Origin of the sequence: Vulgatibacter sp. (genome assembly GCF_041687135.1) — a bacterium.
In the GTDB taxonomy this organism is placed as follows: domain Bacteria; phylum Myxococcota; class Myxococcia; order Myxococcales; family Vulgatibacteraceae; genus JAWLCN01.
In genome coordinates, this window is sequence record NZ_JAWLCN010000001.1 from 675,479 (window position 1) to 732,661 (window position 57,183).

Annotated in this window: 52 protein-coding genes (1 of these 52 running past the window's edge); 37 read left to right on the top strand and 15 right to left on the bottom strand. The window is 70.1% G+C overall.

Going from position 1 to position 57,183, the window contains the following annotated elements:
- A protein-coding gene (locus ACESMR_RS03095) for a type IV pilin protein (RefSeq protein ID WP_373044954.1) crosses the window boundary here: on the bottom strand, positions 1–309 show its 5' portion. Its footprint begins 261 nt before the window's first position; the window shows 309 of its 570 coding nt (coding positions 1–309); the start codon lies at positions 307–309; its stop codon lies off the left edge, out of view.
- Positions 310–609: 300 nt separating this feature from the next.
- Between ACESMR_RS03095 and ACESMR_RS03100 the strand changes: the two genes are divergently transcribed.
- The 18 genes from ACESMR_RS03100 to ACESMR_RS03185 all read left to right on the top strand — a co-directional run bounded on the left by ACESMR_RS03100 (position 610) and on the right by ACESMR_RS03185 (position 25,716).
- Positions 610–1,578 (top strand): ABC transporter ATP-binding protein, encoded by a 969-nt coding sequence (locus tag ACESMR_RS03100; RefSeq protein WP_373044955.1) that lies wholly within the window; start codon positions 610–612, stop codon positions 1,576–1,578.
- A 3-nt stretch (positions 1,579–1,581) separates the two neighbouring features.
- Positions 1,582–2,439: a prepilin peptidase gene (locus tag ACESMR_RS03105; protein WP_373044957.1), complete on the top strand. Its 858-nt coding sequence runs from the start codon at positions 1,582–1,584 to the stop codon at positions 2,437–2,439.
- 4 nt (positions 2,440–2,443) lie between these two features.
- Entirely contained in the window at positions 2,444–3,589 is a 1,146-nt protein-coding gene (locus tag ACESMR_RS03110; RefSeq protein WP_373044958.1) for a sensor histidine kinase, read from the top strand.
- 5 nt (positions 3,590–3,594) lie between these two features.
- Positions 3,595–4,983 carry a sigma-54-dependent transcriptional regulator gene (locus ACESMR_RS03115; RefSeq protein ID WP_373044960.1) on the top strand — a complete coding sequence of 463 codons (1,389 nt, stop codon included), beginning with the start codon at positions 3,595–3,597 and terminating at the stop codon, positions 4,981–4,983.
- A 344-nt stretch (positions 4,984–5,327) separates the two neighbouring features.
- Positions 5,328–6,395, top strand: a complete 1,068-nt coding sequence (pilM, locus tag ACESMR_RS03120; RefSeq protein ID WP_373044962.1) for a type IV pilus assembly protein PilM — start codon at positions 5,328–5,330, stop codon at positions 6,393–6,395.
- A gap of 33 nt (positions 6,396–6,428) precedes the next feature.
- A complete protein-coding gene (locus ACESMR_RS03125; protein WP_373044963.1) occupies positions 6,429–6,980 on the top strand; it encodes a PilN domain-containing protein in 552 nt (183 codons plus the stop codon).
- 22 nt (positions 6,981–7,002) lie between these two features.
- Complete coding sequence (locus ACESMR_RS03130) at positions 7,003–7,611, top strand: type 4a pilus biogenesis protein PilO (RefSeq protein WP_373044964.1); 609 nt, start codon at positions 7,003–7,005, stop codon at positions 7,609–7,611.
- The gene (locus tag ACESMR_RS03135) at positions 7,611–8,195 is read left to right on the top strand and encodes a pilus assembly protein PilP (protein ID WP_373044966.1); all 585 of its coding nucleotides are present in this window, start codon (positions 7,611–7,613) and stop codon (positions 8,193–8,195) included. Before ACESMR_RS03130 ends, ACESMR_RS03135 begins: the two co-directional genes overlap by 1 nt.
- Positions 8,196–8,235: 40 nt before the next feature.
- A complete protein-coding gene (gene pilQ, locus ACESMR_RS03140) occupies positions 8,236–10,431 on the top strand; it encodes a type IV pilus secretin PilQ (protein WP_373044967.1) in 2,196 nt (731 codons plus the stop codon).
- A 19-nt stretch (positions 10,432–10,450) separates the two neighbouring features.
- Entirely contained in the window at positions 10,451–11,155 is a 705-nt protein-coding gene (locus ACESMR_RS03145; RefSeq protein WP_373044968.1) for a hypothetical protein, read from the top strand.
- 99 nt (positions 11,156–11,254) lie between these two features.
- Positions 11,255–11,611, top strand: coding sequence for a roadblock/LC7 domain-containing protein (locus ACESMR_RS03150; protein WP_373044970.1), 357 nt, complete (start codon positions 11,255–11,257; stop codon positions 11,609–11,611).
- A 117-nt stretch (positions 11,612–11,728) separates the two neighbouring features.
- Entirely contained in the window at positions 11,729–12,301 is a 573-nt protein-coding gene (gene efp, locus ACESMR_RS03155; protein ID WP_373044971.1) for an elongation factor P, read from the top strand.
- A gap of 284 nt (positions 12,302–12,585) precedes the next feature.
- On the top strand, positions 12,586–13,077 hold the full coding sequence (gene accB, locus ACESMR_RS03160; RefSeq protein WP_373044972.1) for an acetyl-CoA carboxylase biotin carboxyl carrier protein: 492 nt from the start codon (positions 12,586–12,588) through the stop codon (positions 13,075–13,077).
- A gap of 19 nt (positions 13,078–13,096) precedes the next feature.
- The gene (gene accC / locus ACESMR_RS03165; protein WP_373044974.1) at positions 13,097–14,467 is read left to right on the top strand and encodes an acetyl-CoA carboxylase biotin carboxylase subunit; all 1,371 of its coding nucleotides are present in this window, start codon (positions 13,097–13,099) and stop codon (positions 14,465–14,467) included.
- 370 nt (positions 14,468–14,837) lie between these two features.
- Positions 14,838–17,957 carry a tetratricopeptide repeat protein gene (locus ACESMR_RS03170; RefSeq protein WP_373044975.1) on the top strand — a complete coding sequence of 1,040 codons (3,120 nt, stop codon included), beginning with the start codon at positions 14,838–14,840 and terminating at the stop codon, positions 17,955–17,957.
- Between the two features lie 228 nt (positions 17,958–18,185).
- Complete coding sequence (locus tag ACESMR_RS03175) at positions 18,186–22,184, top strand: translocation/assembly module TamB domain-containing protein (protein WP_373044977.1); 3,999 nt, start codon at positions 18,186–18,188, stop codon at positions 22,182–22,184.
- On the top strand, positions 22,181–25,255 hold the full coding sequence (locus ACESMR_RS03180; protein WP_373044978.1) for a POTRA domain-containing protein: 3,075 nt from the start codon (positions 22,181–22,183) through the stop codon (positions 25,253–25,255). Before ACESMR_RS03175 ends, ACESMR_RS03180 begins: the two co-directional genes overlap by 4 nt.
- 116 nt (positions 25,256–25,371) lie before the next feature.
- Complete coding sequence (locus tag ACESMR_RS03185) at positions 25,372–25,716, top strand: hypothetical protein (protein WP_373044979.1); 345 nt, start codon at positions 25,372–25,374, stop codon at positions 25,714–25,716.
- On the opposite strand, the gene yfcF is transcribed toward ACESMR_RS03185, so the two are convergent.
- The 8 genes from yfcF to ACESMR_RS03225 all read right to left on the bottom strand — a co-directional run bounded on the left by yfcF (position 25,713) and on the right by ACESMR_RS03225 (position 32,948).
- Entirely contained in the window at positions 25,713–26,330 is a 618-nt protein-coding gene (gene yfcF, locus ACESMR_RS03190; protein ID WP_373044981.1) for a glutathione transferase, read from the bottom strand. The two genes, ACESMR_RS03185 and yfcF, sit on opposite strands and share 4 nt — an antisense overlap.
- Before the next feature lie 72 nt (positions 26,331–26,402).
- A complete protein-coding gene (locus ACESMR_RS03195) occupies positions 26,403–27,686 on the bottom strand; it encodes a spinster family MFS transporter (RefSeq protein ID WP_373044983.1) in 1,284 nt (427 codons plus the stop codon).
- 9 nt (positions 27,687–27,695) lie between these two features.
- Entirely contained in the window at positions 27,696–28,388 is a 693-nt protein-coding gene (locus tag ACESMR_RS03200; protein WP_373044984.1) for a class I SAM-dependent methyltransferase, read from the bottom strand.
- Between the two features lie 6 nt (positions 28,389–28,394).
- Positions 28,395–29,315, bottom strand: coding sequence for a Ppx/GppA family phosphatase (locus tag ACESMR_RS03205; RefSeq protein ID WP_373044986.1), 921 nt, complete (start codon positions 29,313–29,315; stop codon positions 28,395–28,397).
- 149 nt (positions 29,316–29,464) lie between these two features.
- Positions 29,465–30,793, bottom strand: coding sequence for a Tol-Pal system beta propeller repeat protein TolB (tolB, locus tag ACESMR_RS03210; RefSeq protein ID WP_373044988.1), 1,329 nt, complete (start codon positions 30,791–30,793; stop codon positions 29,465–29,467).
- A gap of 123 nt (positions 30,794–30,916) precedes the next feature.
- Complete coding sequence (locus tag ACESMR_RS03215; RefSeq protein WP_373044990.1) at positions 30,917–31,786, bottom strand: energy transducer TonB; 870 nt, start codon at positions 31,784–31,786, stop codon at positions 30,917–30,919.
- 6 nt (positions 31,787–31,792) lie between these two features.
- Positions 31,793–32,242, bottom strand: coding sequence for a protein TolR (tolR, locus tag ACESMR_RS03220; protein WP_373044992.1), 450 nt, complete (start codon positions 32,240–32,242; stop codon positions 31,793–31,795).
- A 16-nt stretch (positions 32,243–32,258) separates the two neighbouring features.
- Entirely contained in the window at positions 32,259–32,948 is a 690-nt protein-coding gene (locus tag ACESMR_RS03225; RefSeq protein WP_373044994.1) for a MotA/TolQ/ExbB proton channel family protein, read from the bottom strand.
- Positions 32,949–33,137: 189 nt separating this feature from the next.
- On the opposite strand from ACESMR_RS03225, the gene ACESMR_RS03230 reads away from it, so the two are divergent.
- The 13 genes from ACESMR_RS03230 to ACESMR_RS03290 all read left to right on the top strand — a co-directional run bounded on the left by ACESMR_RS03230 (position 33,138) and on the right by ACESMR_RS03290 (position 44,073).
- Positions 33,138–33,524, top strand: a complete 387-nt coding sequence (locus ACESMR_RS03230; protein WP_373044996.1) for a hypothetical protein — start codon at positions 33,138–33,140, stop codon at positions 33,522–33,524.
- A gap of 49 nt (positions 33,525–33,573) precedes the next feature.
- Complete coding sequence (murI, locus tag ACESMR_RS03235; RefSeq protein ID WP_373045219.1) at positions 33,574–34,371, top strand: glutamate racemase; 798 nt, start codon at positions 33,574–33,576, stop codon at positions 34,369–34,371.
- 67 nt (positions 34,372–34,438) lie between these two features.
- On the top strand, positions 34,439–35,149 hold the full coding sequence (locus tag ACESMR_RS03240) for an IPT/TIG domain-containing protein (RefSeq protein ID WP_373044998.1): 711 nt from the start codon (positions 34,439–34,441) through the stop codon (positions 35,147–35,149).
- A gap of 43 nt (positions 35,150–35,192) precedes the next feature.
- Entirely contained in the window at positions 35,193–35,906 is a 714-nt protein-coding gene (locus ACESMR_RS03245) for a hypothetical protein (RefSeq protein ID WP_373045000.1), read from the top strand.
- A gap of 112 nt (positions 35,907–36,018) precedes the next feature.
- Positions 36,019–36,882, top strand: a complete 864-nt coding sequence (locus tag ACESMR_RS03250; RefSeq protein WP_373045002.1) for a transketolase — start codon at positions 36,019–36,021, stop codon at positions 36,880–36,882.
- An 83-nt stretch (positions 36,883–36,965) separates the two neighbouring features.
- Complete coding sequence (locus tag ACESMR_RS03255; RefSeq protein WP_373045004.1) at positions 36,966–37,898, top strand: transketolase family protein; 933 nt, start codon at positions 36,966–36,968, stop codon at positions 37,896–37,898.
- 187 nt (positions 37,899–38,085) lie between these two features.
- Complete coding sequence (ftsE, locus tag ACESMR_RS03260; protein WP_373045006.1) at positions 38,086–38,748, top strand: cell division ATP-binding protein FtsE; 663 nt, start codon at positions 38,086–38,088, stop codon at positions 38,746–38,748.
- Positions 38,745–39,629, top strand: coding sequence for a cell division protein FtsX (locus tag ACESMR_RS03265; RefSeq protein WP_373045008.1), 885 nt, complete (start codon positions 38,745–38,747; stop codon positions 39,627–39,629). Before ftsE ends, ACESMR_RS03265 begins: the two co-directional genes overlap by 4 nt.
- A complete protein-coding gene (locus tag ACESMR_RS03270; RefSeq protein WP_373045009.1) occupies positions 39,626–40,747 on the top strand; it encodes a murein hydrolase activator EnvC family protein in 1,122 nt (373 codons plus the stop codon). Before ACESMR_RS03265 ends, ACESMR_RS03270 begins: the two co-directional genes overlap by 4 nt.
- 44 nt (positions 40,748–40,791) lie before the next feature.
- Entirely contained in the window at positions 40,792–42,105 is a 1,314-nt protein-coding gene (locus ACESMR_RS03275; protein WP_373045011.1) for a S41 family peptidase, read from the top strand.
- 104 nt (positions 42,106–42,209) lie between these two features.
- Entirely contained in the window at positions 42,210–42,905 is a 696-nt protein-coding gene (locus ACESMR_RS03280; protein ID WP_373045013.1) for a hypothetical protein, read from the top strand.
- A 202-nt stretch (positions 42,906–43,107) separates the two neighbouring features.
- A complete protein-coding gene (locus ACESMR_RS03285; protein WP_373045014.1) occupies positions 43,108–43,725 on the top strand; it encodes a hypothetical protein in 618 nt (205 codons plus the stop codon).
- Between the two features lie 9 nt (positions 43,726–43,734).
- Positions 43,735–44,073 (top strand): hypothetical protein, encoded by a 339-nt coding sequence (locus tag ACESMR_RS03290; RefSeq protein WP_373045015.1) that lies wholly within the window; start codon positions 43,735–43,737, stop codon positions 44,071–44,073.
- Here the strand turns inward: ACESMR_RS03290 and ACESMR_RS03295 are convergent.
- The gene (locus ACESMR_RS03295; RefSeq protein ID WP_373045017.1) at positions 44,070–45,590 is read right to left on the bottom strand and encodes an Hsp70 family protein; all 1,521 of its coding nucleotides are present in this window, start codon (positions 45,588–45,590) and stop codon (positions 44,070–44,072) included. The genes ACESMR_RS03290 and ACESMR_RS03295 overlap by 4 nt on opposite strands.
- A 183-nt stretch (positions 45,591–45,773) precedes the next feature.
- Here ACESMR_RS03295 and ACESMR_RS03300 point away from each other — a divergent pair, with 183 nt between their 5' ends.
- Positions 45,774–48,011, top strand: coding sequence for a PrkA family serine protein kinase (locus ACESMR_RS03300; RefSeq protein WP_373045018.1), 2,238 nt, complete (start codon positions 45,774–45,776; stop codon positions 48,009–48,011).
- Between the two features lie 236 nt (positions 48,012–48,247).
- Complete coding sequence (locus tag ACESMR_RS03305; RefSeq protein WP_373045020.1) at positions 48,248–49,192, top strand: trypsin-like peptidase domain-containing protein; 945 nt, start codon at positions 48,248–48,250, stop codon at positions 49,190–49,192.
- A 13-nt stretch (positions 49,193–49,205) separates the two neighbouring features.
- Here the strand turns inward: ACESMR_RS03305 and ACESMR_RS03310 are convergent, their stop codons facing one another.
- Both ACESMR_RS03310 and ACESMR_RS03315 read right to left on the bottom strand, forming a co-directional pair.
- On the bottom strand, positions 49,206–49,712 hold the full coding sequence (locus ACESMR_RS03310) for a hypothetical protein (RefSeq protein WP_373045022.1): 507 nt from the start codon (positions 49,710–49,712) through the stop codon (positions 49,206–49,208).
- Positions 49,709–50,134: a hypothetical protein gene (locus ACESMR_RS03315; RefSeq protein WP_373045023.1), complete on the bottom strand. Its 426-nt coding sequence runs from the start codon at positions 50,132–50,134 to the stop codon at positions 49,709–49,711. Before ACESMR_RS03315 ends, ACESMR_RS03310 begins: the two co-directional genes overlap by 4 nt.
- 203 nt (positions 50,135–50,337) lie before the next feature.
- Between ACESMR_RS03315 and ACESMR_RS03320 the strand changes: the two genes are divergently transcribed.
- Positions 50,338–50,829, top strand: coding sequence for a deoxycytidylate deaminase (locus tag ACESMR_RS03320; protein WP_373045025.1), 492 nt, complete (start codon positions 50,338–50,340; stop codon positions 50,827–50,829).
- A gap of 298 nt (positions 50,830–51,127) precedes the next feature.
- Positions 51,128–51,538, top strand: coding sequence for a hypothetical protein (locus ACESMR_RS03325; RefSeq protein ID WP_373045027.1), 411 nt, complete (start codon positions 51,128–51,130; stop codon positions 51,536–51,538).
- 115 nt (positions 51,539–51,653) lie between these two features.
- Here ACESMR_RS03325 and ACESMR_RS03330 read toward each other — a convergent pair whose 3' ends face one another.
- The 3 genes from ACESMR_RS03330 to ACESMR_RS03340 all read right to left on the bottom strand — a co-directional run bounded on the left by ACESMR_RS03330 (position 51,654) and on the right by ACESMR_RS03340 (position 54,789).
- Positions 51,654–52,013, bottom strand: a complete 360-nt coding sequence (locus ACESMR_RS03330) for a response regulator (protein WP_373045029.1) — start codon at positions 52,011–52,013, stop codon at positions 51,654–51,656.
- A gap of 102 nt (positions 52,014–52,115) precedes the next feature.
- Positions 52,116–53,207, bottom strand: a complete 1,092-nt coding sequence (locus ACESMR_RS03335; RefSeq protein ID WP_373045031.1) for a hypothetical protein — start codon at positions 53,205–53,207, stop codon at positions 52,116–52,118.
- Positions 53,208–53,514: 307 nt separating this feature from the next.
- A complete protein-coding gene (locus ACESMR_RS03340; protein WP_373045032.1) occupies positions 53,515–54,789 on the bottom strand; it encodes a CapA family protein in 1,275 nt (424 codons plus the stop codon).
- A 131-nt stretch (positions 54,790–54,920) separates the two neighbouring features.
- On the opposite strand from ACESMR_RS03340, the gene ACESMR_RS03345 reads away from it, so the two are divergent.
- A complete protein-coding gene (locus ACESMR_RS03345) occupies positions 54,921–55,646 on the top strand; it encodes a histidine kinase dimerization/phospho-acceptor domain-containing protein (RefSeq protein ID WP_373045034.1) in 726 nt (241 codons plus the stop codon).
- 16 nt (positions 55,647–55,662) lie between these two features.
- Positions 55,663–57,111 (top strand): sigma-54-dependent transcriptional regulator, encoded by a 1,449-nt coding sequence (locus ACESMR_RS03350; protein WP_373045035.1) that lies wholly within the window; start codon positions 55,663–55,665, stop codon positions 57,109–57,111.
- Positions 57,112–57,183 lie beyond the last annotated feature (72 nt).

Genomic DNA, 57,183 nt, shown 5'->3' on the forward strand with positions numbered 1-57,183 from the left:
GTAGACGCTCCCTTCGGGCTGCCACGCGATGTCGTCGAAGCCGGTGCCCGTCGGATCGCCCCAGGCCGACTTCGCCACGCCGGGAAGCGCGGCGGGCAGCGTGGTGGTCGGCATGAACGAGTCCTTGCTCGCCTGGTAGGCGATCTCGCTCGTGCGGATCGCCGCGACGTTGACCGAACCCTCGCTGCGCTTCGTGCGCAGCTGGTACTTGAGGAAGTTGGGAATCGCGATGGCGGCAAGAATGCCGATAATCGCGACGACGATCATGAGCTCAATGAGGGTGAAGCCGCGGGCTGCCTTCTTGAACATCGTTGTTCTCCTTGCAGGTGTCGAGCCGCTCGGAACCCAATTGTCGGTGCCACGTGGGCACGATCTCAGCCTGGGGCCGCTCGGTTGTAGAGAGCATGGAGCAACTCTCGTGCCGACGCCAATTTCCTGAAAAGGGGCGCCAGGGGGCGGGAGCGGGCCATGTCCTGCGCCCGCTCTGCCTGTTTGCGGCAGCAGCAACTTCCCCGGTGACGTAAAACGGCAATCGCTCGCTTGTTGCTCGTACCCGCAGCGCTCGGTAGAGTTTGTGGCTGATCTGCACCTCATGCTTCATGTGGGACTATGACGCCAATTCTTGAAACGGTAGAGCTTACCAAGACCTACAAGGTCGGGTTCCGCCGCCGGGATCTCACGGCAGTGAAGCAACTGAGCCTTTCGGTGAGTGCTGGGGAAATTTTCGGCTTTCTCGGGCCGAACGGTGCGGGGAAGAGCACCACCATCAAGATGCTGGTCGGACTGACCTACCCTACCTCAGGTGGCGCGAGCATCTTCGGCCACCGAATCCCGTCGCGTAAGGGTAGGGAGCGGATGGGCTTCCTACCGGAACATCCCTACTTCCATGACTTCCTCACGCCTTGGGAGGTCCTCGCTCTGGCGGGCCGTCTGTGCGGGCTCTCGACTGCGACTTTGCGGGAACGCTCCGCCAAGCTACTCGAGCTGGTGGGGCTCCAAGCCGCACAGGATCTGCCGTTGCGCCGATTCTCAAAGGGCATGCTGCAGCGCATTGGCATCGCCCAGGCGCTCATCAACGATCCCGACCTCGTGATTCTGGATGAACCGATGAGCGGCCTCGATCCGATGGGGCGCAAGGATGTACGCGAAATCATCTTCCGCCTCAAAGAGGAGGGAAAGACCGTCTTTTTCTCCACACACATTCTTTCCGACGTTGAAGCGATCTGCGACCGCGTCGGGCTGATGCTGGGCGGTGAGCTCCGAGAGATGGGTCGGTTGGACAGCCTGCTTTCGGCGAACACCCGGGGAATCGATGTGGTGGTGGCCGCGCTGCCGCCCGCTCTTGCCGCGACGATCGGCGAGCTTGCGAAGCGTACGGTGCCAAAGGGCGATGCGACCTCACTCAGCTTCGAGACAGAGGATACAGCTGATCGTGCGATCGGGCTCCTCGCCTCCGCCGGCTTACGCATCGTCTCCGTCAACCGGCACCGGGAGACGCTCGAGGACCTCTACGTCCGTCGCGCCAACGAGACCGGAACGGCCAAGCCGCGTGGGCCCAGCCTCCATCCCACGAGCTGATAGATGCTCGATGCACTGCCAATCTGGTACGCCCTCGTTGTTGCCTTCCTGTTCGGAACGCTGGTCGGTTCGTTCCTCAACGTGGTGATAGCTCGTGTGCCCACGGGCATGTCGGTGGTGAAGCCGCGCTCGCGATGCCCGGGTTGCGAGCGCCCGATCGCGGGCTACGACAACGTCCCGATCGTCTCGTGGCTCCTGCTCCGCGGACAGTGCCGTCGTTGCGGGATCCGGATCTCGCCTAGGTATCCCTTCGTCGAACTAGCGGTTGGTCTCCTGGCGGTCGCCGCTGTTCGCCAATTCGGTCCGAGCTGGTGGGCTGTTGCGGCGTTCGGCTTCCTGGCGGTGCTGGTGGCTCTCACCTACATCGATCTGGACCACTGGCTGCTACCTCGTTCGATCACGATACCGTTCATCGCGATTGGACTTGGCGTGTCGCTGATCCCGGGAGCACCTGGGATCGCCTCGTCGGCGATGGGGGCCGCCGCCGGATTCGCCGCGTTCGTCGTGCTCGGCTTCCTCGCCGAGAAAATTCTCAAGAAGGAAGCTCTCGGCGGCGGCGACGTCTGGCTGCTAGCGATGATCGGTGCCTGGCTCGGCGTCGAGTCGCTGCTGCCGGTGGTGCTTCTCGCCTCCCTGCAGGGTGCGGTGATCGGCGGCTTTCTCCTGATCGCCGCCCGGCGGCGCCAGCAGGCTACGGCGATGGCGCCCCCGAAGCCCACCGGCGACGCGGACCTCGACGACTGGGTTCCGCCGGAAGGTGCGGTTCCCTTTGGGCCCTTCCTGGCCCTCGGCGCGGCGGAATACCTCTTCTTCGGTGAGCGCCTGGTCGACTGGTACCTGGGCCTGCTCGCCGGAGGCTGAAAGCGTGGCGTCGCCCCGGCTTTCGCTGCGGTGGCAGATCGCGATCTGGGCGGTGGGCTTCGGCCTCGTCTTTGCCTCGCTCGGCTTTGTCGGTACGGCCCCGCTCGTCCAACAGGCGGCGCTGCGGGGCAGCGCTGCGCCGATGCTCGCGCTGCTCGCCGGCCTTTCGGCGCTCGCGGGCCTCGCGCTGGCCTTCGCCGTCTACGCGCTGCTGGTCCGCACCGTGGCCCGGCCTGCGGATCGCCTCCTCCGGGCCACGGAGCGCATCGGTGCGCAGGGCGGCGCCCCCACGCTCGTCGCGGAAGAGGGCCCGGTCTTCACCCGGCTGGGAACCGCCTTCGATCGAATGAGTGGTCGCCTCCTCGAGGAGCAGCGCCGGGTCGAGGCGCAGCTCGACGAGCTGCGCCGCGTCAACCGGGAGCTCACCCTAGCGCGGGACGCGATGGTCGCTCAGGAGAAGATGGCGATGGTCGGCCGCCTCTCCGCGGGCATCGCCCACGAGATCGGCAACCCCCTCGCCGCCATCCTGGGCTACGTGGAGGTGGCCCAGACCACGCCAGCAGGCCGCGGGCTGGCTCCCATGCTCGAGCGGATGGAGCAGGAGGGCCGGCGCATCGACCGGATTGTGCGGGACCTCCTCGACTTTGCCAAACCGCGGCCCGCGGACAACCTCCAGCCGTTGGAGGCGGAGCTCGTGGCCCGACGAGCGGTGCGCCTGGTCGAAGGGCAGGGGAGGTTCCGCGGCGTCGCCGTCTCCTACGACTTCGCCCCCGGCCTGCCACGCGTCATGGCCAACCCCCACCAGCTGCAGCAGGTGCTTGTGAACCTCCTCGTCAACGCGGCGGACGCGATGGCGGGCGCCGGCACACTGGTCGTCGGGGCCCGGTTCGATGGTCGCGCCGTTCTTCTTTCCGTCCGCGACCGGGGCCCCGGCATCGACCCCGCGGTCCTGCCCCGGCTCTTCGAGCCCTTCTTCACCACCAAGGATCCGGGCGCGGGCACCGGCCTCGGGCTGGCGATCTGCCATTCGCTCGTGCAGGCGATCGGCGGCTCGATTGCCGCAAGGAACCATCCCGACGGCGGCGCCGTCTTCGAGGTGCGCCTGCCCGTGGTAGAGGAGAGCAAAGCGCCCCCGGCGCGGATCGGCTGACCACCATGGCGTTCCATCACCTGCTCGTCGTCGACGACGAAGAATCGATGCGCCACGTCCTCCTGCTCCTCCTCGAGCAGCGGGGCTACGCTGTGCGCGCCGTGGGCTCCGCGGAGGAAGCGCTACAGGAACTCGAGAGCCGTCCCTACGACGTGGTGATCACCGACGTGCGGATGCCGCGCATGAGCGGCATCGAGCTGGTGCAGCGGGGTAGGGCAGCCTCCCCCGAGACCAGCTTCCTGGTGATGAGCGCGTACGGTTCCGAGGAGCTGGCGATTGAGGCCCTCAAGGCCGGGGCCTTCGATTACGTCTCCAAACCGTTCAAGCCGGACGAGCTCGCGATCAAGCTCCGTATGGCCGAGGAGCGGGAGCGCTTCCGCAGCCAGGTGCAGCGCCTCAAGGCCGAACTCCACGAAGAGAAGGGGCTGGACGCGATCATCGGTCACAGCGTCGCCACCAACGATCTCGCCCGCCAGATCCGCCGCATCGCCCCAGTGAAGACCACGGTGCTGATCACCGGGGAGAGCGGCACCGGCAAGGAGCTCGTCGCCCGCGCCCTCCACGAGCTCTCCCCGCGCAGCAACCAGCCCTTCGTCGGCGTGAACTGCGGCGCCATCCCGGAGACGCTCATGGAGAGCGAGCTCTTCGGGCATGTAAAGGGCGCCTTTACCGACGCAGGCCGAAATCGCAAGGGCCTCTTCGCGGAGGCGGACGGGGGCACACTCTTCCTCGACGAGATCGCTGAGCTCTCGCCGCAGATGCAGGTGAAGCTCCTCCGCGTGCTGCAGGAGGAGGAGATCCGCCCAGTCGGCGAGTCGCGCAGCCAGAAGATCGACGTCCGCGTGGTGGCGGCCACGATGAAGGACCTGCAGCGGGCGGTGGCCGATGGCTCGTTCCGCGAGGACCTCTATTACCGCCTCAACGTCGTGAACCTCGACCTGCCGCCGCTCCGTGCCCGCACCGACGACATCCCGCCCCTCGTCCGCCACTTCCTGGGCAAGTACAACGCCCGGCTGCGCCGGGAGCCGCCTGTCCGCCGGATCTCCGACGAGGCGATGGCGCTCCTGCGGAGCTATCCCTGGCCCGGCAACGTCCGCGAGCTGGAGAACGCGATCGAGCGGGCGCTTGTGCTTGCGGAGGGGGAGGAGCTCGGCCCGGAGGCCTTCGATCGGCTCCGGTCCGCAGAAGCCCGGTCGTCGCTGGCGAAGGGGGGGAGGGCGGTGCTGCTCGACGACAGCGAACTCTCGATCAAGCAGGCCGTGCGCCGAATCGAGGAGGAGCTGATCCGGCGCGCCCTCGAGCATACCGGTGGCAACCGGACCCGCGCCGCACAGGTGCTGGAGATCAGCCACCGGGCGCTGCTCTACAAGTTGAAGGAGTTTAGAATTCGCTGACGCGTGTGAGTGCATGTCTCCCATGGATATGGGGTGCGCAAGAGAGCGTGTTGCTGCAGCTGCGTCGAGGCTCCGCTTCGCGCGGCCGGGAACTTGACCCTCGAACGGTCTCGCTCTAGTGTCGCGCGGCTTCGCTGGCCGCGAGAAAAGGCGGTCCGTCCGGTCGAGCAGGGGGGCTCGGTTGGACGGTGGGCGGGCGTCCGTTGCCGGGGGGCGACCGGTGGGTCATCCGCTTATAGCGGGAGAAAAATCCCCAAAAGGCTCGCGGACCTACAGGAATTTTGCACCTTTCTGGGGCGGTGCTAGGATGCGCCGCAGTTGCACGAACAGCGGCGAGGATCGCAATGGCCAAGGGCAAGCTGGCGCTGGGACTCGATATCGGGTCGAGCTCCGTCAAGATGGTCCTGCTCAAGGAGTCGAAGCGCGGCTTCGAGCTCGCACATTTCGGCATTGCGCCGATCCCTTCCGAGGCGATCGTCGACGGCGCCCTGATGAACTCGACTGCCATCGTGCAGGCGATCCAGGAGCTGGTCGCCGCCCAGAAAATCAAGCACAAGGAAGTGGCGCTTGGCGTTGCAGGCCACTCGGTGATCATCAAGAAGATCCAGCTGCCGGTGATGAGCCAGGAGCAGCTGGATGAGGCAATTGCCTTCGAAGCCGAGCAATACATCCCGTTCGATATCAAAGACGTGAACATCGACACCCAGATCCTCACGCCGCCGGGTGACGAGGCGGACGGGGTGATGGACGTCCTTCTTGTCGCGGTGAAGAAGGACATGATCAACGACTACACGTCGGTGATCGCCGAGGCGGGCCTTACTCCAACGATCGTGGATGTCGACGCCTTCGCGGTGCAGAACGCCTACGAGACCGCCTACGGGATCCCACCTGGCGAAACGGTCGTGCTGATCAACGCCGGCGCCTCGGTGGTCAACATCAACATCCTGGCCAACGGCATCACTTCCTTCACTCGCGACATCACGTTGGGCGGCAACCTCTTCACCGAAGAGATCCAGAAGCAGCTCAACGTCTCGCATGACGAGGCGGAGGCGCTGAAGGTCGGTGGCAGCGCAGGTGGTGACGCGGACGCGGTGGTTCCCCAGGAGGTCGAACGGGTGATCCAGGGCGTCGCCGAGCAGATGGCCGGAGAGATCCAGCGGTCCCTCGACTTCTACGCGGCTACCGCTGCCGATGGCCGAATCAGCCGCGTGCTCCTCTCCGGCGGTACGGCCCGCATCCCCGCGCTGCAGCGCACCATCGCGCAGCGCTGCGGTGTTCCGGTCGAAATTCTCAACCCCTTCCGCAACATCGAGATCGATCACCGTCGCTTCGACCCCAAGTACATTCTGGAAGTCGCTCCGATGGCAGCGGTTGCGGTTGGATTGGGCCTTCGCAAGCCCCACGACAAATAACGGTCGCCAAGGCTCACGCCAGCGAGGCTGCGCATGATTCGGATCAACCTCCTCCCCGTCCGGCAGGCAAAGAAGAAGGAAGCGGGCCAGAAGCAGCTCGCCATCCTCGCCGGTTGCGTGCTCGCGGTGCTGGGCGGCAACTACTTCTGGTACTCGAGCCTCGACTCGACCCTTACCGAGAAGAAGCAGGCGGTCACCAAGCTGCAGGCGGAGATCAAACAGCTCGACCAGATCATCGGCGAAATCACGAACATCAAGAAGGACCAGGCGGATCTCGAGGCGAAGCTCGCGGTCCTGGATCGCCTGCGCAAGGGGCGCACCGGTCCGGTGAAGATGCTCGATGCTCTCGCCACGCTGATGCCCGACCGCGTCTGGCTCCGCGAGGTCGATGAGAAGGGTGGCACGCTCACGCTGCGCGGCGCCGCCATCACCAACGAGGACCTGGCGGATTTCATGCGGGAGCTCAAAAAGAACGCCTTCTTCAAGGAGCCGTCGCTGAAGCGGGCGAGCCAGGTCGACGACCGCGATGCCGGCTCGCGGGTGATCCAGTTCGAGCTCTCCTGCGCCATCAATTATTCGGCCTGATCGGCTGCAGCACGAGGATTCCATGGAGCAGCTGATCGACAAGATTGCCAAGGCGCCCTGGGGCACGAAGATCGGCATCGTGGTGCTCATTGCCGCGGTGACCACCGGCCTCAACTGGTACCTCTTCACCGACGATCTCGAGATGCAGATCGAGCGGACGGAGGAGCAGCGCAAGAAGCTCGAGGGCGACTTCATCGACAAGCAGCAGATCGCCGACAACCTCAACGAGTACCGGCGGCAGAAGGAGCTCCTCGAGCAGAAGCTCGAGGCGGCGCTGCAGGAGCTCCCGCAGGACAAGGCGATCGACGAGCTGCTCCGCCAGATGAACGACGTCGGCGTGAAGGCCGGCCTCGAGATCACGGCGGTCGAGCCGCAGCCCGAGAGCAAGGAGCAGTTCTTCGCCCGGATCCCAGTGAAGATGAAGGTCGCGGGCAACTATCACGAAGTCGCGGTCTTCTTCGACTCGGTTGGCAAGCTCAAGCGCATCGTCAACGTCACAGACATCAAGTTCGCGCAGCCGACCAAGCGCAACGAGAAGATGGTGCTCGCTGCCGAGTTCCAGGCGACGACCTTCCGCTTCCTCAAGCCGGAAGAGATGGCGCCGCCGGCGAAGCCCAAGGGAGCGAAGTGATGCGGAGGCTCGATTTTCTCGCCGTGACGCTCGGCGCCATCGCGCTCGCTGGATGCGAGGACGCGCCGAAGGCCCCGCCGAAGCCCGCGGCCCCTGCTGCGAAGGCCAAGGCGGCGGAGCCCGCAGTCGCTGCCGAGGCGGCTGCTGCGGGTGAGCAGGCGCCGATCGTGGCTGAGTACGTTTATACCCCCATCGGCAAGCGGGATCCCTTCCGGTCCTTCTTCGACTCCTTCGAGCCGGTCGAGCCGCAGCAGAACGTCGACGCGAAGTGCGGGCTGCTCTGCCAGTTCGAGCTCGACCAGCTGCGCCTCGTCGCTGTGGTCTCCGGCGTGGCCAGCCCGCTGGCGATGGTCGAGGATCCGGACGGGCGCGGGCACATGGTCCGGCGGGGCAGCCACGTCGGCAAGCGCAGCGGCCGCATCTCCGACATCCGCCGGGACCGGGTGGTGGTGACGGAGCTGCTGCGCAACAAGCAGGGCCAGATTCTTCCGGTGCAGACCGAGATGCCGCTCCGCTCGCAGGATGGCACTCGGGACAAGCCGAGCAACGAACTGATCGATCTCAGCATGGCGGACGGCCGCTGAGCTTCGGCACGGCGCGCAGGTTGGAAACGGGAGCTTTCGGATGAGCCAGGTCTTCAACAAGGTGGGAGCTGCCGTCGGCGCGGCGGTGCTGCTGCTCGCGGCCGGAGCCGGTGCTGCAGGCGCGCTGGACCCGAACGTGGTCGTCCAGGAGCTGCGGGAGGGCACGGCTGCGAGGCCTGCCCAGCGGCTGGTGGATGCGAAGGTGCGTTCGGTCGGCGGCGGCACGCGGATCGACCTCGTCGCCGATGGCGGAGTCGGTACTTACGAGCTGGTGGAGCTGGCGAATCCGCCGCGCCTCGCCCTCGACCTGCATGGCGTGAAGATTGCGCCACGTTCGGGCAAGTCGCTCGGTGCAGGCTCGATCCGCGGCGTCCGCTACGGCGAGCACGAGGGCAAGGTCCGTGTGGTCATCGACGCCGCTGCCGATGCGCCGATGCCGAAGTATCGGATCGACCGCACGGCGAATGGGCTCGCGGTTCGGTTCGAGGGAGCGGCGGTGGCCGTAGCCCCTGCCGAGGCGCCGAAGGCCGGCCGTGTCGTGGTCCGGGACGTGGCGTTTGCGGGAGAGGGGGCCTCGCAGGTGGTCGGCGTCGAGCTCTCGAAGCTCGCCGGCTACGAGGTCACCCGTCCCGATGCCAACACCGCCGTGCTCACCGTGAAGGGGGCGACGCTCCCCGCGGAGCTGGTGCGCTCCCTCGACACCGCCGCGTTCAACGGCCCGGTGCGCACAGTCTCCTCTTTCGTCGACGCCCGCGATGGCTCGGTGAAGGTGGTGGTCTCCCTCGCGCAGGCTGCCGAGGACAAGGTCTCGGTTCAGGGCTCGAAGCTCAGCTGGTCGTTCGATGCGAGCGCCCTCGCCGAAGTGATCGACGAGTCGGGTAGCGTGATTCGCAGCGCGCCGGTGACCGCCGCTGCGGCGCAGGTTGGGCAGGCGAGCAAGGGACAGTACACCGGCCGCCGCGTCTCCTTCGAGTTCAAGGATATCGACATCCACAATCTGCTCCGCGTGATTGCGGAGGTGTCGAAGCGGAACATCGTCGTTTCGGACGACGTGAAGGGCAAGATCACCGTTCGGCTTCGCAACGTGCCCTGGGACCAGGCTCTCGACCTGGTGCTCAAGACCAAGGGGCTCGGCAAGGAGACCACCGGCAACATCATTCGCATCGCGCCGATGCAGCAACTTGCGGCGGAGCGTGATGCCGCTGCCAAGGCTGCCGAAGCCCGGGAGAACTCCGAGCCACTCAAGGTTCGGATCATCCCGGTAAATTACGCTCTCGCGAAGGACGTCGAAGCCAAGGTCCAGGATCTGCTCACGAAGCGCGGCTCGGTGACGATCGACGACCGGACCAACACACTCATCGTCCGCGATATCCAGGACACCCTCGGCCGTGCCGAGAGTCTGGTGCGCACCCTCGATACCCAGACGCCGCAGGTGCTCATCTCGGCCCGCATCGTCGAGGCCTCCTCGAACTTCAGCCGCGATGTCGGCATCCAGTGGGGTGGAAACCTCACGGCTAGCTCCGCGCTGGGCAACAGCACGGGCCTCGCCTTCCCGGCGGAGGCTTCGGCCCGCGGCGGTGTGCCTGGGGCGTTCGGCGGTGGCTTCGGCGTGCCGACCCAGCCGAACTGGGCCGTCAGCCTCCCCGCTGCGATCGCCGAGAACCAGGGTGGCGGCATCGGCTTCTCCTTCGGCTCTGCAGGCAGCGCCGCGATGCTCAACATGCGGCTCACAGCGCTCGAAACCGAAGGTGTCCTGAAGACGGTTTCCGCTCCGAAGGTCACCACGCTCGACAACAAGGAAGCGATCATCGGGCAGGGCATCTCGATCCCCTTCTCCCAGGTCTCCGCTGCCGGCGTGAACACGGTCTTCGTCGAGGCGAAGCTCGAGCTGAAGGTTACGCCGCACGTGACCTCGGACGGCTCGGTGCTCCTCAAGATCAAGGCGACCAACAACCAGCCGAACGACACCCTCACCGGCGCCAACGGTCAGCCTTCGATCACCAAGCGCGAGGCCGAGACCGAGGTGCTCGTGAAGGACGGCGACACTACGGTCATCGGTGGCATCTACACCCGCAAGACCGCCGAGAACCTCGCCCAGGTCCCCTTCTTCGGCGACATCCCGATCCTTGGGTGGCTCTTCAAGAGCCGCAACGTGGTCGACGATCGCACCGAGCTGCTCATCTTCATCTCGCCGACCATCGTGAACCGTGACGCCTCGGTCGTCGTCGGCAACTGAGTCCCGTACGGAGTCTGCAATGCGGAAGAACCTGATTCGTATCGGTACGGCGCTCGCCGGCTTCATCGCGGCGACCCTCGGCCTTGCGGCCTGCGGCGTCGACAGCAGCCCCTCGATGACCATCGAGGGCTTCCACAGCATCAAGCTGGAGGCGGACGGCTGCACGTTCAACACCGACATTATGAGCACCGGCGGCACGTTCGACGCCGGGGCGTCTGCCCAGGGTGGCGGCGAATTCTTCACCTGGATGCGCATCCACAACTCGATGCAGTCGACCGCTAGCGACGAGGAGTGGGAGGAGCGCCAGGACACCAACTGGATCCAGCTCACCGAGGTTCGCATCCGCTACCAGAACAAGGGTGCGTGGTCCTTCCTCCCGGCGAAGCGCACGATCCCCACCGGCATCGTGATCGACAGCTCGGCTGAGCTCTACAAGTCGGTCGCTCCCTTCGACCAGGCGATGGCGCAGCTGATGATCGACGGCGCGAACGGTGTCGCTTCGCCCATCCCGAACCCGGGTGACTGCGCCGACCTGATCGTCACGATGCAGGCTGCCGGCGTGATGGGCGACGGCAGCGACATCGAGTCGAACGAGATCGACTACACCGTCTCGATCTGCAACCAGGTCGTGGGCTGCCCCGCCGGCTGGATCCCCACGGGCTGCTCCTTCGTCCAGCCCGACGGCTTCACCTGCGAGGAGCCCGAGGCTCCGACCGGCGGCTGATCGCACCACACGCCGTACCCACCACCGCCCGGGCTGCTTGACGCGGCGCCGGGCGGTTCTGTAGCTTGCGCCCGCGTTTGGCGCCGGGAGGGAGCCTGGATGGGGTTTCGCGAGAGCCTCGAAGAGGTGTGCGCAGTCGAGGGTGCGGTCGCTGCCAGCGTGATGGGCTTCGACGGCATCGCCATCGACACCGTGACGCCAGCTGCGCCCAGCGTGGACCTCGAGGCGCTGCTGGTCGAGTACGGCGGCATCCTCTCCCACGTGAAGCAGGCCGCCGAGATCCTCCAGACCGGCAAGGTGAACGAGCTCTCGGTGGGCACCGACCGCCTCACCACGCTCCTACGCCCGATCAACCCCGAGTACTTCCTCGTCCTGGCGATGACGCCGGACGGGAACCACGGGAAAGGTCGCTACCTGCTCCGCGTTAACGCTCCCAGGCTGCAAAACGAGTTTTGATCGGGTAAAGGGCTCAATCCTGCCCGGCAGTCAACCGGCCGGCCCACCGCGCATCCCGCGGGGCCGGCCCTGTAGATCCGAGGAAGCCGCCAAAGGCTCCCCGCACGAGAGGCTCAGATGGCCGACATCATCGATACCAGCGCGTTCCGGAACGGTCTCAAGATCGAGATCGACGATCATCCGTACGAAATCGTCGAGTTCCAGCACGTGAAGCCGGGCAAGGGCGCGGCCTTCGTGCGGACCAAGTACAAGTCGCTGCTGAACGGCAACACCCTCGAGAAGAACTTCCGCTCCGGCGACAAGTTCGTGAAGCCCGACATCGAGGAGAAGTCGATGCAGTTCCTCTACAAGGAGGGCAGCGACTACCACTTCATGGAGCAGAAGACCTTCGAGCAGACCTTCGTTCCCGAGGAGAACCTGGGCGACGCGAAGAACTTCATGAAGGAGAACACCGACGTCCAGATCCTCTTCTACCGGGGCAAGGCGATCGGCGTCTCGGTGCCGAACTCGATGGACCTCAAGATCGTCAAGTGCGACCCGGGCATGAAGGGCGACACGGTCACCGGCGCGATGAAGCCTGCGACCCTGGAGACGGGCTTCGTGGTCAACGTGCCGCTCTTCATCGAAGAGGGCGAGACGATCAAGATCGACACCCGCTCCGGCCAGTACCTCACCCGCGTCACCGGCTGATCAGAAGCCGACGCTGGAAGAGAGAAGGGCGGACCTGCTCGCACCCCGAGCGGCTCCGCCCTTCGTCGTTCCTCCCGCCCGCAAGCTCCCGCCCTCCTGCAGCGCTCCCGCCCGCAAAGCGCACGCCAAGAATGACGCACCGCGTCCCCTAACCCCGCGCCGCGGCTGCGGTTTGCGCAACAAAACGCTGGCGCCCACGGCGTCCCTCCGTAGAATGCGCGCCCTGTAACGACTGCCGGCCGGCGCCCCCGCGCCACGAGGCCGCGTCTCCGCAGGAGGGGACCTTGGACGTCGAAAAGCTCAAAGCGATCGTCGCCGCGCTGGAAGGCACGGAGATCACCCGCTTCGACTACAAAAACGGCGAGGAGCGCCTCCTCATCCGCCGTGGCCACGAGCCGATCTACACCCACGTCGCTGCGCCCACGATGCAGATGGCGACGCCGATGCCCGCGCCTTCCGCCGGCTCGATGCCCTCGAGCCCCGGCATGGCCGCTGCCCCCGGCGCCCCCGCCGCCGCAGAGAAGCCCGCTGCGCCCGGCATCATCGTCACCTCGCCCTTCGTCGGCACCTTCTACCGCTCGCCCTCGCCGGACGCCCCGCCGTTCGTCGACATCGGCCAGTCGGTGCGCAAGGGCCAGGCGCTCTGCATCGTCGAGGCGATGAAGCTGATGAACGAGATCGAGTCGGAGGTCGCCGGCAAGGTGGCCGAGTGCTTCGTCCAGAACGGCCAGCCGGTGGAGTTCGGCGAGCCGCTCTTCCGCATCGAGCCCGCGTAAAAGGCCAAGGGGACCACCCGTGTTCAAGAAGGTCCTGATCGCGAACCGCGGCGAGATCGCGCTTCGCGTGATCCGCGCCTGCCACGAGCTCGGCATCGAGACGGTGGCGGTCCACTCGACCGCGGACGCCGAGTCGCTGCACGTGCGCTTCGCCGACCAGGCGATCTGCATCGGCCCTCCTTCCTCGAAGGAGAGCTACCTGAACGTCCCCGCGGTGCTCTCCGCCGCGGAGATCTCGGGCGCCGACGCGATCCACCCCGGCTACGGCTTCCTCTCGGAGAACGCCGAGTTCGCCGAGGTGGTGCAGAACTGCGGCCTCGCCTGGATCGGACCCAGGCCGGAGATCATCCGGCTGATGGGCAACAAGGTCCGCGCCCGCGAGGCCGCCACCGAGGCGGGCCTGCCGCTGCTCCCGGGCAGCAAGCAGGCGCTCAAGGACGCCAACGAAGCCGTGGAGATGGCGAAGAAGATCGGCTTCCCCGTCATCCTCAAGGCAGCTGCCGGCGGCGGCGGCCGCGGCATGAAGATCGTCCGCGAGCCGGGCATGGTGGCCCAGGCGTTCAACACCGCCTCCGCGGAAGCGGTGGCGGCGTTCGGCGACGGCTCGATGTACATCGAGCGCTACGTCGAGAAGCCGCGGCACATCGAGATCCAGATCGTCGCGGACGAGCACGGCAACGTGGTGCACTTCGGTGAGCGCGAGTGCTCGGTGCAGCGCCGCCACCAGAAGCTGATCGAAGAGGCCACCTCGCCGGCGCTCACCCAGAAGATGCGCGAGAAGATGGGCGAAGTCGCCGTGAAGGCGATGAAGCGCATCAAGTACAACAACGTGGGCACCATCGAGTTCCTGATGGATGAGCACGGTGACTTCTTCTTCATGGAGATGAACACCCGCATCCAGGTGGAGCACCCGGTCACGGAGCAGGTGACGGGGATCGATCTCCTCAAGGAGCAGATCCGCCTCGCCGCCGGCGAGAAGCTCGGGCGCACCCAGAAGGAGATCGAGTTCCGCGGCCATGCGATCGAGTTCCGCATCAACGCCGAGGATCCGGTCACCTTCGCCCCGTCGCCGGGCCGGATCACCGGCTTCCACACGCCGGGCGGGTACGGCGTGCGCTTCGACACGCTGGCCTACGAGCAGTACAAGGTGCAGCCCTACTACGACTCGCTGATCGCCAAGCTCATCTGCACCGGCCGCGATCGCAACGAGGCGATCGATCGGGGCCGCCGCGCCCTGAACGAGCTCGTGGTCGAAGGCATCAAGACGAACGCCGCCTTCCACAAACAGGTGCTCGCCTGGCCGGAGTTCCTCGAGGGCAACTACGACACCCGCATCGTCGAGCGGATCCAGCAGCACGCTTCCCGCAAGCCGATCGAAGAGACGCCCTGAGCCAACGAGCCAAGGGCCAACGAAGCGGCCGGCCGTCCCCCAGCGGGAACGGACCGGCCGCTCTCGTTTCCACCCGGCCCACGGCGCGCCGCACCGCCTGTAGCAAGGCGCACCTACACCGGGAAGATTGGGCGGCTGCCTTCGACCCGCACGCAGGGTCCGGATTGGCCCGCCCGACTTGCCTTGACGGCGCAAAACCCTTCCCTTACGCTTCCAGCCTGCCGCCGCTGCTCAAGGGCGCGCCCAAGCCTTTGAAACCGTTGCCGAATCTGGTCCCCCGGCCGGATGGGGTAGGGGGTACCCCTGGCAAGCGGTTCGCGGCGGCGTGCCTCGCCTCGCAGTCTTCGGCAGGACGGGACTCCGATCGCCGATGGACAAGACGAAGATCACCCAGGTAGCGACGAAGTTCGTCCAAAAGGGCCAATACGACAAGGCCATCGCGGAGTACCGCCGGATCCTCGAGAAGGACCCGCGGGACGTCCGTTCGCTCCTCAAGATCGGCGAGCTCCAGCAGAAGAAGGGCGACAACGACGCCGCGGCCTCGACGCTGCTCGACGTGGCGAAGACCTACGCCACGGACGGCTTCTTCCTGAAGGCGGTGGCGGTCTACAAGCAGGTGCTCAAGCTCGCGCCCGGCCGCGTGGACGTGATCTTGCGCCTCGCCGAGCTCTACCAGCAGCTCGGCCTGATGTCGGACGCGATGGCGCAGCTCCAGGCCGCCGCCGCCCACTACGAGAAGTCGGGCGATCCGAGGGAATCGGCGGAGATCGTCCGGCGCATCATCTCGATGGAGCCGGAGAACGTCGCGCTCCGCCTGCGCCTCGCGGACCTCCTCGCGAAGACGGACAAGTCCGCCGACGCGCTCAAGGAGCTGCGCAGCGCTGCGGAGAAGCTCCGCGGCTCGAGCCGGATCGAGGACTACCTCCGCGTCGGCGAGCGCATCGTCCAGCTCGATCCGAAGGACCAGGATCTGGGCCGCGAGCTGGCCCACGCCTACGTAGCGAAGAACGACATGCGCCGCGCGCTGGAGCGGCTGCAGATCTGCTTCCAGGCGGATCCGAAGAACACCGAGACCCTCGACCTGCTCGCCCGCGCCTTCGTCGGCGTGGGCCAGCGGGCGAAGGCCGCGTCGGTCTACAAGGAGCTCGCCCGGGTCCACCGCGAGCGCGGCCGCGGCGCCGACGAGCAGGCTGCCTGGCGCAAGGTCCTCGAGACGGCGCCGGACGATCCGGAGGCCCGCAGGGCGCTGGGCGGCGGCCCCTCGGCCCCGCCGGTCGCGCCCCCGACGGCCCCAACGGCCCCGACGCAGCGCCCAGCAGCCCCGCCGCGCCTCGAGGTCTCCGCTGCACCGCTGCAGCCCGCCACACCGCCACCTCCGCCGCCGTCCGGCTCCTGGCCGACGGCAGCTGGTCGCGTGCCGGTGGTGCCCCGCGCCGAGCCCTCGCAGCCCCGCCGCGTCGACGTGCCCCGCGCCGAGCCCTCCCAGCCCCGCCGCCTCGAAGGCTCCGCCCCCCGCGAGCTCTCCTGGCCCGCAGGCTCCCGGCCCGAGCCCTCGCAGACGAGCGCCGTCGGCGCCACCTCGCCGCTGGCCAAGCTCCTCACCGAGACCGACGTCTTCGTGAAGTACGGCCTCTCCGACAAGGCCCGGCTCCACCTCCAGCGGATCTTCGCCCTCGATCCCGAGTGCGTCCCCGCCCACGAGAAGGCGGTCACGCTCCTCCGCGGCCGCGATCCCGCAGGCCTCCTCACCTCCCTCGCGGCGCTCGCCCGCCTCTGCGTCCGCAACGGCGAGATCGAGCGCGGCCGCCCGCATTTCGAGGAGCTCCGCTCCCTCGCGCCGACGCACGCCGAGGTGGTGAACCTCGGGCCGATCTACGCCTCCGCCGTCCCGGTGCAGGAGATCGACGACGACCTCATCCTCGCCACCGGCGCGGAATACGGCGAGAACGGCCTCCCCCTCGCGGACGAGCCGCTCCTCCTGCCCATCGACGGCGGCGAGGAGCAGGTGCTCCTCGAGGCCGGCGCCGTCCCCGCCTTCGCCCCGGTGAACGAGGACGCGCTCTTCGCCCTGGCCGGCGCCCCTGCGGACGACGTGGTCGACGAACCGCTCCTGCAGGCGCCCGAAGACGAGCCCCTCGCCACCCGCTCGGCCATCGAGCGGCACGAGGCGGCGCTGGCGCTCCTCGCCCGCGACGAGCGCTCCCACGGCCCCGCGGACGAATCGACGATCGACGTCGAGGTCGTCGGCCCCGAGCAGACCATCGATCTCGTCCTCGATTCGGGCGACGCCCTCGACGACGACGTCACCCGCGCCGCGCCGGACCTCGGCGACGCCGAGGGCCGCACCGAGCTCGCGCTCCTCTCCGTCGCCGGCTCGACCACGCTGGCCCACGACGCGGAGCTCACGCCCTTCGCACCACAGCACGACGGCCCCACCGACGAGATCGACGTCGACGCGATCACGGCGCGGCACGAGGGCCACGACGGCGTGCACACCCCCGGCCTCTCCTCCTGGCCGGCGGAGCCGGGCCTCGCCCCTGAGCCGTCCGCGCGCCCGCGGCAGAACCCCGCCAACCCCTGGCGCGTGGGCGACCGCGAGCTCTCCTCGATCGTCACCGAGCTGGACGAGGCCGAGTTCTACCTGCAGCAGGGCTTCCTCGACGAAGCGGAGGAGCTCTTCCGCGCGGTGGATCGCCGGGTCCCCGGCCACCAGCAGGCCGCTGACCGCCTCGCCGAGATCGCCGCGCGCAGGCGCGAGCAGGAGGCGGAGCTGGACCAGACCCCCGGCGCCGAGGCCACGGTCTTCGATCGCGCCGCCCCGCCGCAGACCTTCACCGGCACGCCGGCCCTGGACGACGCCCTCGCGCAGGGCTCGCTCACGCCGCCGCCGCTCCTCGCCGAAAAAGAGGAGCTCTTCGATCTCGGCGCAGCCCTCGCCGAGGAGCTCGGCGAGGACGAGCCCCTCGCCGCGGTGGAGTCCTTCCAGTACAAGGCCGAGGACGTCCTCGAGGAGTTCAAGGCCGGGGTCGCCCGCACCGTCCGCCCCGAGGACGTGGACACCCACTACAACCTCGCCATCGCCTACAAGGAGATGGGGCTCCTCTCCGACGCCGTCGACACCTTCGAGCTCGCCCTCTCCGGCTGCGAGGGTGAGCCCCGCGCGGTGGACTGCGCCACGATGATCGGCATCTGCCACGGCATGCTCGGGCAGCACGAGCGCGCGGTGGCGGCCTTCGAGAAGGGGCTCGAGGTGCCGGGCCTCCAGCCGGAGACGGAGAAGGCGCTTCACTTCGAGATCGCGCAGGCGTACGAGGCTGCCGGCCAGTTGAATGAAGCCCTCGCCGCCTTCGGCCGCGTCGCGCGAATCGACGGCGCCTTCCGCAACGTGAAGGCGGAGATCGCGCGGCTGGTGGCGGCAGGGGCGGTGCCCAGGCAGATCGAGCCGCCGCCGCCGGTGGACCTCGCAGCCCGCAGGGCCGGTAGCCGCTAGGAGCCCGATGGATCGCAGCGCCGCCACGCCCCTGGACCGCCGGGCGGCGCGTCCCTCCCGCCCGGGCATCATCGGATGCGCTCGCGTGTTGGCACCGCCGGCCCCCCTGTCGCACCTGCAGGGCGATAGCGTTCGGCGCAAGGGCCCGAGAATCTCTCCGAGCCCGCTCCGTCGAACGAGGGGCATGCACCATCCGACTGCTCCCAGGAGGGGCCTGGACCGCCCGCCGTGGTCCGCCGCAACGCCTTGAAGAGCCGCTGGGCCCTCCGCTTCCTGCTCCTCGTCGGCGCCGCAATGGCTGCCGTCTCGCTCGTGTTGCGCACGAGCTGGGCGGGCAACCAGCTCTGCACCACGGCGGCAGGCGTCCTCACCCGCCTCCTCGGGCAGGAGGTCGCCCTCGAGCGCTGCGAGCTGGAGCCGCTCGCCTCGACGCTGGTGGTGGAGGGGATCCGCGTCGGCGGCGGCACGGACGAGCGCCCGGTCTTCTCGGCCAGGCGCCTGCTCGTCGACCTGGCGCCCCTCGCCTTCGGCCGCAGCCTCGGCATCGAGCGGGTGGAGATCGACGAGCCGGTGCTGGACCTCACCCTGCGCCCGGGCGAGGACGACGCCCCCGACGACGACGAGCCGGCAAACGAGGGCTGCCTCGACATCCTCCGCCGCGTGCACGTGGACGAGCTCGAGATCCGCGACGCCAGCGCCAACCTCGTCCTCCCGGACGGCTCGGCGGCGGTGGTGGAGCAGCTGGGGCTCGAGGTGCAGCGCACCCGCCGCAGCTACGACGCGAAGCTCGCCCTCACCGGCGCCTCCTTCACCACCGGCGAGACCCGGATCCCGGTGGACGCGCTGCAGGCCGAGGTCCGCCTCGACACCGATCTCGAGCGGCTCGGCGTCCGCAGCCTCGACCTCGAGGGCGCCGGCACCACCGCGTCGGTGCGCGGCAGCCTCGCCAACCTCTGCCAGCCGGAACTCGCCCTCGAGGCGACGATCGAGGCGGCGCTGCCCACCCTGGCCGCCGCCTTCGCCCCGGGGATGGAGAACGTGGCGGGCGCCGCGACGATCCGCGCCACGGCGAAGGGCAGGGCCGCAGGCCCGAAGCTCGCCGCCGCGATCGACCTCCGCGACGTCGCCTTCGAGGAATTCGACCTCGGCGACATCGACCTCCAGGCCTCCGCCGCCCTGGCGGAGAAGCGCATCAGCCTGGACGCGCTCACCTGGCCGGTCGGCGCAGGCAAGGCGATCGTCACCGGCGAGATCCTCCTCGAGGAGAACCTCCCGGCCCGCGTCGACGTGCGCACCGAGCAGCTCAAATTCGAGGAGCTCCTCGCGCGCCTGCCGGTGAAGAACACGCCGGTGCAGATGACGATCGACTCGGAGCACCACCTCGAGGGCCAGCTCGCCGGCGGCCTCGTGCTCCAGGGCCACAGCCTCCTCTTCATCAACGGCTTCCGCGTCCGCAACGTCCCCTGGCACCAGAGCGGCGGCCGCACCATCGTCGAGATCCCGAGCACCGCCACCCTCGACACGAAGGTGCGGCTCACCCCCGCCGGCATCTCCCTCGATCCGGCGCGGGCCACCTACGGCAAGGGCACCGAGCTCCTCTTCAACAGCACCCTCGGCTTCTCCCAGGACGACGGCATCTGGATCCGCGTGCGCGCGCCGCACTTCGACATCGCCCACATCCGCTCCCACGTCGCGGGGATCCCGCTGGGCGGCGCGGGCGAGATCAACGCGATCGTCGACGGGCCCTACTCGAACCCGCTCATCGAGGGCGATCTCGATCTCCAGGAGACGAAGCTCTTCTCCGCGCAGCTCGGCCACGTCCGCTCCCACGTGCGCTCGCTTCCCGGCGAGGGGTTCATCGATTTCCAGACCTTCACCGGCAGCCGCGGCGTCACCACCTACGACGCCACGGCGCAGCTCCTCCTCGGCGACGGCGATCCCCACTTGAAGGCGAACCTCTCGCTCCGCGAGGGCGGGCGCCTCGGCGATCTCTTCGACGCCACCGCAGGTTTGGTCTCGCCGCTCGCGTGGCTGCGCGATCAGCTCGACGGCACCGTCGCCTCCGCCACCGCCGCGGTGGAGGGGCCGCTCCCGAACATCCAGGCGCAGGGCGAGATCCGCGCCCGCGCCGTCACCTTCATGGATCGCCCCTTCGACACGCTCGCGGCGAAGCTCAGCGTGCCGGACATCTCCCGCCTCCTCCTCGAGGAGGTGCAGGTCACCCGAGGCGGCGGCAGCGCGGATGGCAGCGGCGCGATCCTCTTCCCGAAGGACGGCGAGCCCGGCGTCGACGTGGCCCTCGCCGCGAAAAAGCTCCCCCTGCGCGATCTGATGGGCTCCTTCGGCGAGTGGGCGGACCTGCAGGGCGAGGTGGGCGCCCGCGGCACCATCCGCGGCCCGATCGCGCACCTCGACATCGGCGGCGAGCTCTTCGCGGAGGAGGTCTCGGCGAAGGGAGTGAGGCTCCGCCCCACGCGCCTCTCCCTCGAGACCCAGGGCGATCAGGTGGTGCTCCGCGGGCCGGTCGCCGGTGCGGGCACGGTCTCCGGCGTGGTGCGCCTCGACGACGGCCTGCCCTTCGAGGCGACGCTGCAGCTCGACGTGCCCCGCGTCGATCGCTTCCTCCCCGAGGAGATGCGCATCGGCGGCCAGGTCCGCGGCGCCGCCTCCGCCTCCGGCACCCTCGCCTCGATCACCGACGCGAAGGGGACCATCGACCTCGAGCGCCTGGCGCTCCTCCTCGCCGACTACCGCCTCGAGAGCCAGGGGCGCACCACCCTGCAATTCGACGCCGGCGCCTTCGTCCTGCCCGCGCTCCGGCTCCGCGGCGAGAACACCGAGCTCTTCCTCGCCGGCACCCGCTCGGCCCGCGGCGCCCTCGACCTCCAGGCGCAGGGCAACTTCGACGCCCGCATCCTCGACTCGCTGGTGCCGCAGATCGAGCACGCCAACGGCCTCGTGGAGATCAAGGCAGCGGTCACGGGCACCGGCGAGCGGCCGGTGCTGGTGGGTTCCGCGGACGTGAGCCGCGGCGCCTTCCGGGTGAAGGCCCTGCCGATCCAGGTGCAGCGCCTCTCGGGCAAGCTCGCCTTCTCGCAGAACCAGGTGGTGGTGGAGGACGCGACCCTCACCGTGAACCAGGGGCGGGCGCGGCTGCGCGGCGCGGTCTCGCTCTCCGACTTTGCGCCCGATCGCTTCGACCTCACCCTGCAGGGCGACCGGATCAGCTGGCGCAAGCCCGCCGACTGGCCGGCGGTGGTCTCCGGGCGGCTCCACCTCGGCGGCGCCTGGCCGAACGGCCTGCTCCTCACCGGCGAGCTCGACGTGGATCGCCTCCGCTACGCCCGCGACCTCGAGCTCGAGAAGATGATGCTCGACTTCCGGCAGCGGGTCCGCCAGCCGCCGGGGCCGAACGACGTGGAGCGGATCCGCCTCGACATCGACCTGGTCGGCGGCGGCGACATGCGCGTCGACAACAACCTGGTGAAGGCGAAGCTGCAATTCGTCGCGCCGCCTGGGGGCGGCAGGCCGCGGCTCAAGCTCGTGGGCAACAACGTGCGCATGGGGCTCCTCGGCGCGGTGGAGCTGGTCGACGGCATCGGCTTCTTCCGCGGCAACGAATACCGGCTCACCCACGGCGTGGTGAGCTTCGAGGATCGCAAGAAGATCGATCCGCTCTTCGATCTCACCGCCGAGACCGAGGTGCGCGAGTACCGGGTGGCGGTGCACGCCTACGGCCGCCTCGGCGACGACGCCGACAGCTTCCAGCTCGAGCTCGCCTCCGAGCCGATGCTCGCGCAGGCGGACGTGATCACGCTGCTCACCTTCGGGATCACCTCGAAGGATCTCGACAAGGGCGGCAACGCCTACACCGGCGCCGGCGTCGCCGCCGAGGCGCTGCTGGCGGTCTCGGGCCTCGACGACCACGTGAAGCGCTGGCTCCCCGACACCGAGCTCCTCCTCGATCCCGAGTTCTCGGTGACGAGCCAGTACTCGGAGGTGACGGGGCAGGTGGAGCCGATGGCCACCTTCGAGGCGAAGGTCCTCACCGAGCAGCTCCGCCTCAAGGCGGCGGCGCCCTTCTCCTCGGCGAAGGGGCGGCGCGCCTCCGCCGAGTACCGCTTCAACGAGCGCCTCTCCACGCAGATGGTCTGGGAGAACGAGGAGACCGGCTACAGCGCCGGCGATCTCGGCGTGGACGTGAAGCTCCGGTGGGAGTGGGAATGAGGCGCCTGCTCCTCGCACTCGCGCTCCTCCTCGCCTCGTCTGCTGCGTCCGCCGTGGAGGACGTGCAGCGCGAGGCGGTGCCCGCAGCGGTGGTGAAGGAGGCGGTGCGCGCCGCGGCCGGCGACGGCTGGGCGGAGATGCAGCCGGCGCTGCCGCCGGACGCGCCGCTGGTGGTGGGGGTGGAGATCCTCGCGGCAGCGGGCGAGGAGACCACCGCCCTCGAGCCGCTGGTGGCGCTGGCCCGGGGCGAGCGCCTCTCCCGCCGCGCGGTGCGCCGCAGCGTGCAGCGCCTCTACGAGACCGGCCGCTATGCCAACGTCACCGCCACCGCCCACGAGGTTCCCGGCGGCGTGATCGTGCGCTTCGCCCTCGAGGCGAAGCGCCCGGTGGCGAAGATCGGCTTCGCCGGCCTCTCCCGCCTCGACGAGGCGGCGGTGCGCCGCGCCGCAGGCCTGCGGGAGGGCGTCGAGTTCAGCGAGGATCGGATCGACGCCGCCGCTGCCGGCATCCGCAACGGCTACGCCCGCGTCGGCTACGAGCAGGCGCAGGTCGACGCGATCCTCGGCGGCGGTCCCGCCGGCGTGGAGATCACCTTCGTCGTCCGCGAGGGGCCGCCCACGCGGCTGGCCGGCATCCGCTTCGTCGGCGATCCGGGCGATCCCGCCCTGGTGCGCAAGGCGATCACGCTGCAGCCTGGCGCCGTCCTCGATGTGGCCCGGCTCGAGGCGGAGCTCGACGCCTTGCGCGCCAGCTACCGCGTCGCCGGCTACTACCGCTCCCGCGTCGCCTCGCCCCGGGTCGCGCGGGTGCTCCCCGGCCTGTCCGAGGTGGAGATCGAGGTGCGCGCCGGCCCGCGGATCAGCTTCGACTTCCGCGGCAACGGCATCTTCTCCGACGCGACCCTGCGCGACGCGATGGCCTGGGAGGGCGACGAGCTCCTCGACAAATCGATGGTCCGCGACCTGGCCGAGCGGATCGAGCGGACCTACCGGCTCGCCGGCTGGTTCGACGCCCGCGTCTTCACCACCGAGAAGAGGCGCGACGACGAGCTCCGCGTCATCTTCCACGTGGACGAGGGCAGGCCCCTCTACATCGCCCACGTCGACTTCGACGGAAATGGCGGCCTCTCCGACGCGACGCTGCAGGCGCTCTTCGAGCAGGCGATCCTCGCGAGCCGCGGCACCGAGCCGCTCCTCCTGCCGCTGGCCCGCGGCGAGCTCGACGCCGCCTTCGGCGATGCGGCCCACCGCAGGGACGACGGCCTCGATCCCCTCCACGTCTACGACGAGGAGCTCTACGCCCAGGTGGTCGAGGCGCTGCGCACGCGCTACCAGGACGAGGGCTTCCTCGAGGCGGAGGTCGATCCGGCGCTCCTCTCCATCGACGAGACCCGCCGCGTCGGCGTGGCGCGGATCCCGATCCGAGAGGGGAGGCGGACCCGCATCGCCCGGGTGGAAATCCCCGGCGCCAGCGCCATCGACACCGTCGCCTTCCTCGGCGCGCTGCCCGCGCTGGCGCCGCGGATGCCGCTCTCCGACCCCCGGCTCCGCGAGGCGCGCCTCCAGCTCCAGGCGCTCTACGCCCGCGAGGGCTACCTCTACGCCTCGGTGGAGATCGAGGTGGAGCGGCCGGAAGGCGATCGCTACGACGCGGTGGTGCGCCTCCAGGTGAACGAGGGGCCGCAGGTCCGCGCGGGCCGCATCCTCGTCCAGGGCAACACGCGCACCGATCCCTCGGTGATCGAGGACGCGCTCCTCTTCCGCGAAGGCACGGTGGTCGGCAGCGAGCACCTCGGCAACAGCCAGCAGCGTCTGATGCGCCTCGGCATCTTCCGCACCGCGGCGATCCGCCCCCTGGACGCCGACGTGCCCGAGCCGGTGAAGGATCTCGTCGTCGATCTGCGCGAGCGCCCCAAGCGAAGCCTCGAGGTCGGCGGCGGCCTCTCGATCGCCGACGGCCCCCGGGCCTTCGCGGAGTTCACCGAGCGGAACATCCTCGGCCGCAACCTCGAATTCGGCGCCCGCGCCCGGGTGAACTACCAGGCCTTCCGAGAGGAGGTGGTGGAGATGCCCTTCGAGGAGGGGCTCGAGCGCTACGTCGATCTCGGCCTGCGCTACCCGCGCATCTACGGCCTGCCGCTGGAGCTCGGCTGGCGCCTCGATCTCATCCACGAGCGCGACATCCGCCCTGCCTACGGGCTGACCAAATTCTCGCTCCTCACCGGCGTCGACTGGCCGGCGAGCTCCTGGCTCCAGGCGGTGCTCCTCCTCGAGGTGGAGTCCAATACCACCGCGCGCTCCGCGCAGATCGACCAGCTCTACGGCGAGCTCTCCCGCAGGGATCTGGAGCGCCTCCGCTTCCCCGAGGGCAATACGCTCCTCGGCTCGGTCCGCCCGGGGCTCGTGCTCGATCTCCGCGACGATCCGGTGGCGCCGCAGGCGGGCCTCCTCGCCAAGGTGGAGAGCGATTTCGCCAGGAGCCTCCTCGACGATCCGGTGGAGTTCATCAAGGTGGCGGGCTCGGTCACCGGCTACGTACCGCTGGCGCGCCGCACCTCGATCGCGCTCTCGGTGGGCGGCGGCAGGATCTTCCAGCTCAACGAGAACTCGGAGACGATCTGGCCCAAGCGCTTCTTCCTCGGCGGCGCCGGCTCGATGCGCGGCTTCAGCGAGGACGGCGTGGTGCCGGAGGATCGGCGCCAGGAGCTCCGCGGGCAGATCGCCGACTGCAAGGCGCTGGTCTTCGGCGCCGGCTGCACCGACGCCGCGCGTTTCCTCCAGCAGGGGCAGGCGGTGCCCTCGGACGGCGGCGATCTCTACCTCCTCGCCCGCGGCGAGCTGCGCTTCCCGATCCGCGGCGATCTGATGGGCGGCGTCTTCGTGGACGCGGGCAACCTCTGGCTCGACACCTCGCGTTTCGATCCCATGGAGCTCCGGCCCACCTCCGGCGTCGGCCTCCGTTACGCCACGCCGGTGGGACCGGTGGCCCTGGATCTCGGCGTGAACCTCGATCCCGACGAGGCGCTCAACGAGGATCCCTTCGCGCTGCACTTCAGCATCGGGCTCTTCTGAACGTGGTGGGTACTTGTCGGTGCGCGTCCTACGTCATCACATGGGGTGAATCGGCAGGGTTGCTCCGCCTTCCGGATGGGGGGATGATCCCCGATGGGAGAGGGGGAGGAACGACGATGCCCAGACTCGCAGGGATCGCGCTGGCGATCGCACTGGCAGGATGCGGCGTGGAGCGCGACGTGCGCTTCGTCGTGGAGACGGACGGCGAGGCCCGCGCCACCGAGCTCGAGCTCCGCGTCGACGAGGAGACCCGCTTCTTCGAGCAGGTCGCCCACGGTGACGACATCGTGGAGCGCGGCGTGCTCGAAGGAACCCGCGTCTCCTTGAAGGCCCGCAACGGCGGCGACGAGGGACGGGTGCTGCTCCGCGCCTTCGTCGACGACTGCGAGGTCGCCGAGCAGCATTGCGACGGCACCGCCTGCGTGAGCTTCGTGGAGCTCACCGTCGACGAGGGCTGCTAAGCGCCACGTTCCGGATGGCGGACCCAGCTCTGCACCGAGGGCCGCTCCCAGAGCTCGTCGGAGTAGCGGCGCGCGGCTTCGGGGATGTCGACGCCGTGGTGGATCGGCCGGCGGAGCGTCACCGCCAGCTCGTAGTCGGCGAGGGTGGGCGCACGGCCCGCGAGCGGCGCCCTGGTGGCGACGACGCGGAGCAGCCGGTCGAGATCGGCCAGCGCCCCTTCGCTCATCCCCGGACCCTTCTCGCTGCCGACCACGCCTTCGAAGGGAAGGCTGCGCCGCAGCTCGCCGAGATCGCTGCGGAGGAACGAGAGCGCCTGGAGATCCCGGGCGCGATCCCGCGGGCTCGAGGGGAGCATGCGCTCGTGGGTGGGGAAGGCATCCTCGAGGTAGAGGAGGATCGCCAGCGATTCGGCGAGCCAGGTCTCGCCGTGGCGCAGGCCCGGCACCTTGCCGGTGAGGGTCTTCGCCTCGTAGGCGCCGCCGCGGTTCTCGCGCCTGGCGAGGTCGAAGCGCTCGAAGCCGAAGATGAGCCCCTTCTCGCGGAGCGAGATCCAGACCGAGAGCACCCAGGGGGAAACGAGCCGGCGATCGCCGTAGAGAACGAGTTCTTCCATGCGCTGCACCTCCTGGCCTCAGGCTCGACCGGCGGAGGGCCGGGCACAAGCGGCATTTCGGGCGGTGGTGGATCAGCGCGCTGCCGGCGAACGCCCGGCGGCGATGGTCTCCATGTCGCGGCGGAGCACGCCGGCGCCGGCCACGAGGATCACGCCGGCGAGGGCGATGGCGCCGCAGTTGAGCGCGATGCCGGTGCCGAGATCGGAGAGGTCGCTCACCCGCCCGATGAGCCAGGGCGAGAGGGCGTCGCCGAGCATGTGGATCACCAGCACGTTCACCGCGATCGCCGAGGCGCGCATGTTGGCGGGGACCACGTTGCAGATCGCCGCGTTCAAGGGGCCGGTGTTGAAGAAGAGGAAGAAGAGCGCGAGGAAGGTCGCGGTCCAGTAGAGCGCCGGCGATCCGCCCAGCACCGCCACCAGCCCCGCCGGCGTGGCGAGGAGGAGCCCCGCGCCGGAGGCGAGGAAGTAGCCGCCCTGGTGGCGCCCGTGGATCCGGTCGCCGAGCCAGCCGCCGGCGATGGTGCCGAGGAAGCCCGCCACCACCAGCACCGCGCCGAAGAGGAAGCCGGCGCGATCGAGGGGCACGCCGCGCTCGCGGAAGAGGAAGGTGGGCCACCAGGCGGCGAGCCCGCCCATGGCGAAGGTGGCGGCGGTATAGCCGGCGGTGTTGACCACGAAGGAGCGGGTCTTCGCCAGGGTGCGGAGGATCGCGCGCAGGCCGACGGCGCCCACGTGCTGGGCGCCCTCGTCGCTGGCGCCGCGGGGCGGCTCGCGCATGAAGAGCGCCAGGAGGCCGAGGGCGAGGCCGGGCACGCCGGCGACGAGGAAGGCGTTGCGCCAGCCGTAGTGCTGGCCGATGGCGCCGCCCAGGGTGAAGCCCAGCGCCGATCCCACCGGCAGTGCGGCGTAGAAGAAGGAGAGCATCCGGCCCCGGCGCTTCACGTCGTAGAGGTCGGAGATCATCCCGGGGGCCACCGCCGCGTAGCCCGCCTCCCCCACGCCGATGAGCGCCCGCGCCAGCAAGAGCTCGTTGAAGGAGCCGGCCAGGCCGCTCCACACCGTGGCGGCGCTCCACACCAGCACGCCGCCGCCCACGAACCATTTGCGCGGGAGCCTGTCGCCATAGAAGCCGGTGACGGGCGAGGCGAGGGCGTAGACCACGAGGAAGCTCGAGGAGAGCACGCCCATCTGCGCGTCGTTGCGCCCGAACTCCTGCTGCACCAGCGGCAGCATCCCCGCGATCACGTAGCGGTCGAGGTAGTTGAGCAGGTTGATCAGCGTGAGGACGAGCAGCGTGGCGTGGGCACGCAGCAGGCCCGGCGTCGGGGCGGCGAGGGTGGCGGTACGGGACACGGCTGCAGCCTACGATCGAAGGGCCTCGCCATGCGACACGCGTGTGGGGGACCGGGCCACGGCGATCCACCCGAGGCCGTCGAGGGTCGGCGTCGCCCGCGCCTCCTCGAAGCCTGCAGCTGCCAGGGTCCGCACCAGGTCACCAGCGCCGAAGGCGCCGCTCGCTCGGGCGGCGATCCGCCAGCAGGCCATGGTGAAGGCGAGGCGCGGGCCGGAGCGCCGCAGCGTCTGCGCCACCGAGCGCAGCGCCTCCGGGAGCTGCTGGTGGCTCGGCTCGAGGAGGGCGAGCACGCCGCCCGGGCGGAGCACCCGGCGGATCTCCGCCAGCGCCGCGGCGCGATCGGGCAGGAGGTAGAGGAAGGAGTGGGCGGTGGCAGCGTCGATGCACCCACTGCGAATGGGCAGGTGGTGGGCGTCGCCGCGGATCCAGGCGCACCGACGCGCGCCGTCGGCGAGGAGCGCCCGCCGGAGCATCGGCTCCACCAGGTCGAGGCCGATCACCTGGTCGCCTGCGCGCGCAGCAGCGGCGAGGGCGAGGGAGGAGCGGCCGGGGCCGCAGCCGAGATCGAGGATCCGCCGCGGCCCGTCGCTCGCCGGCACGTGGGCGAGGAGTCCCGCGTTGTGGCCGAGCCAATGCTCGTGGGCGGTCATCCAGTCGTAGACGCTGGCCCCGAAGCGGAAGATGAGCGGGGAGAGGGCCATGGGTGGTCAGCGCCCGAAGCGCCGGTAGAGCATGCCCCAGCGCACGCCGCGGTCGCTGGCGACCACCGCGGCGAAGCCCATCTTCTCCAGCACCGCAGCGAGGATCTCGGCGCCGGCGACGATCACGTCGGCGCGCTTCGGGGGAAGGCCGGGGAGCTTCTTGCGCTCGGCGAGCCTCATGGCGCCGAGGCGCTGGGCGAGGTCGCGGACCTCGCCTGCGGTGAGGCTCCTTCCGTGGACCTGCGCGCCGTCGTAGCAGTCGAGGCCGAGGTGGATCGCCACCAGGGTGGTCACGGTGCCGGCGATGCCGACGAGGGTGGCGCCCGGGGGCGGGCGGGGCGCCTCCGCCAGCGTCGCGGCCAGGTCGCGGCGCAGCTGCAGCAGCTCCTCGCCGCCGGGCGGATCGCCGTGGAGCCAGCGCTCGGTGAGGCGCACCGCGCCGACGTCGAAGGAGCGGCGGAAGATCACCGTGTCGCCGGTGCCGTAGACGAGCTCGGTGGAGCCGCCGCCGATGTCGACCACGGCGAGCGAGTCGCCGGCGTGGCCGAAGTCGCGGTGGGCCGACTCGTAGGCGAGGGCGGCCTCGGTGTCGCCGGAGATCACCTCCACCGTGACGCCGGAGGCCTCCTTCGCCGCCTCGAAGAAGAGGGCGCCGTTGGTGGCGTCGCGGGCGGCGGAGGTGGCGGTTACCACCAGCTCCTCCGCACCGGCGGCGCGGGCAGCAGCGGCGAAGGAGCGGACCGCTGCCACCGTCTCCTCGATCGCTGCAGGATCGAGCCGCTTCGTGCGATCGACGCCGCGGCCGAGCCGGGTGATCTCCATCCGCTCGTCCACGGCGCGGAACGAACCGTCCGCCGCGTGTTCCGCGACGAGCAGGAGGACGCTGTTGGTGCCGACGTCGATGGTCGCGTAGCGCTGCGGATTCATGGCTGCCTCGGTCGGAGCGGAGGCCTCCACGCTGCACCGCAGCGCCGCGGGGATCCAGCAGAAAGCGGGCCCGGCGTGCCCTCCCGCGAACAAATGAAAACGCCGGCGCGGTCACCCGCACCGGCGTCCCCGGTCCCTGCAGGGCCTGCCTACTTTGCCGCGGGCAACGGACCCCACGAGGCCTGCACGAAGGCCGCCTTGCCCTTGATGCCGATCTTGTGCTGCACGTTGCCGTCGGCGCTCGAGACCCAGAGCGATTTGGTGCCGTCGCGGTCGGAGGTGAACATCATCATCCTGCCGTTGGGCGCCCAGGTCGGGCCCTCGTTGTTGCCCTGGCCCTGGGTGATGCGGCGGATCTCCTTGCTGCCGACCTTGATCACGAAGACGTCGAAGGCGAGGCGCTCGTCGCGGGCGGTGAAGGCGATCTCGTCGCCGCGGGGCGACCACACCGGCGTCTGGTTGTAGTTGCCGGCGAAGGTGAGCCGCTCCACGCCGGTGCCGTCCGCGTTGGCCACGAAGATCTGCGGGTTGCCGTGGCGGTCGGAGACGAAGGCGAGCTTCTGGCCGTCGGGCGACCAGGAGGGCGAGGTGTCGATGCCCGGCGAGTTGGTGATCCGCTTCAGGCCCGACCCGTCGGCGTTGATCACGTAGATCTCCGAGTTGCCCTCGTCGGCGAGGGTGAAGGCGATCTTCTTGCCGTCCGGCGAGAAGGCGCCGCCGGTGGCGATGTCGCCGCGGCTGACCAGCGCCTTGCTGCGGCCGCCGGGCAGCTCGGAGCGCCAGAGCTCGGGCTTGCCGTTGGGGTAGTTCCGGCTCCGCTTGTAGAGGGTGTAGACGACCTTGTCGCCGGCGGGCGACCACGCGGGCAGCAGGGCCATGCCGCCGCCGCGCTCGGAGACCGGGGCGGCGTTCTTGCCGTCCCAATCCGCCACCCAGACCTCGCGGGCGCTGGGTCCGCGCTTCACGAAGGCGATGCGGGTGGAGAAGGCGCCGGGCTCGCCGGTGAAGTGCTTCACCAGATCGTCGGCGAAGCGGTGGGCGAGGCGGCGGGCGTCGGCGCGGCGGCCCTCGTAGGTGGCCACGAGATCCTGGCGGTGGGTGGCCACGTCGTAGAGGCGGAAGGTGGCCTGGACGCCGCCGGCGCTCGGGGTCACCTGCACCTTGACCAATCCTTCCGCGGAGACGTCGGACCAGCGGGTCCAGACGATCCCTTCGGCGGTCGCCGGCTCGCGCGGATCGGCGAGGAAGGCCTTGCGGGGCACCACGTCGAAGAGGCCGCTCGCCATCAGGTCGAAGGAGAGGGCCTCGTGGATCTCCTCGGCGGGGGCGACCTCGTCGCCGGTGGCGAGCGGGTTGGCGACGGCGATGGGGTAGGGGCGGAAGGTGGCGCCGGAGATCTCCAGCGTGGCGCGCTGCGCTTGTGCCACGAAGGGGAGCGCGGTGAGGGCGAAGGCGAAGAGAAGGACGAGACGACGCAAGGCACTGCCTCCTGATCACGGACGCGCCGGGGGTTGCGCGGCGTGGTGGCTCTCCCCTGCAAACGATTCGGCGGGCCGCCAGCCGGGAGAGCTGCTGGCGGCGCTGCGGCGTTGGATGCCGCGTCAGGGCTTGAAATTCAGGTCGATCCCCTCGCGGGCGAGGGTGCGCGCGAGATGCTCGGGGGGCGGTGGCACCGGCGAGGCCCGCTGCACCGCAGCTTCCAGCGCGGAGTCGAAGGTGCCGTTGCCCGAGCCCTTGACGATCTCGAAGCGGGAGATCCGGCCCGCGGGCTCGATGAAGATCCGCACGGTGGCGTTCAGGAACATGCGCTCGCGCTCGGAGATGGTGGAGGGCAGCTTGTACTGATCCTTCACCCGCCGCTCGAGCAGCGCGTAATAGGCCTCGCCCTGCGCGTGATCGCTGTCGCCCTCCGCGTGGCCGTCGAGCTGCCCCGGCAGATCCTCGGCGGGGCCCGCGATCGCGCCGGTCTGGAAGCGCTTCATGATGTCGTCGAGCTTGGCCTTGGTGTCCTGCTTCGCATCCCGCGGCGCAGCGGCCTGGCTCGCAGCCGGCTTGGCCGAAGCGGGACCGGGAGGCGCCGGCGTGGGCTTCGTGGCTGCAGGGGTCGGGCTGGGCGTGGGGATGGTCTTGGCGTCGGGCTTCGGGGGCGTAGGCGCCGGGGTCGCTGCAGGGGCGGCTTCCGCCACCGGCGTCTTCTGGCCCGGCGTCGGCACCGGCGCCTCCTTCGGCGCGGGGGGCACCGCAGGGGCGGTGGGCTTGCGGGGCAGCCACTCCTTCGGACGCGGCTTGCCGAGGCGCACGAGCATCGGCTTCTGCATCGGCTCCGCGGGGCCCGTGTCGCCGAAGATCGAGACGCCGATCATCGCCAGCACCAGCGCGCCGTGCAGGCCGATCGACGCCATCCAGGCCCAGCCGTAGGGCTGCTTGCGGCCGGCGAGCGGACTGCGTGCGATCGCGTCGGGAAGCGACACGGGCGGCTACCTCTTGCCCTTGGCGGGCTTGGCGTCCTTCATCTGGCGCTCGACGGGATCGGTGATCATGCCGATCGCCGGGATCCCCGCGTTCTGCACCCGGGCCATCACGTCCACCACGAAGCCGTAGTCGAGGCTGCGGTCCGCGTGGAGGTGGAGCTCCTTCTGCTTCTGCGCCTTGGGGTTGTGCTTCAGCTTCTCCTCGAGCTCCTCGAGGGAGACCGGGGCGTCGCCGATGTACATGGAGCGATCGGCCTTGATCGCGAGCACCAGCAGATCGGAGTCCTTCTCCTCGATCGCCTGTGCCTTCGCCTCCGGCAGGTCGACCTTCACGCCCTGCTGGATCAGCGGGGCGGTGACCATGAAGATGATCAGGAGCACCAGCATCACGTCCACCAGGGGCGTGACGTTGATCTCGCTCATGCCGCTGCGGCCGCCGCCGCTCGAGAAACCCATCGCTAGATGCTCCCGATCAGCGGACGAAGTGGCGCTTGACGATGTTGAGGAAGTCCGAGGCGAAATTCGCCATCTCGCTGTCCAGCACCTTGATGCGCGACACGAAGTGGTTGTAGGCGATCACCGCGGGGATCGCGGCGAAGAGGCCCACCGCGGTGGCGATGAGCGCCTCGGAGATCGGCTTGGCGACCGTGGCCAGGTTGGCGTTGCCGGCGGCGTAGATCTCGTTGAAGGCCCGCATGATGCCCCACACCGTGCCGAAGAGACCGACGAAGGGCGCCGCCGCTGCGGTGGTCCCGAGGAAGGGCGTCTGCGCCTCGAGGTGGGTCAGCTCCGAGGTGGCGGCGCGACGGAGCGCGCGCTCGATGTTCTCGAGGCCGTCGGCGTCGGTCTTGCCGCCGGTTCCCTCGCCGGTGAGCTTCACCAGCTCGACGTAGCCCGCACGGAAGACCTGCGAGACCGGCGACTCCTTGAGCATCTCCGCCTTGGCGTAGATGTCGGGCAGGTTCTTGCTCTGCCAGAAGCTCTCGAGGAAGGAGAGGGACTGCTCCTGCGCGGTGCGCAGCTGCAGGGTCTTCCGGACGATGATCGTCCAGCTCCAACCGGAGGCGAGGAGGAGGAGCCCCAGCACCGAGAGGCCGACGGGGCCACCCGCGAGGATGGCGTCGATGTAGTCGATTCCTGCTGCTGCAATCGTAATCGGCATGGAAAACCGGGGGGTTGCAAGGGTTCAGGTCGTGGTAGCACGCGGCTCGCCGGGGGGTCAACGCGCACCCATCCCCGAGCCTGTGGCGGTTTCTTCGCCCTTCGACAGCTGGCACGGCTTGAATCTTCCCGAGGGCTCGGCCGTCCCTGTGGGCGAAGATGCAACCGAATGCCCGGCGAGAGAGCGACCATGGTCCCAACCCACCTGAAGATGCTGGCCTGCGCTGCCGCGGCTTCCGTGCTGCCGGCCTGCGTGATCTACGACGAGGACCCCGAGCTCCGGATCTACTGGGAGTTCATCGGCGCCGCCTCCTGCGAGCAGGCGGGGGTGAGCGACATCCTCATCCAGATCGACGGCCCCACCGGCTTCGAGGAGTTCGGCTTCGTCCCCTGCACCCTGGGCTTCGCCGACATCCCCGACGATTTCCCCAGCGCCGGCGATCTCGAGTCGGGCGACTACTTCGTCACCGTCCTCGGCTTTCCGCCGGGGGAGGGCGGCGCCACCTGGCTCGCCGAAGGGGGGATCGATCTCCACGGCGGCTTCAACGAATTCACCTTCGGCCTCGCGCCCTTCTGACGTCCCGGGCCCTCGACTCCAGGGGGCACGCTCCGGTATGAGCCGTTCCATGCAGGGAGCGACGATGGGCAAGATCGGGGTCTTCGATTCGGGCGTGGGCGGGCTCACCGTGCTCCACGCGCTGCACCGGCGCCTGCCGGCAGAGCCCACCGTCTACCTCGGTGACACCGCCCGGGTGCCCTACGGGACCAAGAGCCCCGACACGGTGATCCGCTATTCGCGGACCAACGCGCGCTTCCTCCTCCAGCACGACCTGCGCCTCCTCGTGGTCGCCTGCAACACGGCAACCGCCCACGCCCTCGAGGCGCTGCAGGCGGAGCTGCCGGTGCCGGTGATCGGCGTGGTCGAGCCCGGCGCCAGGGCCGCAGCGGCCCTCACCCGCACCAGGCGGATCGGCGTGATCGGCACCGCCGGCACCATCGCCTCCGGCGCCTACCAGCGCGCCCTCGCCCAGGCGATCCCCGGCGCCGAGGTGGTGGCCCGGGCCTGCCCGCTGCTGGTGCCGCTGGCGGAGGAGGGGTGGACCGAGGGCGAGGTGCCGCGGCTGGTGGTCGAGCGCTACCTGGGCGATCTCCGCGGCTCCATCGACACCCTGGTGCTGGGCTGCACCCACTACCCGCTGCTGAAGGAGGCGATCGCCGACGTCCTCGGGCCGCAGGTGGCGCTGGTCGATTCGGCGGAGGCCACCGCCGCCGCAGTGGAGGACGCGCTCCGGGGCCGGCCTGCCGCGGGGGGCGGCACGCCTACGCGGCGCTATTTCGTCACCGACGTGCCTGCGCGTTTTCCCGAGATCGCCGCCCGCTTCCTCGGCCACGTGCCCGAGGCGGTGGAGCAGGTGGACGTGTGACCAATCCTTGACGTCCGGTCGTTTCTTCCCCGACCATGCGGGCATTCCCCTGAGCGAGGTCGACCCCGTGAAGCGTCTGGCACCCGTCGTGTTCCTCCTGGCCGCATTCGCCCTCGTCGCCTGTGGCAGCGACGACCAGCGCAGCGATCCTGCTGGCGGTGGCGGCACCGGTGGCGCAGGTGGTGCGGTCGGACCCACGGCGCCGGCGTTCGCCGGCCTCGCCGAGGTGACGTCGGACGGCGCCGGTCTCGCCTACCTCTACTGGCTGCCCGCCAGCGACGCGGAGACCGCCGCCGAGGAGATCCGCTACAAGGTCTGGGTGTGGCAGACCCACCCGGACGGCGGCACCACCGGCGATTCCTACGACTGGACCCAGACCATCGATCGCTGCACCCCGCGCTGCCGCTGGCAGTTCTCCCTGGGCCAGGACAACGTGACCTGGTTCGCGGTGGAGGCGATCGACGCGGACGAGATGTCGACCGGCCTCGACGTGGTGGTCCCGGCGACCACCAACAAGGCGGAGCCCTCGATCACCGGCGTCAGCCCGACCTCCGCCGACGTCGGCGACGAGATCGAGGTGATCGGCGAGCACTTCCTCGACGAGCGCACCTCCGACGACGCTCTCACCCTCGGCGGCGAGCCGATCGAGGCGGAGTTCATCACCGGTTGGGATACGCGTCGGATCCGCTTCGTCCTCCCCGCGGGCTTCGCCAGCGGCGCCATCGGCGTGAAGACCCTGAACGGCACGGCGACCGCCGAGCTGGTCGTGAACGAGTAAGGCGGATTGCTACGTGGCCGCTCGTCGGCCACACTTGCCCCCAATGGCCGCCCCGAAAAATTTCGTCGCCGGGTTCAACCACAACATCAAGCACCGCGGGCAGGTCTTCCACGTCCAGACCGAGGACTCCGGGTCCGAGATCGCCGTGATCTCGACCCACCTCTTCGTGGGCGGGACCATCCTCGCGTCGCGGCGGTCGTCGTATGGCGATCTCGCCGGCGCCGCCGATCTGCAGGCGCAGGTCCGGGTGCGGATGGAGGCGCAGCACAAGCAGGTGCTGCGCGATCTGGTCAACGGCGACTTCGAGTCGAAGCTCCGCGGGCTGCCCTCCTACCAGCCCGGCCAACTCGCGGACACCCCCACCGGCAGGCCGCCGGTGACGCGGTCGGTGACGCCGCCGGTGCACGTGACCCGCTTCGACAACGGCGTGGTGGGAGGCGCGGCGGCGCCGCGTCCGGGCAACGTCGCCGTCGGTGCGCCGCTCCACCTGCAGACGCCGGGACCGCCAGCTGCACGGGCGCTCGCAGCGACCCCTGGGCCTGCCCGGCCCATCGAGCCGCTGCAGGCCCACGCCGCGAGCCCCGGCCCCGCCAGGACCATCTCCGCGATCGAGCCGCCGCCGGATCTGCGGACGCCGGGGCCGGCGCAGCCGGTGCGCCACGCCGCTTCCCTCGGGGCCTTCGGCGCCGACGTGATCAGCGACAAGAGCCTCGACCAGGTGATCCTCGCCTACCTCGCAGGCGAGACGGACGAGTAGCAAAAGGCCGCTCGTCCGACCGGCTTCCAGCCGAGCGGTTGAAACCGCAGGGAGGCGCTGCTATAGGGGCGCCGCCCACCCGTCCCATAGCGGACATCTGGAGGCCTTCATCATGCATGCTGCGACCTCGCGCGAGACCGCGCGTTCCGCCGACCCGGCCCTCGTCGCCCGTCTCGTGGAGATCGCCGGCCGCATGCGCGTCGACATCATCGAGATGCTCGCTCGCGCCGGCTCCGGCCACCCCGGTGGATCGCTCTCCGCGATCGACATGGTGACCGCCCTCTACTTCCACGTCCTCGCCCACGATCCGAAGAACGCTGCGTGGGACGGCCGCGACCGCTTCGTGCTCTCCAAGGGCCACGCCGTTCCCGCCGTCTACGCGGTGATGGCGGAGGCGGGCTACATCTCCCGCGACGACCTCCAGACGCTGCGCGTCCTCGGCAGCCCGCTGCAGGGCCACCCGGTGAAGTCCTTCGTGCACGCCCCGGGCTGCGAGGCCAACACCGGCTCGCTGGGCCAGGGCCTCTCGGTGGCGCAGGGCATGGCGCTGGCCGCGAAGCTCGACGGCGCCGCCTGGCGGACCTACTGCATGCTCGGCGACGGCGAGATGCAGGAGGGCCAGGTGTGGGAGGCGCTGATGAGCGCGCCCAAATTTGGCCTCGACAACCTCACCGCCATCCTCGACTACAACAAGGGCCAGATCGACGGCCCCACCAACGAGGTGATGAACCTCGAGCCGCTGCAGCAGAAGCTCGAGGCCTTCAACTGGCACGTGATCCGGATCGACGGCCACGACATCGCCGCCTTCCTCGGCGCGATCGAAGAGGCGAAGTCGGTGACCGGCAAGCCGACCTTCATCATCGCCGACACGGTGAAGGGCAAGGGCGTCTCCTTCATGGAGAACCGGATCGAGTGGCACGGCGCCACCCCGAACCCCGAGCAGACGAAGCAGGCCCTCGCGGAGCTCAAGCGCTAATCCACCTTTCGCCGGTGCGACGCAGCGCTCTCGAGCGCGCGGCCCGGCGCATTCCGCCAGTGGGCGGGAAAGCGAGATTGCAGATGACCAGCAAGGCGACCCGGCAGGCGTTCGGCGAGGCACTCGCCGCCCTCGGCGCGACCCACGAGAACATCGTGGTCCTCGACGCCGACCTCTCCAAGTCGACGAAGTCCGACCTCTTCGCGAAGAAGTTCCCCGAGCGCTTCTTCGAGATGGGCATCGCGGAGGCCAACATGCTCGGCACCGCCGCGGGCCTCGCGCTCTCGGGCAAGGTGCCGTTCTGCTGCTCCTTCGCGGCGTTCATCACCGGCCGCTACGACCAGATCCGCATCTCGGTGGCCTACTCCGAGGCCAACGTGAAGATCGTCGGCACCCACGCCGGCGTGGCGATCGGCGACGACGGCTACTCGCAGCAGGGCCTCGAGGACATCGCCCTGATGCGCGCCATCCCGACGATGGCGGTGGTGCAGCCTGCGGACGACATCGAGACCGCGGCGGCGGTGAAGTACCTGGCCGAGCACCAGGGCCCCGCCTTCCTGCGCCTCACCCGGCAGAACGTGCCCCGCGTCCACGCGGAGGGCTACGAGTTCCGCTTCGGCAAGGTGGACACCCTGCGGGAAGGCACGGACGCGGTGATCTTCGCCTCGGGCGGCACCGTGGGCAACGCGATGGCAGCTGCGGAAGCGCTGGCCGCCGAGGGGATCTCCCTGCGCGTGGTCAACGTCCACACCATCAAGCCCCTCGACGTCGAGGGCGTGGTCGCTGCGGTGAAGGCCTCGGGCAACCTGGCGATCACCGCCGAGGACCACACCGTGATCGGCGGCCTCGGCGGCGCCATCGCCGAGTGCCTCAGCGAGAATCACCCGGCGAAGCTCCTCCGCATCGGCGTGCAGGACGTCTTCGGCGAGTCGGGCGCCCCCGCGGAGCTCGTGGCCAAGCACGGCCTCGACGTCGCGGGCATCGCCCGGCAGGTGAAGGCCTTCCTCGGCCGCTGATCCTGCGTTTCGCTGGAATGCGAGAGGCGCTTCTCACGCCATGTGAGAGGCGCCTTCGTGTATCGGCGGGCCTGCCCGCTCGCCTGGGATGCTGCCGCACGAGCGACTTCCCACAGGCCCGGCGGCTGCGCGGGCCCCGCGCTATCGGGTAGAGAGAACGGTAGCTTCCGCGACCAAAGGCGCTTGCGTGATCGAGCTCTACCGCCTCCACAAGCTCTACAAGGGCGAAGTCCCCGCGCTCGACGACGTGAACCTCGTCGTGGGGAAGGGCGAGTTCGTCTTCCTCACCGGCTCCTCGGGCGCCGGCAAGAGCACGCTGCTGCGCCTGATCATGGCGGCGGAGGAGCCCACCCGCGGGCAGATCATCGTCGGCGGCCGCAACCTCGCCCGCATCGATCACAAGGGGATCCCCTTCCTGCGGCGCAACATGGGCGTGGTCTTCCAGGACTTCAAACTGCTGCCCACCCGCACCGTCTTCGACAACGTCGCCCTCACCCTCGAGGTGCTGGGCACCCAGGCGAAGGACGTGAAGAAGCGGGTCGACGCGATCCTCGAGCGGGTCTCGCTGGGGCACAAGGCCGGCGCCTTTCCCCCGCAGCTCTCCGGCGGCGAGCAGCAGCGCGTGGCGATCGCCCGGGCGCTGGTCGGCGATCCGGCGATCCTCCTCGCCGACGAGCCCACCGGCAACCTCGATCCCCAGCTGACGATCGAGGTGATGGATCTGCTCACCGCCTGCAGCGCCCGCGGCACCACGGTGCTGGTGGCCACCCACGATCACACGCTGCTCGAGCGCTACAAGAAGCGCACGGTGCGCCTCGAGGCCGGCAAGGTCGCGGAGGATCGCCCGTGAACCGCCTCCTCTACTTCGTGAAGAAGGCCCTCGGCGGCATGCGCGCGGCGCCCTTCGTCCACGCGGTGGCGGCGCTCACCATCGCGGTGGCGCTGCTGCTGGCTGGCGTGGTCGGTGCCCTCGCCCTGCAGGCGCGCTCGCTCCTCGACGAGTGGGGCCTGCGGGCGGAGATCACCGTCTACCTCGCGCCGCGGGTGCAGCCCGCCGATGCCGAATACCTGGCGAAGCAGGCGGCGGAGATCACCTCGGGCACCGCCCGCTACGTCACCGCGCAGGAGGCGATGGCGCGGCTCGCCGAGGCCCTCGGCGAGGAGGGCGAGGCGCTCCGCGAGCTCCCCGAGAACCCGCTGCCGCCCTCGGTGGAGGTGGTGCCCGCGGTGGGGACCACCGCCGAGCAGGTGGAGGTCCTCGCCAGGGCGCTGCGCAAGCTCGACGGCGTGATCGAGGTGGACTACGGCCGCGCCTGGATCGAGCGGATCACCGGGCTCTCCCGTGCCGCCGGCGTGATCGGCCTCACCCTCCTGCCCCTCATCCTCCTCGGCGCCGCGGTGCTCGCCGCCAGCGTGGTCCGCCTCGCGATCCACGCCCGCGCCAGCGAGATCGACATCCAGCGCCTCGTCGGCGCCACCAACGCCTTCGTCCGCGCGCCCTTCCTCGTGGAGGGAGCGCTCGCCGGCCTGGCCGGCGGCCTCCTCGGCGCCGCCGGCCTCTTCGCCGTCGCCTCGTACGTGGGGCCGACGCTGCAGGCAGCGGTGCCCCTGCCACCGGAGCTCCAGCCCGTCGCCCTCGCCGGGCCGCTGCCGCTGCTCGTCGTGGTGGGCGCCGGCGTGCTCCTCGGCTTCGTCGCCAGCGCCATCTCCGTCGGGCGGCATCTGCGATGAGGCCGTACCTCGTCGCAGCGCTCCTCTGCATGCCGGCAGCAGCTGCAGGACAGGGCGGCGTGCAGGCGAAGAAGGCGGCGATCGCCGAGAAGCTGGACGAGGCGAAGGCCGCGGTTGATCGCATCCTCCGGCAGGAGAGCGACGTCGGCACCGAGGTGGAGCGGGCGGAGGAGGTGCTCCGCACCGCCGAGGAGGCTGCGCGCCTCGCCGAGGCGGAGCTCGCCGCAGCCCGCCAGGCCCTCGACGCCGCCCGCGCAGCCGAAGACCACGCCCGCACCACGCTGCAGCAGCGCTCGGACGCGCTGGGCCCGCGGCTGCGGGCGCGCTACCGGATGATGCGGCAGGGCGGCGCAGGGGCCCTGCTCCTCGCCGATTCGCCCGCTGCCTGGCTTCGTCTGCAGCACGCCTTCGACACGCTGCTCGGCGCCGATCTGGCGGCCTTGCGCGACTTGCGCGGCATCGCCGACGCCCACGCGGCGGCCCGCGCGGAGCTCGAGCCGGCGGAGGCCGCCGTGGCCCGCCGCGTCGCCGAGGCGGCGTCGATGGAGGCTGCGGCCCGGGGCGCAGCGGAGACGCGGCAGCTCCTCCTCGCCTCGGTCCGGGAGGAGCGCAGGCTCCGCGAGGGGGTGGTCCGGGAGCTGGCCGCCTCGCAGCGGCGCCTCGACGCACAGCTCGCCCGCCTGCGCAGCGAGGCCGCGGTGCCGAAGACCGGCTTCGGCCTGCTCCGCGGCAGGCTGCCGTGGCCGGTGGTGGGCTCGGTGGTGGAGGTCGCCTTCGGCAAGGTGGTGAACGCGAAGTTCAACACCGTGACCCAGCAGAACGGCCTCGATCTCCGCATCCACGAGGGGGCCGAGGTGCGGGCGGTGGGCAAGGGGCAGGTCGCTTTCGCCGGCTGGTTCCGGGGCTATGGGAACCTCGTCATCGTCGACCACGGGGACGGCTTCCACACGCTCTATGCGCATCTCGCCGCTACCGCGGTGCAGGTCGGCGCCACCGTCCAGCCCGGTGATCTGGTGGGGCTGGTGGGCGACACCGGCTCCCTGAAGGGCGCCTACCTCTACTTCGAGATCCGCGCCAACGGGAAGCCGGTGGATCCGCTGGGGTGGTTCGCTCGCTAGGGTGCTCGTTGGATCCCGCCCCGACATCGGCTTAGGATCGGGGGATGCGCCGTCTTCCCCATCTCGCCTCGCTGTTTTGCGCCTTCGTTGCAGGCATCGCCTTCCACGCCTCCATCGACAGCGCCCGGGCAGCGGGTTACGGCAAGCTCGACGTCTTCGCGCGGGTCCTCGCCTTCGTGGAGAACAACTACGTCGACGAGGTCGACGGCGATCAGCTGGTCTACGGCGCGATCAAGGGGATGCTCGCCTCGCTCGATCCCCACACCATCTTCCTGCCGCCCGAGGAGTACCAGGCGATGCGCGCCGACACCTCCGGTGAGTTCGGCGGTCTCGGCGTCGAGGTGATGGCGGACGAGGCGTCGCTGCTGGTGGTGGCGCCCATCGACGACACCCCCGCCTCCCGCGCCGGCATCAAGGCCGGCGACAGGATCCTCGCCATCGACGGGGAGAGCACCAAAGGCATGAGCGTGGCGGTGGCGGTGCGGCGCATGCGCGGCGCGCTCGGGACCCGGGTGATCCTGAGCGTGATGCGCGAGGGTTTCGACGCGCCGCTGCAGCTGGCGCTGCTCCGGGACCGGGTGCGGGTGCAGAGCGTGGAGTGGCGGCTCTACCCGGACGGCCGCGGCTACGTGAAGATCAAGAGCTTCCAGGAGCGGACCGACGAGCACCTCGGCAAGGCGCTGGGCGCGATGCGCGAGAAGAACGGCGGCAAGGAGCTCGCGGGGCTGGTGATCGATCTGCGCAACAACCCCGGCGGCCTGCTCGATCAGGCGGTGCGCGTGGCGGATCGCTTCGTGGGCGAGGGGCTCATCGTCTCGACGGAGGGGCGCGGCGGCAGGCAGCTCGAGGCGGAGCGCGCCCACGCGGCAGGGACCGAGCCCGCCTATCCGCTGGTGGTGCTGGTCAACGGCGGCTCCGCCTCCGCCAGCGAGATCGTCGCCGGCGCGCTGCAGGATCACGATCGAGCGGTGGTCCTCGGCACCACCACCTTCGGCAAGGGCAGCGTCCAGACGGTGATCGATCTCGACGACGGATCGGGCCTCAAGATGACCATCGCCCGCTACTACACGCCGAAGCACCGCACCATCCACGGCAAGGGCGTCGAGCCCGACCTGGTGGTGAAGGACGAGGAGGCTGGCGAGGCGGTGGCGGTGAACGCGCTGGCCCACGGGAAGGGCCGCATCGAGCCGGTGGCCACCAGCCGCAACGCGGAGAACCTGCAGGTGATCGATCAACAGCTGGACCGCGCGCTCCACGCGCTCGGCTCCTGGGAGCGCTTCCGCGCCGAGCTCGCCCGCAAGGCGAAGCCCGCGAGCCAGGTGGCGGTGCAGAAGCCTGCCGCCGTGCCGGCGCCCTAGCCGCCGAGCAGGCGCCAGCGGCGCAAGTCTGAACGCGTGACCATCGCTTGCCGTCCTCCGGAGCGGGCCGCACCGTTTCCGCAGGCTCGAACGGAGGTGAGCGCATGGCTCGCAACAAGACGTGGTGGACCATCGGTGCCGGCTCGCTCGCAGCGCTTCTCATGGTCGGCTGCCAGGGCAGCGGCCAGCAGGAGCAGGAGCAGCAGGCACAGGCGCCGGCGGAGCAGGCAGAGCAGGCGCAGGAGCAGGCGGAGCAGCGGCTCGAAGAGGCGCAGAGGGCGCAGGAGCAGGCTGCAACGGAGCAGGAGGACGTCGGCTCCGCGCAGGAGGATGTGGCGCAGGCCCGTGAGGAAGCGCAGCAGGCCGAGCAGGAGCTCGCCGAGGCGCAGCAGGAGGCGCAGCAGGAGCGCCAGCAGGCCATCCAAGCGCAGGAGCAGGCGCAGGCCGAGACCCAGCAGGCCCAGCAGGCTGCAGAGGCGCGGCAGGAGGAGGCGCTCCAGGCGCAGCAGGAGATGGGGCCGGGTGCTGCCACCGGCGGCGCGGTGGCCGCGCAGGGCCAGCAGACGGTCTCCGGCCAGCTCGTGGAGGTGACGGAGGAGGAGATCCGCGTCGGCCCCGAGAGCGGCAACGAGGTCCGGCTCCAGGTGAACGAGCAGACCCAGGTGATGCGTGACGGCCAGATGGCCTCGCTCCAGGAGCTGCAGCCCGGCACCCAGGTTCGCGCCAGCTACGAGCTGCAGGAGGGGGAGCCCGTGGTGACCCGCCTCGAGGCGACGAGCAGCGGCTCGCACCAGCAGTAACCGGGAACGACCGGTAGACGAGGGCGTGCATCCCTGCCGCCGCCCAGCGATGCCCTCGGCCTCCACGGCCGGGGGCATCGCCTTTTCGCCGCTGCGCGCGGAGCCGATCGCTCGGCCCACGTGCCGGCGCCATCCTTGCCGGCGACCTTGCCGGGATGCAGCTTTGCAGCAGTGAACGTGCTTGCTGCACGGAGGTGGTGTGATGGCGCGAGCGATCGGGACGGGGGCTGCCGTGCTGGCGGCGCTGCTCCTGGCTGGTTGCCAGGGAGGCGAGGGCGAGGCGCAGCGGCCCGCCACGCCTGCGGAGCAGGCGGAGGCGGCGCAGAAGGAAGCGCACAAGGCACTCGAGCAGGCGCGCACGGCACAGCAGGATGCGATGGAGAAGCAGGAGGCCGTGGCCGGGGCGCAGCAGCAGCTCGAGGAGGCGCGGGCCGAGGTCGAGGAGGCGGAGCGGCGCGTGGAGCAGGCGCGGCAGGAGGCCCGCGAGGCGCAGCTCCAGGCGCAGCGGCAGGCACAGCAGGCGCAGCAGGTGGCGCAGGCCGCGCAGCAGCGGGCGCTCGAGGCGCAGCAGCAGCAGGCTGCAGGGGCCGCGAGCCAGGCGCAGGTGGTGGCGGGGCAGGTGGCCTCGGTGACGCCCCGGCAGCTGCGCGTGGTGGGGCCGCAGGGGAACGACATCGCCCTGCGGATCACCGAGCAGACCCAGGTGACCCGCGGCGGACAGCCCGCCTCCCTGCAGCAGATCACGGAGGGCACGCAGATCCGCGCGAGCTACGAGCTCCAGGCGGGCGAGGCCACCGCCACGCGGATCGAGATGCGTTGAGGAGGGGTGATGCGGTTGCGTTGGCTGGCAGGAGCGGCTCTGGCGGGCGCGGTGGCGCTCGTGGGCTGCGATCAGGACGAGGAGCGGCGGGCGGAGATGGCGCGGCAGCAGCCCCTCGGCAACCAGGTGTTGCAGGGCGAGGTGCTCACCCGCTCCGCCGACGTCGTGAAGATCGAGACGTCGCCGGGGGCGAGCCTGCCGCTGCGGGTCACCGAGGAGACCGAGGTGATCGTGGGCGGCGAGCGGGCCACGCTCGAGCAGCTGGAGCGGGGGCGCGAGGTGCGCGCCACCTTCCGCTACGAGCGCGGCAGGCCCGTGGCGGTGCGGATCGAAGCGCCGGCGCCTTAGGCGCTGGTCACCCGCACCGTGGTCTTCATCTGCCTGCCGGTGGCGAGATCGCGCGCCGACGCGGTGAGGATCCCTTCGATGTTGACGTCGAAGGTGATCTCCATCTGCGCCGCGCCCGCAGGTCCCGCCGGCAGGCCGCCGAAGGTGAACTCGCCGAGCAATTCGTTGTGCTGCACCTCGGGCAGGTCGCCCTGGAAGATCCGCACCACCACCTCCTGCTGGCCGTCGAAGGAGGTGGTCGCCGGCACCTGCCGCGCGTTGGGGATCGACGCGTTGCGGGGGAAGACGACGTGCATCCTCCTGCCCGCAGCCTCGATGCCGATCGCCATCGGGATCACGTCGAGGAGCTGCACCTTGAGGTCGGTGTCGTCCTCGAAGGAGTGGGCGTAGAGCGCCGCGCCGATCGCCACCGCCTCGTCGGGATGGACGCCCTTGGACGGCGGCTTGCCGAAGAAGCGGGTGAGCCGCTCCTGGATCAGCGGCATGCGGGTCTGTCCGCCGACGAGGAGCACCTCGTCGATGTCGCGGGTGGAGAGCCCCGCGTCGACCAGCACCTGCGCCACGGTCTGGAGGGTGCGGTCCACCAGCTTGCCGGTGAGCTGCTCGAGGAGCTTGCGCGTGAACATCATCTCGACGTTCAGCGGCTTGCCCTGCGGCGTCATCGCGATGAAGGGGATGTGGAACGAGGCCTCGGTGCGCTGCGAGAGATCGATCTTGGTGCGCTCGGCGAGGTCCTTGATCCGCTGCATCGCCACCGGATCCTGCGAGAGGTCGATGCCGTGGCGCGCCTCGAAGTCCTTGAGGACCAGGCGGATGATCGCCTCGTCGAAGTCGAGGCCGCCGAGGAAGATGTCGCCGCCGGTGGCCTTCACCTCGAAGACGCGGTCGCGGATCTCGATCACCGAGACGTCGAAGGTCCCGCCGCCCAGATCGTAGATGAGCACCCGCTCGGCGAGGCCCTTGCCGACGCCGTAGGCGAGGGCGGCAGCGGTGGGCTCGTTGATGATCCGCACCACGTCGATGCCGACCTGCTTGCCCGCCTCCTTCACCGCCTGGCGCTGGCGATCGGTGAAATAGGCCGGGACGGTGACCACCGCCCGATCGACCTTCTCCTGGAGGTGGTCGGAGGCGATGTTGCGGATCCGGTCGAGGATCCGCGCGGCGACCTCGCTCATCTTGAGCGAGCGCTGGGCCACGTCGATGAGGACCTCGTTCTGGCCCTCTTTCAGCTCGTAGGCCACGAGGCTCTTCATCGTGTCGACGACCTCGGACTTGTAGTTGCGTCCGATGAGCCGCTTCGAGGCGTAGACGGTGTTGCGCGGGTTGAGCTGCCACTGGCGCTTCGCCTCGTGGCCGATCAGCTCGTGGCCCTTTTCGTCCACCGCGAAGATCGACGGGATGGTGAAGTCGCCGCCCTTGTAAGGGATGAGCTTCACCTTGCCGTCGCTCTCGACGACGGCGGCGCAGGAATTGGTCGTGCCCAGATCGATGCCGATGATCGGCGGCGTGGTCCCCATGGCGTCGGATACTAAACCAGGCGCGGGCACAGTTCATCTATCCCTGCAGCTTTGCTCCGGATGGTTAATCCTAGGCGATCGAGCGGGCCCTCCCTGGTCCCTATGGGGCCCTGGCTGGGAATTGGCGGCGGCGGCGGCACGGTTGCCGAAAAAGCCATCTACTTGGTGCACCCAGGAGGTTCATTGGACGCGCGCCACTACCTCGAATCGGTCGGATCCGAGGTCAAGAGCATCTTCATCGAGAACCGGATGATCCTCTCCTTCGAGGAGTGGATGGGCGAGTTCCTCCGGGAACCGGTGCGCCACGCGCGCTCCTCCGCCCAATACCTGCGGGACGCCCTCGATCACTTCGGCACCCGCACCGTCCAGACGCCGATGGGCGCCTTGCGCCGCTTCAACCTCTTCGACCGGGCCTTCGACGCTGGCCAGGGCAGGGTGGCCGGGCAGGAGGCGGCCCAGAACGAGGTCTACCGGATCCTCGGCAACTTCATCCGGACCGGCAGGGCCAACAAGCTGATCCTGCTCCACGGGCCGAACGGCTCGGCGAAGAGCTCGATCGTGGCCGCCCTCTCCCGTGGCCTCGAGGTCTACAGCCGCGCCCCCGAGGGCGCGCTCTACAAGATCAACTGGATCTTCCCCACCGAGAAGCTCACCAAGGGCTCGCTGGGGTTCGGCGCGGAGCGCGCCGGTCCGCACGGCGAGCTGGCGACCTTCGCCCACCTCGAGTCCGAGGACGTGGACGCCCGCATCGCCTGCGAGATGAAGGACCACCCGCTCTTCCTCGTGCCCCACGGCGAGCGCCGCAAGCTCCTGCAGGAGCAGCTGGGCCGGGACGGCGGCAGCGACTTCGTCCTCTCGACCTACATGCTCGAGGGGGAGCTCTGCCACAAATGCCGGCAGATCTACTCGGGCCTCCTCGGCGCCTACAACGGCGACTTCCTCAAGGTCCTGCGCCACGTGCAGGTGGAGCGCTTCTACGTCTCGCGCCGCTACCTGAACGGCGCGGTGACGGTGGAGCCGCAGGTCTCGGTCGACGCGAGCTACCACCAGGTGACCGCGGATCGCTCCATCGGCCACCTGCCGCCGGCGCTGCAGAACCTCGACATCTTCGAGCCCTTCGGTCCGCTGGTCTACGCGAACCGCGGCGTGGTCGAGTTCTCCGACCTGCTCAAGCGCCCGATCGACACCTACAAATATCTGCTCGGGACCACCGAGACGGGCGTGCTGCCGATGGAGCACTTCCTGCTCCACCTCGACGAGGTGATGATCGGCACCGCCAACGACAAGCACCTCTCCGCGTTCAAGGACCTCGCCGACTTCGCGTCGTTCAAGGGCCGGATCGAGCTGGTGCAGGTGCCCTACCTGCGCCGGGCCACCGCCGAGCGGGAGATCTACGACGTGCAGGTGACCCGCGAGGCGGTGGGCAAGCACATCGCCCCGCACGCCACGCAGGTCGCCGCGATCTGGGCGGTGCTCACCCGCTTGAAGCGCCCGGAGCCGGAGCATTACGAGCCGGTCCTCCGCGACGTGATCGAGGATCTGGCGCCGATCGAGAAGCTGCGGCTCTACGACGAGGGTCGCGTTCCGGACCGGCTCCCCTTCGCCCTGGCGAACGAGCTGCGCAAGGCGATCCCGGCCATCTACCACGAGTGGGACGTCTCTCCCGCCTACGAGGGACGGGCAGGGGCCTCGGCCCGCGAGATCAAGACCGTGATCTTCAACGCCGCGCAGAAGGCGGGGCACACCTGCCTCACGCCGATGGCGGTGCTCGACGAGCTGCGGCAGCTCTGCAAGGACAAGTCGATCTACGAGTTCCTGCAGGCAGAGGTGCGCTTCGGCTACCACGATCCCGAGGAGTTTTTGCAGGTGGTGGAGGCGGAGTACCTCGACGTGATCGACGACGAGATCCGCGACTCGATGGGGATGATCACCGAGAGCCAGTACGAGGAGCTCTTCGAGCGCTACGTCGTCAACGTCTCCCACTGGCTCAAGGGCGAGAAGATCGCCAACCGCGTCACCGGCACCAGCGAGCGTCCGGACGAGGCGCGGATGGCGGAGATCGAGTCGCTGATCAAGCCGGAGGGCGAGGACCGCAGCTCCTTCCGCCGCGGTCTGATCTCGGCGATCGGCGCCTGGCGCCTCGACCATCCCTCCGAGCGGAAGGTGGAGTACGGGCAGGTCTTCCCCGAGCTCTTCCGGCGCCTGCGCGATCATTTCTTCGAGGAGCGGAAGCGCACGCTGCGCCGCAACAAGGAGAACGTGCTCGCCTACCTGGCGGAAGAGGCGGCCGATCGCCTCGAGGCGAAGGATCGCGTCGGCGTGGAGGAGATGCTCCGCAACATGCGCGAGCGCTACGGCTACTGCCCCAGCTGCGCGAGGGACGCGATCCTCCTGCTGATGCGGCGCCGCTACGCGGACTGATCGCGCGGCTGCCGCAGGCGCAGCGAGAGCGACGCCCCCGCCGCCAGATGGCAGCGGGGGCGTCGTCCGTTCGGCGGAGGAGGGGAGCGAGCAGGCCCCGCCCGGCACGCCCGGGTAGGAGGGCCTCCCACTCTCGAAAGGCGGAAGAGCCCACGCCGCGACCCGGTTGACCCCCCGCATTTGATCGCACCGCCCCGTCGCTGCGATGATCCAATTCCACACCGGGAGACAGCCGCATGCTTCGTCGCTCTGCCCTTCTCGCCCTTCCCGCCTTCCTCGCCGGCATCGGTGGTGCCACCGTGCTCTGGGGAAACCAGGCGGCTGCCATCGACGCGCAGCCGGCACTCGTCGCCGGCGCGAACGTGCAGGCGGCGGCGCCAGCGGCGATCGTCGAGGCGGCGGACGCGGTGCCCGTGGTGGCGCCGCCTGCAGCGGCCCCCGGCACCCGCTCCAAGGTGATCAAGGAAGTCCTCCCCTCCAGCGTGCGGATCCAGCTCCTCCGCGAGGGCTCGGTGAGCCGCGCCGCCTCCGGCGTGGTGATCGGCTTCCGCAAGGAGGCCGAGGGCCACGTCGGCTACGTGATCACCAACACCCACGTGGTGGAGACGAAGGATCCCGAGGGCACGACGATCCAGGTGCTCGTCGACCGCAAGGGCAAGACCAGCAGCTACGCTGCCAGGGTGGTCGCCCTCGGCGAGGTGCCGGACATGGATCTGGCGCTCCTCGAGGTGCCGGATCTGGTGGGCCGCGCAGCGGAGCTCGTCTCCGACTCCGACCTCGAGCTCGGCGACGACGTGGTGGCGGTGGGTGCGCCCTTCGGCCGCGGCCTCTCGATCTCGAGCGGCATCGTCAGCCAGCTCGATTGGGACGACGCCGGCGCCGCGCAGGCCTTCAAGACCGACGCGCCGATCGGCTACGGCGCCTCCGGCGGCGGGATCTTCCGGGTGCCCGACGGCAAGTTGCTCGCGGTGATCGAGGGCTACCGCACCGCGAAGGTCTCGATCCCCATGGCGGAGAAGAGCTACTCCTTCGACGTGCCGATGCCGGGCGAGACCTTCGCCGCCCCCGCAGCGAAGGTGCGCCGCTTCCTCAAGAGCCGGGGCGTGGCCCACCTGGTGGCGGGCCTCTTCCCCGGCGAGAAGCTCGAGGCGAAGCCCGCGGTCGAGACCGCGGCACGCTGAGGCGGCCCGCCGGTCAGTTCGCCTCGGGCAGCGACCGCTCTTCCTCCGTCGCGCGTCGCGGCTCGCGGGGCTCGCTGCGCCAGCCCTGCGTCGCAGGATCGGCCACGATCTCGACGGCGAAGCCGAAGTTCGCTCCCTCCACCGGGACGAAGGTGGCGCGCACCTCGGTGCCCGGCTGGATCTCCCGCAGGCCCGCCCGCTGATCGCCGATCCGGAGCTCCGTCTGCGGCGTCGCCTCGAGCTTGATCCAGCTGTGGCTGTCCTCCGGCTCGATCACCCAGCTCGACACCGCGTTGCCGACGAGCTTGCCCCGGACCTCCCTGCGCTCGCCCAGGCGCAGGGGCTCCGCCAGCGTCTCCGGCTCGCGGCCGATGTCGTAGAGCGGCGGCGACTCCGGCGACGGCGCTGCCAGGACCTCGGCGCCGTCGACCTGCGCGCCGGAGCCACGGGGAACCGGCGGGAAGTCGCACGCGGCCATGGCTACCGCCGCTGCGACGAGGCCCATCCACCGTACGTTCATCGAGCCACCTCCCCGCCAGCCTTCTCGACGCCGGGGCGTTCCCCGTCCTCGTCCTCCGGACGCGGGATCTCGATCCAGCGGGCGATCCGCTTGCCGTCCTCGGTGACGTAGGAGGCCCGCACCGGCTGGCCTTCGCGCAGGTCGGCGAAGCCGCCGACGCCGCCGTCGACGAAGACCGAGGTCTCCGTCGCCGCGGTCAGGGGCACGGTGCCGTCCGTCTCCTCGACGACGACGATGCCCTTGCTCGAGTCCACCGAACGCACGCGGCCCTCGACCTCTTGGCTGCCGAGCGCCGAGACGTCGATCGGCGAGGGGTCCCGTCCCATACCCGTGTGCCGCGGCGCACGTCCCGTGGCCTGCATCGCACAGCCACCGAGGGAAAGCGCCACGACCGCAGCCACCGTCCATCTCCACGCCGCCATCCGCACCTCCGTCTCCTACAACGTGGGGCCGGTGCCCGTCCCCTGCCCACCCCGGTGACCGCATCGGGGCGCGGGATGTCGGCGGTCGCACGGTCGGCGGCAGGACGACGGGCGGAGCGGGCACTCGTTCCTTGCCAGTGGCAGCTGGATCTGCAGCGGCTCCCTCGGGCAGGATGGGCCGCGGACCACGTGAGGAGGCTTCCTTGGCGCAGCAGCGGGCGAGCTGGGACGAGTACTTCATGAACCTGGCGCGGGTGGTGGCGACCCGGGCCACCTGCGATCGGAAGCACGTGGGCGCGGTGCTCGTCCGCGAGCGCACGGTCCTCTCCACGGGCTACAACGGATCGATCCGGGGCCTGCCCCACTGCGACGACGAGGGCCACATGATGGAGAACGGCCACTGCGTCGCCACGGTCCACGCCGAGGCCAACGCCATCGTCCAGGCGGCCAAGAACGGCGTCTCGATCGAGGGCGCCACCATCTACACCACCGCATCGCCCTGCTGGCCCTGCTTCAAGCTGATCGCCAACAGCGGCTGCACACGGATCGTCTTCGGCGAGTTCTACCGGGACGAGCGGATCTTCCAGATCGCGCAGCGCCTGGGGATCGAGCTCGTGCAGGTCGAGGTGCCGCTTCCGCCGCCCGGTCTCGAATCGATCGAGGCGCCGCCGAATCTCGCCAAGGCGGGGAGCTGATCGCGGAGGGCGGGGTGCCCCGAAAAAGGACGACCCCCGCCCGGGCCCAGCTGATCCGTCGAAGACCGCCCATTCGAGGGCGGGAATGTGCACCGCTCGTTCTCTGTCGGGGAATGTGGGCGCACACGCCTCCGCCTGCGCTTCCACGTGCGGCAGGCGCTTTCGGCCGGTTTCCCGCAACGGGGGGCATCCGCTCGCCCCCCGCGCTCCGGACCGTGCAGGCTTTGCCCGGTGGAGCGTGCCTAGTTTTCCCTCGGGACGGAGATGCCGTGCAGAGGGGGGAGACTGGAGCGTGAGGGTGGAGACCGTCATCATTCATGGCCAGAACCGGAAGGAAGAGCTTTGCGCTCTGATGGCAGAGTTCTTCCGGCTGGAGGGCTGCAATGACGTCCGAGCCGAGGCTCCGGGCTTCCTGCCGCCGGAAAAGATCGTGGGTTCCATCAAGGACCACTCTCCGGCGTTGACGTGCAGGAGGAACGATGCCCGAGGGACGGCGGTGATCATGGACACCCTGCTGGTGGAGGGTGGAGCGGTGGACCTGGCCGAGGTGGTCAGCAGGCTGCAGCTCTTCTCGTCCGCCGTGCAGGCCATCAACGGAGAGCTGCATCTGGTTGTCCCCGAGCGGGTTGGCGGCTGCGAGGGCGAGGAGCTCGCGCGGGCGCTGCTCAAGCGGCTGGGGCTGAAGGCCAACCGGATCTGGGCGCTCTAGCGACAGCGTCCTGCCGGCAGAGGAAGCGGAAAAGGGAACGGGCGCCGGGGGATCTCCCCGGCGCCCGTTTCTTCTTCGGCAGAAGCACGCTCGGTCCGAAGGCCTCCGCGTCGTGTTACTGCGGCAGGTTCTCGCGGACCCTGCCGAGGAGCTCGTCGAGATCGAAGGGCTTCTCCACCGCCGGGAGGCCCAGCTCCTGCGAGACGCGCCGCAGATCCCGCCCAGCCGAGAGGAGCACCACCGGGATGTCGATGTTCCGGCGCCGCATCTCCTCGACCATCTGCCTGCCGTCCATGACGGGCATCATCAAGTCGAGCAGGATCACCTGGATCGGACGCTGGGCGATGACGCGAAGCGCTTCTTCGCCGTTCGCCGCAACGGCGGCATCGAGGCCGTCGGAGCGTAGGAGCTCCTCGATGGATTCTCGGATGTCGGGGTCGTCGTCGACCACCAGCACCGTCGGTTCTGCCGCCATGGGGGGGAGTCATTAGCAGAGCGGGGCGGCAGGCGGAAACTCCAAAGTTCCGTGTGTCGCATCCCGACACGAAAGGTATGCGGAGAAGAGGTTCTCCGCCGGTCACTCGGCGGTGGTGCGCGCCACCCCGCCGTCGGTCGCCATCCAGAGGGTTCTGCCGCCGTTTTCGTCGGGAACGACGACCAGCCGCCGGACGCTGTCGCCGGGCAGGCCCGCGGTGGCGCCGTGGTAGCTGAAGCTGGCGTCCGGGTGGCGCCTGGCGAGGCCGCCCCAGCTGGTGCCGATCCAGAGGCTCCCGTCGAGGTCGCAGGCGAGGGCGGGGACGTGGTCCTGTGGCAGGACCTCCTCCTGGGTGAGGTGGTGCCGGATCGCCCCGGTGGGGGAGAGGCCGAAGACACCGTGGCCCAGGGAGGAGGCCCAGATCGTCCCGTCGGGGCAAACCTCCACCGCCACCACGTCGTCGGCCTCCCCCGGGACGAGGTCGACCACCGGGCTCACCGCGCCGGCGAGGGTGGCGGTCACCGGCCCCGCCACCCGGGCCACCCGGGTGGCGTCGCCCACCCACGCGTCGCCGGCTGGCGTCACCGCCACGTCCCAGAGCTCCGGTGCCGGCGCCGGCAGGGTCCTGGTGCCGCGGACCGTGCCTTCGGCGTCGAGGACCGCGAGGCCGGCGCCGGTGGCAGCGACGAGGAAGCGGCCGTCCTCGGTCTCCACCGGGCGGAAGCGGGCCACCAGCGGCGAGAGGGGCGCTTCCTCCACGGCGATGCCGCCGCCTTCGTCGATCCGCACCAGGCGCGGGGGCTCGCCCCCGCGGAAGGAGACGAGGGCGGTCCCTGCCGCGAGGCCGCCGACCGCGTGGATCTCGGCACGGGGGAGCCCGTCGCTCGCGGTGATCGGATCGAAGAAATGCGCGCCGGGCGGCCGGACGAAGAGGCCGTCCCTGGCTGCGATCCAGAGGCCGCCCCCTTGGTCGAAGGAGAGGTCGAGTGCGTCACGTGGGGCACCGAGCTCCGGGCCGAGGAGCTCGGTGGCGAGGGGTGCCGGCGGTCCGTGGATCACCGGCGGCGGCACCTCGACGGGACCGCCGCCGCCGCTGCCACCGGGGGCCAGGGGCCGCTCCTCCAGGCCGGTGTCGCCGGTGCCGCAGGCCAGCACCGGTGGCAGGAGAAGAGCGCCCCACCACCACCCGCGCATCCGCCCCCCGCTCCGCTGCCGCCTGCACACCATCGAAACGCCTCCCGGGCCCCGAGAAACGAGGGGCCACCTGCGGGAGGAGCGTTCACCTGCCGTGCCAGCGCCCGGCTGCCGCCTGGTGGCCAGGCGGGCGAGCGTCTGCGCGGAGGTGGGTGCGCGGATGGGAAAAGTTCTTCCCACCGGTGGAGGGTTCTTGCCGCCTCCGCGCCTGCCTCGTATGGCCCGCTCGGTCCCGCTGGCGCGGGACCAAGCGGACAAGCGGCGCGCTTCGCGCGATTGCTTTGCGTCGGAGCGCCCCACTGGGCGCTCAGGGCAGGATCTCCTCGCCCACGATCTGCCCGGCGATGGCGCGGCGCGCCTCGAGGAGCTCGATCTGCCGGTGGAGCTCGACGAGCTGCTCCCGGGCGGTGGTCTCGGCGAGGCGTGCCCGGGCCCGCTCGAGCGCGGTGTCGGTGTGGATCACGCGAATGTACGCCGGCACCTTCTTGTCGCGCTGGCGCACCAGGGCGTTGTTCTCGGTCCAGAGGGGCTCCGCCCGCAGCTCGGCGAGCTCGGTGCGGATCACGCCGTCCGCGTAGCGCTTCCGCAGCGCGGAGAAGCGGAGGATCAGGCCGTCGCGGGTATTGCCCACCTTCGCCGGCTGCACGCCGTGCACGTAGGTCCGCGACTGGTTCGAGATGAAGTTGCCGAGGGAGTAGGCGACGAAGGTCGTCCTGCCGTCCCGGGTCTCGTAGACCTCCACCGGCTGGAGCACGTGGGGGTGGTGGCCGAGGATCGCGTCGAAGCCGCCGTCGAGGAGGCGGTGGGCCAGGGCGATCTCCGCCTGCCGCGGCGCGGTCTGGTACTCGACCCCCCAATGCACCGAGAGGAAGACGAGCTCGGCGCCTGCCTCGCGGGCTGCCTGCGCCTCGCGGAGCGCCACCTTCTCGTCGAGCCGGAAGGCGCAGGGGGCGTTGGGCCCTGCGTTGCCGTCGTCGTTGAAGAGCAGGGTGGCGCCGACGAAGGCGACCCGGATCCCGTTGACCTCGAGGATCCGCGCCCGGGAGGCCTCGGCGCAGCTGCGGCCGGCGCCGACCTGCGGCAGGCCCGCCTTCTCGAGGAGCTCCACCGTCTCCACCAGGCCGGCGACCCCCTGGTCGTAGACGTGGTTGTTGGCGAAGGAGACGAGGCCGACGCCTGCGTCGCGCAGCGCGCCGAGGAGGGCTGGCGGCGCGTTGAAGACGAAGGGGCGCGAGCCGCGGTCGGCCTTCGGCGCCACCGGCGTCTCGAGGTTGGCGAAGGTGAGGTCCGCATCCCGCAGCGCTGGGGCGACCCCGGCGAAGAGGGCGCCGTAGCCCTCGTGGTTGTCGCCCGCGGCTGCAGCAGCGGCCGATTCCTTCACCGCGCCGTGCATGAGGATGTCGCCCACCGCGGCGAAGCGGGCCCGCGCGAGCACCACCGGGCGCTCCGCCGGCGCTGCGGGAGCGGGCGATCCGCTGGCCCGGAGCGGCGGCGGCGCCAGCTCGGCGGGCGGGCCTGCGTTCGGGGAGCCGGCGCAGGCGGCGACGAAGACGAGGAGCAGTAGAGCACGTAGCTGGAACAACGCTTTTCCTCCGTTGGCTCGCCACCATACATCACGCGAGGCGATCGGCCAGCAGGCGGGGGAGGGGGTGATTGACACCCGGCGGGAGGGTCCCTACTTCTGGCCAAACCGAATGCGGAGGCAGGTGGACGATGGGCGGCCAGGGGGACGCGATCGCGTTGCGCGATCCGAACGACCGGTTGGATGCAGCGGAGCGTGGCGAGACGATCGTCGACGTCGCCAGGGCCGATCTGCTGGGCCGGCTCTCGTCCGCCCTGGTGCACGAGGCCCGCAACCCGCTCAACGCGATGGCGATCCACCTCGAGGTCCTCGCCGACAAGCTCTTCGACGAGGCGGCCGGCGCGGTGCCGCCGAACCTCGCGAAGAACCTCGATGCCGCCCGCAAGCAGGTGCGGCGCCTCGACGATCTCCTCCGCGCCTGGGGCGAGTTCGCCTGCAGGCAGAACCACGAGGACGATCTCGCCGCCTGCCTGCAGCGGGTGGTGGATCTCGCTGCCTACCACCTGCGCAAGGCCGGGGTGGAGGTGGCGCTCGACGCGCCGCCGGGCGTGCCGCTCGCTGCAGCGGATCGGATTGCCCAGGTGGTGCTCCAGCTCGTGCTGGTCGCCGCGGGGCGGGCAGCGCCGGGGGGGCAGTTGGCGCTGTCGGGCGAACGCGACGACCGGGAGATCCGGATCGCGCTCCGCTGCAACGACGGATCGGAGATGTCTGCATCGCCGGGGGAGGCGCTGGCCGTGGAAGCGGCCCGCGCCGTCGCCCGCTCTCTCGGGGGGGAGATCGCGCTGGAAGAAGGCGCGCAATGGTCCTGCACCATCGCATTGCCGCCGGTCGCCACCGCGCCACGCGTCGTAACCTGATCTCCCGGGGAAGAACGTGCCGAACGCTCGCATCCTGATTGCAGACGACGAAGCGGTGAGCCGCGAGGCGCTGGCGGAAATGCTTTCGCGCTGGGGGCACGTCGTCACCGAGGCCTCCGACGGCAACGAGGCCCTGAAGAAGGCGATCGAGGCGCCGCCCGACGTGATCGTCAGCGACCTCGTGATGCCGACGCTGAACGGCCTCTCGCTCCTGCGCGCGCTCCGGGAGGAGCTGCCCGAGGTTCCGGTGATCCTCCTCACCGGCAAGGCGACCATCGACTCGGCGGTCTCGGCGATCCGGCAGGGCGCCTACGACTACCTGGAGAAGCCGGTCGAGGGGCAGCGCCTGCGCATGGCCGTGGAGCGCGCCCTCGAGAAGAAGGCGACGCTGCACATGGTGGCGGCGCTGCAGCACAACCTCCGGCAGAGCGGCGGCGAGCGTGGCTTCATCGGCCAGTCGGCGGCGATGCAGCAGGTCTTCAAGCTGATCGACAAGGTCGCCGGGGCGAAGACCTCGGTGGTGATCACCGGCGAGTCGGGCACCGGCAAGGAGATGGTGGCCCGCTCGGTCCACAACGCCTCGCCCCGTGCGGAGAAGCCCTTCATCGCGCTCAATTGCTCGGCGATCCCGGCGACGCTGATGGAGTCGGAGATCTTCGGCCACGAGCGCGGCGCCTTCACCGGCGCGGACCAGCGCCGGCAGGGCTGCTTCGAGCTCGCCGACGGCGGCACCCTCTTCCTCGACGAGATCGGCGAGCTGCCGGTGGAGCTGCAGGCGAAGCTGCTGCGCGTGCTGGAGGAGGGGACGCTGCGGCGGATCGGCGGCAAGTCGGAGATCCGCGTCGACTGCCGCGTGATCTGCGCCACCAACCGCGACCTGAAGCAGATGATCAAGGAGCAGCAGTTCCGCGAGGATCTCTACTTCCGGCTCAACGTCTTCCACATCGAGCTTCCCTCGCTCAAGGAGCGCCGGGAAGACATTCCCCTCCTGGTGCAGCACTTCGTCGATCGCTTCCGCGCCGATTCGGGCAAGAAGGTCCGCGGCGCCAGCCCCGACGCGCTGCAGGCCCTCGCCTCCTACCGCTGGCCGGGAAACATCCGCGAGCTCCGCAACACCATCGAGCGCGCGGTGATCCTCTGCGACGGCGAGCTGATCGAGCGCGAGCACCTGCCGCGGGAGATCGCCGGCAGCGTCCACGCCGGGAGCATGCTCAAGGTCTCGGTGGGCATGCCGCTGCGGGAGGTGGAGAAGGAGTACATCCTCTTCAGCCTCCAGGAGAACGGCGGCAACAAGGCACGCACCGCAGAGATCCTGCAGATCAGCGAGAAGACGCTCTACAACAAGCTCAACCGCTACGCGCGCAACGCGCGGGATCGGATCGAGCGGGACGACGCGGAGAACGATGCGCTCCTCGCCGAGGCTGCCGTGATCGGCAACCAGGCCGTTGCGCTCGATCGGGACTGAGGGGAGCCCGGTTTCGACAGCGCCAGGGGTCGGCTCGTCAGGCGCCGCCGTGGATAACGGCGGCGCCTTTTC

Coding starts and splice junctions, on each gene's coding strand:
- ACESMR_RS03275 (WP_373045011.1), top strand. CDS start 40,792: ATGCGCCGTCTTCCCCATCTCGCCTCGCTGTTTTGCGCCTTCGTTGCA.
- ACESMR_RS03225 (WP_373044994.1), bottom strand. CDS start 32,948: ATGCCGATTACGATTGCAGCAGCAGGAATCGACTACATCGACGCCATC.
- ACESMR_RS03290 (WP_373045015.1), top strand. CDS start 43,735: ATGCGGTTGCGTTGGCTGGCAGGAGCGGCTCTGGCGGGCGCGGTGGCG.
- ACESMR_RS03150 (WP_373044970.1), top strand. CDS start 11,255: ATGGGGTTTCGCGAGAGCCTCGAAGAGGTGTGCGCAGTCGAGGGTGCG.
- ACESMR_RS03315 (WP_373045023.1), bottom strand. CDS start 50,134: ATGGCGGCGTGGAGATGGACGGTGGCTGCGGTCGTGGCGCTTTCCCTC.
- ACESMR_RS03330 (WP_373045029.1), bottom strand. CDS start 52,013: ATGGCGGCAGAACCGACGGTGCTGGTGGTCGACGACGACCCCGACATC.
- ACESMR_RS03180 (WP_373044978.1), top strand. CDS start 22,181: ATGAGGCGCCTGCTCCTCGCACTCGCGCTCCTCCTCGCCTCGTCTGCT.
- ACESMR_RS03335 (WP_373045031.1), bottom strand. CDS start 53,207: ATGCGCGGGTGGTGGTGGGGCGCTCTTCTCCTGCCACCGGTGCTGGCC.
- ACESMR_RS03295 (WP_373045017.1), bottom strand. CDS start 45,590: ATGGGGACCACGCCGCCGATCATCGGCATCGATCTGGGCACGACCAAT.
- ACESMR_RS03100 (WP_373044955.1), top strand. CDS start 610: ATGACGCCAATTCTTGAAACGGTAGAGCTTACCAAGACCTACAAGGTC.
- ACESMR_RS03205 (WP_373044986.1), bottom strand. CDS start 29,315: ATGAATCCGCAGCGCTACGCGACCATCGACGTCGGCACCAACAGCGTC.
- ACESMR_RS03280 (WP_373045013.1), top strand. CDS start 42,210: ATGGCTCGCAACAAGACGTGGTGGACCATCGGTGCCGGCTCGCTCGCA.
- ACESMR_RS03230 (WP_373044996.1), top strand. CDS start 33,138: ATGGTCCCAACCCACCTGAAGATGCTGGCCTGCGCTGCCGCGGCTTCC.
- ACESMR_RS03185 (WP_373044979.1), top strand. CDS start 25,372: ATGCCCAGACTCGCAGGGATCGCGCTGGCGATCGCACTGGCAGGATGC.
- ACESMR_RS03170 (WP_373044975.1), top strand. CDS start 14,838: ATGGACAAGACGAAGATCACCCAGGTAGCGACGAAGTTCGTCCAAAAG.
- murI (WP_373045219.1), top strand. CDS start 33,574: ATGCAGGGAGCGACGATGGGCAAGATCGGGGTCTTCGATTCGGGCGTG.
- ACESMR_RS03255 (WP_373045004.1), top strand. CDS start 36,966: ATGACCAGCAAGGCGACCCGGCAGGCGTTCGGCGAGGCACTCGCCGCC.
- ACESMR_RS03135 (WP_373044966.1), top strand. CDS start 7,611: ATGCGGAGGCTCGATTTTCTCGCCGTGACGCTCGGCGCCATCGCGCTC.
- tolR (WP_373044992.1), bottom strand. CDS start 32,242: ATGGGTTTCTCGAGCGGCGGCGGCCGCAGCGGCATGAGCGAGATCAAC.
- ACESMR_RS03250 (WP_373045002.1), top strand. CDS start 36,019: ATGCATGCTGCGACCTCGCGCGAGACCGCGCGTTCCGCCGACCCGGCC.
- ACESMR_RS03270 (WP_373045009.1), top strand. CDS start 39,626: ATGAGGCCGTACCTCGTCGCAGCGCTCCTCTGCATGCCGGCAGCAGCT.
- ACESMR_RS03245 (WP_373045000.1), top strand. CDS start 35,193: ATGGCCGCCCCGAAAAATTTCGTCGCCGGGTTCAACCACAACATCAAG.
- ACESMR_RS03105 (WP_373044957.1), top strand. CDS start 1,582: ATGCTCGATGCACTGCCAATCTGGTACGCCCTCGTTGTTGCCTTCCTG.
- ACESMR_RS03125 (WP_373044963.1), top strand. CDS start 6,429: ATGATTCGGATCAACCTCCTCCCCGTCCGGCAGGCAAAGAAGAAGGAA.
- ACESMR_RS03345 (WP_373045034.1), top strand. CDS start 54,921: ATGGGCGGCCAGGGGGACGCGATCGCGTTGCGCGATCCGAACGACCGG.
- ACESMR_RS03305 (WP_373045020.1), top strand. CDS start 48,248: ATGCTTCGTCGCTCTGCCCTTCTCGCCCTTCCCGCCTTCCTCGCCGGC.
- ACESMR_RS03285 (WP_373045014.1), top strand. CDS start 43,108: ATGGCGCGAGCGATCGGGACGGGGGCTGCCGTGCTGGCGGCGCTGCTC.
- ACESMR_RS03310 (WP_373045022.1), bottom strand. CDS start 49,712: ATGAACGTACGGTGGATGGGCCTCGTCGCAGCGGCGGTAGCCATGGCC.
- ACESMR_RS03200 (WP_373044984.1), bottom strand. CDS start 28,388: ATGGCCCTCTCCCCGCTCATCTTCCGCTTCGGGGCCAGCGTCTACGAC.
- efp (WP_373044971.1), top strand. CDS start 11,729: ATGGCCGACATCATCGATACCAGCGCGTTCCGGAACGGTCTCAAGATC.
- ACESMR_RS03130 (WP_373044964.1), top strand. CDS start 7,003: ATGGAGCAGCTGATCGACAAGATTGCCAAGGCGCCCTGGGGCACGAAG.
- ACESMR_RS03145 (WP_373044968.1), top strand. CDS start 10,451: ATGCGGAAGAACCTGATTCGTATCGGTACGGCGCTCGCCGGCTTCATC.
- yfcF (WP_373044981.1), bottom strand. CDS start 26,330: ATGGAAGAACTCGTTCTCTACGGCGATCGCCGGCTCGTTTCCCCCTGG.
- pilM (WP_373044962.1), top strand. CDS start 5,328: ATGGCCAAGGGCAAGCTGGCGCTGGGACTCGATATCGGGTCGAGCTCC.
- pilQ (WP_373044967.1), top strand. CDS start 8,236: ATGAGCCAGGTCTTCAACAAGGTGGGAGCTGCCGTCGGCGCGGCGGTG.
- ACESMR_RS03115 (WP_373044960.1), top strand. CDS start 3,595: ATGGCGTTCCATCACCTGCTCGTCGTCGACGACGAAGAATCGATGCGC.